The sequence below is a fragment of the Pseudonocardia sp. Ae717_Ps2 genome (assembly GCF_001932475.1).
In the GTDB taxonomy this organism is placed as follows: domain Bacteria; phylum Actinomycetota; class Actinomycetes; order Mycobacteriales; family Pseudonocardiaceae; genus Pseudonocardia.
Map to the genome: position 1 here is coordinate 1 of NZ_MCIS01000005.1, position 49,541 is coordinate 49,541.

Sequence of the window (49,541 nt, forward strand, 5' to 3'; positions counted from 1 at the left end):
GTCCGTGCCCGTGGTCGGCACCTGGGTGCACTGGGCGTTGTTCGGTGGCGAGTTCATGGGAATGGAGATCATCCCGCGGCTCTACATCATTCACGTGCTGATCCTGCCCGGGGTCATCCTCGCGCTGATCGCGGTGCACTTGGGGTTGGTGTGGTACCAGAAGCATACCCAGTTCCCCGGCGTCGGTCGGACAGAGAACAACGTCGTTGGTGTGCGCATCATGCCGCAGTTCGCCGCCAAGGGTGGCGCGTTCTTTTTCGTCGTCACCGGTGTCCTGGTGCTAATCGCCGGACTCTTCGAGATCAACCGCATCTGGTTCTTCGGGCCCTACGATCCCTCGCACGTCTCGGCCGGGTCGCAGCCCGACTTCTATATGCTCTTCTCCGAAGGGATGGGGCGGATCTTCCCGCCGTGGGAATTCTACCTGTTCGACACGTACACCATCCCGTCGGCGTTCCTGCGACCGCGGCGTTCCTGCCCGTGTTGTTCGCCGTGGCGTCCGCGTATCCGAGATCGAGCGGAGGTTCACCGGCGACAGGCGCACCACAACCTGCTCCAGCGGCCCCGGGACGTGCCTGTCCGGACGGCGCTGGGGCGATGGCGATCGCGTTCTACCTATGGTTGGTGCTCTGCGGGTTCAACGACTGGATCGCGCTGTTCTTCCACGTCTCGCTCAACGCGACGACCTGGGCGGGGCGGCTCGGGCTGCTGATCGTGCCGCCGTGTACTGGGTGGCCTACCGCTGGTGCATCGGGTTGCAGAACTCCGACCGCGCGGTGCTGGAGCACGGCCTGGAGACCGGCATCATCACGCGGCTCCCACACGGCCAGTATGTCGAGCTACACCAGCCGCTGGCCGGTCTCGACAAGGACGGCCACCCGGTCGTGCTCGACTACCAGGGCGCCTCGGTGCCGAAGCGGATGAACCAGCTGGGCGCTGGCCGGGAGGCCGGTGCCCGGCAGCCTGTTCAGCCCGGACCCGCCCGCGGAGACTGCGGCGCTCGTACGCGCCCGGCAGGAGCTGCGGGACCGGGAACGGGCCGAGGCCGACGAACGGGCCAGGGCCGGCGTCGACGCTCCCGGAGGCGGCGCAGCGGGCTGAAGCGCTCCGCCGGGCGGGGGGCTGCGCCCATGATCCGATGGCTTCCGGCGACGGTGACCATTTGGCAAGACCGGGAGATCGATGCGTTGCAGGAGCGCTTTCCCGACGTCGTTTTCCACCTCCGCGACGCGTTCGACCGTGAACAGGGTCGACCTGGAACCGAGCTCGCCTACGCACGCATCAGCCGGAACGGTGACGTTCTCTCACTCTGCTCGGCCGTCCACCGGGTAGACAGCAGCATGTCGGAATGGCGGTTGGCGGTGACACGGACGGACAAAGCCAGCGGCGCCCCGCTGGCCCTACCTGACGCAGAAGCCCGGCAATGGGCGATCGCGGTGTTCGGCCCCATCCACGCGAAGTCGGTGGTCACCGTCGTAGCGCCTCTACTGCAGGAACTCCCCATCGAGTACCGGGCTGCCACCCATTTCACCCTCAGGATCGCGCCCGGTGACCTCCCACTCGACACCGCGAAACCCTGGCACACTCGAGGAACTCGGTGAAGACCTCGCCCGGGCCCGCAGGCGAACCGGTGACCGAGTGGACGGTCGACGCCCGCGCCTCCCCGGGCAGGTGGCAGGAACCGGTGGGATGGAGAGCGCCTCGGGCGTACACCCCATCTCCAGGCAGAGGGACACCCGCTGTGGACGACGAGTCGCCGGGCGGCGGACCCGGGCCGGAAGGTTACATCTCCCCGCTGGTTCCCGTTGCCCGTATGCTGTTCCCCGTCATGCTGTTGTACTCGATCTACCTGCTGGTCGGCGGACACTACGGCCCGGGGGGCGGGTTCTCCGGCGGGCTTGTAGCTGGCCTCGCGTTCGTCCTTCGCCACATCGCCAGCGGCGAGCCCGCGGGGCGAGGAGTGACGCAGGTCCACCCGCCCGTGATCATGGGTTGGAGTGTTCCCGATTTCTTTGACGCCGGTTTAGGCTGCCAAGTCGGTTATTTTCCTGAATCCTAGCTCGTATTCGGTGGGTGTCAAGTATCCGAGGGTGGAGTGCCGTCTGCGACGGTTGTAGTAGCTCTCGATCCACACGAATGTCTGCTGTCGGACCTCGGTGACGTCGTTCCATGGCCGGGTGTGGATGAGTTCTTTCTTGTAGCTGGCGAAGAACGACTCGGCGACGGCGTTGTCGAAGCAGGTGGCGGCGAGTTCAGCCGGTCGTAGCACTTGATCTTGGTTGTTCGGCGGGACAGGATGTTCCGTGCGTGAGATGTTGATGTTGTCGGATCGGGAGGAGATCTCGAGGGGTCTCGCGGAGGGCTTGTCCTACAAGCAGATCGCCTCGGTGGTGGGTCGTGATCGGTCGGTGATCTCTCGTGAGGTCCGTCGTCACGGCGGACGCTACGAGTACCGGGCCGCGGCAGCGCAGGAACGGGCCCTGGCGGCGCGGGAGCGGCCGAAGCAGTTCGCGGTGGACCGTCACCCGCGGTTGCGCGGGATCGTGCATGCTCTGTTGCGTGGTGGCTGGTCACCGGCCTCGATCGCGGGCCGGTTGCCGACCGAGCACCCCGATGACGAGGCTTGTCGGGTGTCTCACGAGGCGATCTACCAGTGGATCTATGCCACCCCGGTGTCCACGCTGGCCCGCGAGCTGCTCGCGCTACGGTCCGGGCGCACCGCCCGACGAGGCGGCGCCAAGCCCCCACCGGCCCCGCGGATCAAGGACCCGACCTACATCGACGCCCGCCCGCCGACGCCCAGGGGCGCGCCGTGCCCGGCCACTGGGAGGGTGACCTGGTCATCGGCAAGAACGGCAAGACCGCCGTCGCCACGCTGGTCGAGCGCACCTCCCGGTTCCTGGTCCTCGTGCCCCTGACCGGCCGCGACGCGCTCACCGTCGGCCGTGGGGTCATCGCCGCCACCAGCGGTCTGCCCGCGCACATGCGGGCCTCACTGACCTGGGACTGCGGTGCCGAGATGGCCGGCCACGCCACCGTCACCAAGGGCTCGATGCCGGTGTACTCGCCCACCCACACTCGCCGTGGGAACGCGGCAGCAACGAGAACCTCAACCGCATCGTCCGCGAGTACTTCCCGAAAGGCACGGACATCACCTCGGACCCGAAATACCTGGCGATGGTGGCTTGCGACATCAACGACCGACCCCGTAAAATCCACAACTGGAAGAAGCCCTCCGAGATATTCGCCGAACTCGTTGAGCTAGATGCTTCAACCGCCTGAATTCGCCGGGGCCTGACCCCGGTTCTTGGACACGCTGAATCCAGCACTTGGTGCTGGGGAAGCGAGATGATCTGAGAATCATGGCCAGGAAGAGCTACTCCGAGGAGTTCCGTCGTCAGGCCGTGGACTTGTACGAGTCCACCCCGGGCGCCACGGTTCCGCGGTATCGCCGAGGACCTCGGCATCGTGCGCGGGACGCTGCGGCACTGGCTCGAGGTCTACGGGACCGGCAGGAAGACCGCCGCTGACCGGACACCGACCTCCAGCCCGCTGCAGTCGAGGACGGCCACGACGACGAGCCCGTCGGCGCCGACCGATGAGACGCCGGCCCAGAAGATCGCCCGGCTTGAAGCGAGGGTGGACGAGCTCGAGATCGAGACCACCAAGCTCACGACCGAGCGGGAGATCCTTCAGCGGGCGGCCAAGTATTTCGCCGGGGAGACGCGCTGGTGAGTCGCTTCCAGTTCGTCGCCGACAACTCCGCCACCTTCGAGGTGAAGCGACTCTGTGAGCTCGTCGAGATCGAGCGCTCGTCCTACTACGCCTGGGTCAAGGCCGCCCCGGCACGCGACGAGCGTGCCCGGGCCGATGTCGAGCTCGCGGAGCGGATCAGGGCCGTCCACGCCGAGGACAACACCCAAGGGGCGCCACGGACCCACCACTCCGTGGGCGAAGTGGGCGGGCCGGGCGAGGGCGTCCTCGCGGCAGGCCTGCAGGATCGGGCAGCTCATGCAGAGCGTCTTGGCTCGGCGGTCTGCTGCAGGGCCGGTCCGCTGGTGCCGACCGGGAAGAACAGCTCGACGTTGTCAGGGGCGGCGCAGGGCAGCCGCGACGCGCGGTCGACGACCGGCATGACCGGCGTGCGGCGCGTGCTGGGTACGGTCTTCATGGGCGCCTGACTTCCTCATGCAGGGGATCGGTTTGGTAGTCCGCTCTGAGGCCTCGGCGGTGCCAGCCGCCGGGGCCTCTCTGCACTCAAGACTAGTCGACGACTAGTCGGGAGTCGCGCCCTGATTCCCGTCCTACCGCACCGAGTGCGCACATATGTCCCGCGACCAGCAGATTTACCGAGTCGCGGACCTAGTCGCGATCTGCGACTAACTCGTCGTCGTGGTCCGGACGGGGAGGCGGGCCCCGGTCACGACGGTTCCGGGTGGACGGTGTCCATGTGCAGCCGCAGCCCCCGGCGTCCGCCCTGGGTGCACAGCCCGCACACCCCGCAGGACCAGGTCAGATAGTCGTCGTCGGGCAACTCGTCGCCGGGCATGACCGGGGTGCCGGTCATGAGCCGTTCGAGGTGAGCTGCCTGAGGTCGTCGCGGATCCGGTCGAGTAGAGCCAGGAGCGCCGGGCCGTGCTCGGCGAGGCCTTGCTGCTCGGCGAGGAACTGCTCGTAGAGCTCCACGTCGGCGGGCTCGGTGACTTCCTGCTCGGCGGTGAGGGTCTCGATCTCCACGGTCGACGGCGCGTCGGCATAGCGCAGCACCACGAACGAGTGCAGCGGGCGCGCGGCGGTGCGCTCCTGGGTCTCGCGTGACAGGACGCCGATGCGGACGTTGGGCAGTCCGGCCAGGGTGGCGATGCGGTCGAGCTGGGCGAGTGAGAGCGCGACCGAGCCCGGGCGCCAGCGCAGCGCGGTCTCGGTGATGACCAGGTCGAACTGCTTGGTCTCGTCGAAGAGCACGGTCTGGCGGTTCATCAGCGCCAGCACCGCGGCCGGGATCTCGTCGGCCGGGAGCAGGGTGTGGACCTCACGCAGGCGGCGGGCGTACTCGGGGGTCTGCAGCAGTCCGGGCACCACTTCGGACTGGAACACCCCGATTCCGCTGGTCTCGGTGTCGCGGCGGCCTCGCGCGTCCTGCTGGGTCGCGGCATCCGGGCGGTCGGCGTCGCGCCAGGGACGTACGCGGGTACCGGTCTCGCGGGCCAGGGCGAGCACCTCGGTGCGTTCGTCGTCGCTGGCCTGGACCCGGTCGAGCCACTGGTGGATATCTGCGATGACCAGGGCGGAGGTGCCGTTCTCCATCTTGGAGGTCTTGCTCTGTGACCAGCCGAAAGGCTGCCCGAGGGCAGCGGCCGACAGCCCAGCGGCCTGGCGGAGCTCCTTCAAGCGCGCCGCCAGGCGCTGGTGCTGAGGGTGGATCTCGGCGCGAGTCAAGGGTGCTTAGCTCGCAGCGTGCTCAGGGGTCTCGGCGCCAGTGCGCGGGGCCGGGACCAGGCGGTACTGGTCGAAGGGCACCGACAGCTCGACGGCCCGTCGGCGGATGGCGATGTAGGGGGCGGGATCCCCGCCCTCGGAGACGCCGAGGAAGTGCCCCTCGTCGTCGAAGTGCTGCAGCACGACGATGCGCTCGTCGAACATCCAGAAGTCCTGGTGGGTCCATCCGTCATCCGAGCCGAGCCAGTGCCGGTCGAGGATCCGGACCTCCTCCCCCGCCGGGAGGTTCTCGCGGGGGTAGCAGAGCAGCTGGAACCGCGTGTAGTCGGTGACCGGGTGGCCGAGCAGGCGGACGCGGCCGAAGTACTTGCCCCGGCCGACCTGGGCGTGGACGTTGGCCAGCCACTCGTCGTCGTCGACCGTGCGCGCCGGGAACGACTCGTGCGCGAGGAAGGCGTCGAAGTCGGGGTCCTCGCCGGGGATCGCGTAGGTGTCGCGGCACTCGAGCCGGAACGCCGACTCCCGGTAGGTGCGGTAGAGCTCGTTCAGGTCCTCGGGGGTCATACGGCCTCCCTCGTCGACTCGGCGGCAGCGGCCAGAACAGCCAGTGCTGGTACCTCGTGCGCACGCTCGCCAGCAGGACAGCGCAGCGTCGTGGGTGTGCCGGCGACCTCGAACCACTCCCCCGCCGCCCGGAGGGCAGTCGAGCGCGGCGCCGGCACCGCTCCTGGCTCAACACCGTGCATCACGAGCTCACGCGCGGCGCGCTCGATCAGGTCGCGCGGCACCCTCACCAGCTGGGGCGTCGCGACATAGCCCTGCACAATCACCGAGCCGCGCTCGGTGAGCCACGCGGTCGGACAGTTGCCGTTGCGGCACTCCATCGTCCCGGCGAGCAGCTGCATGCCCATGAGGTCCGCCTTCCGTTGAGCCGTGATCCTAGTACTCCGAAGACTAAGCGCGACTAGTCGGGCTGGCAACGACGCCGGCGAGACCCGGCGCAGGATCCCGGTCGACGAGTGCGGGAGCCGTCGAGAAATTTCCGGCGTCGCGCGCGTACGCGTACGTCGCGTTGCTCGGTCCCTGGTGGCGGCAGGTTGCTCGCCGGAAATTTCCCCGGGCGGCTCAGGAGCGGTCCCCTCCTCGCCGTGCATGCGAGCGGGCCCGACGCCGCCGGTGCGGGTGGGACACCGAACGACCGCGGCGGGGCCGGCCGCCGCTCGCACGCTCGCCCGGCTCCAGCCTCATCTGCTCCGGACTCGAACCCGCAAGCAGCACGAACGCTCCCCCCTGCCCCGCCCTGCCGGTCGTCGACCGGCGCTCGCCAGAGCTCGATGGGAGGGATCCGAGTGCGGGAGCCACTCCGCGGGCAGGACGGCTCTGCCTGCAGTCCGGGGCCGTCCACCCGGGGCCCGCGGATTCGATCGTCCGCCCCGCGGCGTCGCTGACATGCCAGCTTCGGCGACACGGCCCGGCGCTCGACCCGGGCTGGGCGCGATCCCCTCGGGACTTTCCAGGCCGGCACACGCGCCGGAGATCGCCCACCGGATCGAGTGGGTCGGACGCAGACCGGCGCCTCCTCGATCCGGAAATGTCCGTGGAAATTGGGTCTCGCGGTTCCGGGCGGCTTCTACGCAACGCACGCGTACGCGCGCGGCGGCCCGGCAGGATGCGGGCACGCCCGGGTCTTCTACTCCCCCGGGCACCGGCCGCGCTGCTGACGCGTCGACAGGACCGGGAGACGTCGGCTCCCCTTTGGAGCTGCTGAGCACGCCCCTCGACGCGTCTCGCCTCACGGGCCCTACGTCGAAGCCGCCCAGTCCGGAATGGCGCGCCTGCGAGCTCTGTACCGCGACCTGACCAGGAACAACTGCGTCAGGAACCGACGACGTAGCCCCGGCGGACGCCCCCCGCCCTTCATAAGGGACGTCACGCCCAGCCTGAGGGACCGATCGCGCGGCTGACGCTGGTTCACCCGAGAGCCGCTGGAAGTTGCGTAGTTACTGGTCACAGGCTCACCGCGCCCTGGACGGGTGCTCGCATCCCCTTCCGGAGGTCAGATCGACGCGCAGCAGGCGCGGGAACGCCTGTCTCGGCTGGTCAGAAGGCATCTGCAGGGCCTGAACGGGCACTCACCCCGCCAGGGACTCGGCTGGATGCCCGCGCCGAGCACGCGCGGCCGGCTGCCCACCTCCGCGGCCTTCCCAATCAGGCCTCGCCACCAGTTGCGATACTGTCTCGCTAATAGATGTTGTCGAATCCGCCGTCTCCGGCAGGTTCGCACGGGCTTCGGGCCGGGCGAGAACGCGGCGAAGGTGCTGGTCCGGCCGGGTGTCCGGCTGCGTGTCCGGCCGGACCAGCCGCGTTCGGCAGCCGTGCGCGATGCCGAGGATCGAGCGGGCACATTCGGTGACCTCGTAGCCCCCGGGGCGCCGCGGGCTCGCTGCTCGGAGACACGCTCACGCGGGCTCTCGGCCACACCGCGAACGTCGGTACAGTTCCCGGTACCGAACCAAGCGGGTGAGTGGAGCGAGGATGCGCGAGGGTTCGCTGGTCGCCAGGGCAGACGAGCACGGACATGAGGTTCTGGTCGCCTACCGGCCGGTGCATTTCACGCTGGACGACACCGCGCGTGCGATGCACGCCGTGGTGGACCCCCACCTGCGGAAGGTCTCCTCCCGCGCCCGGGTCGGCCGCAGCCTGGTGCGCGACGTTCTGCGCCAGATCGCGATCGACGACTGGCCGGCCGACTTCGTGGCCGATCCGGAGCGTGTGGACCACTGGCGGAAGTGGCTGGTCGCGCATGGGGTATTCCGTTCAGACGACGGCTGAGCGCACGGGCGACCGTGTCGTGCGATAACCCGGTTATAGGCGCGAGGCACTCTCCGAGGACCTCGGTGCAGCACGATGTCGCCGAGCGCCGACGTCGTTCGCCCAGGGCCTCATCGGCGGGTCGCTTCGAAACGGAATCCTTCGCTACCGAGCGATTGACCCCGGGCGGCAGATTGAGCCGCCAGCGAGCACGTCGACCGAAGAGCTGCGCACCCTGCCGACGAGAAGACGGTGATAACCGGGTTATACCGTCGCCGTGGTGCGCGACCCTGACGCCACACGCCGTGGGATGGCGTCGGAGCGCAGGCGTGCAGATGGCATCATCTGACACGACTTATCCGAAGTAGCGCCCCGATTCCGGGCCGTGAAGTCCACGGAAAGGTGGCCATCTTGGCCAGAGTTCACGCTGTGTGCTGCCAGAAGGGCGGCGTCGGCAAGACCACGATCACCGTCAACCTCGCTGCGGTCGTCGACCAGGTACTGGGGGGCGACGATCCGTCCGTCCTGGTCGTCGGTACCGACCCACAGCGATCGATGGATTGGTGGGCGAGCCGAGTCGGTGATGACATCCCGTTCGCCTACACCGAGACCGACGACCCAAGCGATCTTGAGCGGCTGCGCGATGCCGACTACGCGCACGTGTTCGTCGACACCCCAGGCAGCCTGGAGAACGAGCACATCCTCCGGTCGGTCCTGAAGAGCGCCGACGACGCGATCGTTCCGATCACGACGGAGCCGCTCACCTTCGTGCCGGCAGACACGACGATCACCCAGGTCGTTGAGCCGCTGGGTGTCCCCTACACCGTCGTGGTGAATCTCTGGGATCCACGCGACGGCCGGGTCGACCTCGACGACACCCTCGCCTTCGCTCGGAAGAAGAACTGGCCGCTGGCGAACTCGGTCGTCCGTCGGTACAAGATCCACAGCCGGGCGGCGGCCGAGGGCGTGGTCTGCACCCAGTACGCCAAGAGCCGCGTGGCCTTGGAGGCGCAGCAGGACATCCTGCGGCTGGCACTCGAGCTCGGCTACGGACGCACCCGATGAGCGAGGTGGCCGCGAGCGCATCGGACTCTGGGGTCGGCGCGCCGGCGAAGAAGCGCAAGCGGGGGCGAGTCTCGTTCAGCTCCGATGTCTTCGCCGAGGAGACCTCGCTGCACGCTCTGGCCGACGGCGGGGCGTCCCAGCGCCGGATCCCGTTGTCCGACTTGGCCCACAATCCGCGCAACCCGCGTTACGGCTACGACGACTCCGCGATCGAGGAGCTCGCCGACAGCCTTCGGGAGCACCATCAGCTGCAGCCAGCGACGGTGGTCGCCCGAGATGTCTACCTTGCTCACTATCCCGAGGACGCGGATCAGCTCGGGACCGCGTCGTGGGTGGTCCTCATCGGAAACCGCCGGCTCGCAGCCGCCCACCTGGCCGGGTTGACCCATCTCGTGGCATCGGTCGAGGATCGGCTCGGCGGAGCGGACCCGATGCTGGCCGAGGCCACGCTCGTCGAGAACATCCACCGCCAGGACCTCCCCCCACTGCTGGAGGCCAGGGAGCTCCAAGGCCTTGTCGAGCGGCATGGTTCGCAACGCGCGGCGGCGAAGCGTGTCGCGAAGACCCAGGCGTGGGTCTCCCAACGGCTGTCTCTCCTCAAGCTCACCCCTGAGCTACAGGAGCAGCTCCGCGCCGGCGAGCTATCGGTGAAGGAAGCCCGAACCGTCGCCTCGGTTCCCGCGGAGGAACAGGCGGAGAAGCTCAAGACTCTGCGCGACAAGCCACCTGCTGTGGAGGTCGTGACCTCTTCCGCTGGCGCTGATGCCGATGCTGAGGCTGCGAACGGGTCCTCCTCCCCCGTTCCGGCGTCCGAGCCGGGCGCTCGTGACGAGGCTGTGGACGTCGACAAGATCGCCCGGCGCCTGCGTCGGCAGCTGGACGACGACGGGCTGGAAGCGCTGATCGGCGCGCTGACCGCGCTTCGGCGTTGAAGTCGATAACCCGGTTATCGCCGACCCACAGTCGATAACCGGGTTATCGGTCGCTCGCTCGCAGCGGGTTCCGATAACCCGGTTATCGGCCGCCCCGGCGCGGCTCAGCCGTGCGCCAGGTCGGAGAACCGGCTGTAGTGCAGCTGGTGGGCCACCGTGATCGTCGTGGTCGGGCCGTTACGGTGCTTGGCCAGGATCAGGTCCGCCTCGCCGGCGCGCGGATCGTCCTGTTCGAACGCGTCGGGCCGGTGCAGCAGGACCACCATGTCGGCGTCCTGCTCGATCGAACCGGACTCACGCAGGTCCGACAGCATCGGCCGCTTGTCCGTGCGCTGCTCGGGACCACGGTTCAGCTGGCTCATCGCCACCACCGGCACCTCGAGCTCCTTCGCGATCAGCTTGATTTGACGCGAGAACTCGGACACCTCCTGCTGACGTGACTCGACCTTGCGGCCCGAGGTCATCAGCTGCAGGTAGTCCAGGATGATCAGCTTCAGGTCGTAGCGCTGCTTCATCCGGCGCGCCTTGGCCCGGATCTCCATGAGCGTCAGGTTCGGCGAGTCGTCGATGTAGAGCGGCGCCTCGGAGATCTCCGACATCCGCCGCGCCATCCGCGTCCAGTCCTCGTCCGACATCCGGCCGGCGCGCATGTCGGCCAGCCGGATCCGCGCCTCCGCCGAGAGCAGACGCATGACGATCTCGGACTTGCTCATCTCCAGCGAGAAGAACGCGCTGGTCATGCCGTTCTTGATGGAGCACGACCGGGCGAAGTCAAGGCCGAGGGTCGACTTGCCCAGACCCGGACGGGCCGCGACGACGACCATCTGCCCCGGGTGCAGGCCGTTGGTCACGGCGTCGAGATCGGCGAACCCGGTCGGCACGCCCGCGGCCATCCCGCCCTGGGAGGCGATCGCGTCGATCTCGTCCATGGTGGGCTGGAGCAGCTCCTCCAGCACCGTGTAGTCCTCGGTGGTGGTGCGCTCGGTGACCTCGTAGACCGCGGCCTGTGCCCGGTCGACGACCTCCTCGACCTCACCGCCCTCGTTGCCGTGGTAGCCGAGCTGCACGATCCGGGTGCCGGCCTCGACCAGCCGCCGCAGGATCGCCTTCTCCCCGACGATCTCGGCGTAGTACGCCGCGTTCGCCGCGGTCGGCACGGTCGCGATCAGGGTGTGCAGGTACGGCGCCCCTCCCAGCCGCACGAGCTCGCCGCGCCGCTGCAGCTCCGCCGACACGGTCACCGCGTCGGCCGGCTCCCCACGGCCGTAGAGGTCCAGGATCGTCTCGTAGACGGTCTGGTGCGCGGGCCGGTAGAAGTCCTCCGGGCGCAGCACCTCGACCACGTCGGCGATCGCGTCCTTGCTCAGCAGCATGCCGCCGAGCACGGACTGTTCCGCGGTGAGGTCCTGTGGGGGCTGACGGTCGAAGGTGCCGCTGGCTACGGACCCATTACCAGGTAATGATTCGCTGCCGTGGGCCTGATCGTGGTCGATGGGCTCGGCTGTCAACGGAACCTCCGGGGGGCTCGGCGGAGCGGACGGGCGGCGTGGGAGGTGCGCTCGACGCGGGCGCGGGCGAGCGCACGTTCGTGGGCGGAGCCCGCCTCGCCGATGTCGGCGCCGTTGTCGTGCGGAGAGCCGGTGCCCGGGGAGGAACTCGCCGGGGCCGCGGCTGCGGTGGGCTCGGATGGCTCGGCCGGTGGGGGAGTGGCGGTGCGGCGCTGGCGGCCCGCGTCGAGGTCGCGGCTGATCCGGCGGTAGTGGCGCTTGCTGTCCTCGGGGGTGGCGACCTCGGCGGCGGGTCGGGGGGCGTTGCGGCTGGCGGTGAACTCGGCCGCCCAGCGGCGGACGAGGGCAGAGCGTGCGGCGCGGTGGTCGTCGCTGGTGATGTGCAGGTCGGTGGGGGACAGGTCAGCGGCGCCGTAGGGCAGCCGGTCAGCGGCGGCCTGGCCGTGTTCGGCGGCAGTCTGGCGGCGATGGCGGGCGTCGGCCGAGGGGGAGACCAGCGGGCCGCGATCGTCGCTCCAGCGGCGCAGACGGTGGCGCAGCCAGCCATCAGGGCTCCGGAGCTCGGCTGCCGGGCAACGGTGCACGGCGCGGGCGGGGCCGTCGGCGGTGGGCTGGTGGGCGATAGCGAAGCGCAGGTCGTTGTTGGTCCACCCGGCTTCCCACCAGCGGCGGACGATGGCGCGGATCCAGCGCGGCGTCAGCCGCCGCAGGGCGGGGTCGGAGCGCAGCTCCGCGGCCGCCGCGAGCATCTCAGCCCCGGTCACCGGCACGCGATCAGCGAAATAGCCGCCCTGTTTTTCCTCGTGGCCTGGCCCGGTAGGGCCGAATACGTTTCGTGAAGGTGAGTTGATCTCGGAACTGTGGACACACGCTCTCGCGCGTGTAAGAACCCCTGTAGGAATCTTAGAGGGATTACTAAGTGGGTGGGTTGGGGTCCAAGTTGTGTCCTGTTCGGTCTGTGCCGTGGCCTCGGGCCGAGGGCTACTGGCGGCCTCCGGCAAGGTCGGGATGCCCCTCTCAGCGGCCTCAGTGGCCGGCACACGCAGCTGATAGACCGCGGCCCGGTTCCCGGAGAGGTGCTGCAGGGCGATCGGGCGGTACTGCGGGGTGGACCCGCCCTCGACGCGGGACAGCCAGCCCTGGCGCTGCAGTTCGGCGAGCCAGGCGGCGGTCGAGCTGCGCCGCCAGCCGCTGGCGAGTTGGAGGCGGTCCCAGGTCGGCCAGCTGGTGTGGGCGTCCCAGTCCGCGCGGCGGGCCAGTTCCTCGAGCAGTCCACGCAGCCGTCCTGCCGCGTCGCGGCGGATCTGCTGGTACCAGGGCGAGCCCAGGAGCCCGCGGTACCAGTCCAGCGCGGTGCGGGGGAGTGCAGTGACCGCGTCCAGAGCCGTCGCGAGATCGTCGGGGGTGGAGGTCGTGTCTGCGAGCTCGGACGGCGAGATGTCGCCGCCGCCGGCGAACCAGCACGGCCCGCAGACGACCGAGCGCAGTGGGGTGTCGCGCGTGCTGCCGGAGCGTCGTCGACAGCTCACACACAGCTGAGGAGCCGCCGGGTCGGACTCGGCCTCCCCCGTTCCACAGGAGACGGCGAGGGCCGACATGGTCTGATCGAGGAGCAGCTGCCGCGACGGCGGCTGCAGCGGCACGGGTGCATTGATCGAGGTCGGGCCGGGGTTTGGGTGTGCGGCGATGACAGATCGGCGGTTGTTCAGCGTCGCCGACGAGCTGAGGGCACGTGGGCACGACGAACTCGCCCCGTGTCTGTCATGGTCGCGTTCCGGCCCAGGGTGTATCCTGGACACGCGAAAGCGCCCCTTCTTGGACGGATGGGGATTGGCCCCGGTTCGCCGGGGCTACGGCGTCAGCTCGGGTGCACGACCGACTGATGCGAGAGCGATTCGAGGCGGCCCCCGGGCTAGGGGGCCGCCTCGATCTCGTTAGGAGGCCTTGGTCAGCGGCCGCTCCTGTGTCGTCATGTACTGCACGGGGATCTGGCCCGGCATCTCGAAGGCGTGCCGAAGCCCGATCTCGATTAGGGCGCCACTCACGATCGAGAGGTTCCGGTCCAGGTCGCGCGCGAGGGCACGCACCTGCACGTTGTCGGCAACCGGGATCCGCACAGTCAGAGCGGAGCTGTCGGCCGCGGTGTAACGCGCGGGAAGCGTCGCTGGCAGCTCAGAGACCCGCTGCAATCCTTGTGAGACGAGATCTGCTCCGACCTCGGACCAGGTCAGGCCTCGCCGTGCGGCAAGGTCTTTGAGCGCTGCCTCGACCGCGAGCGGCAGTCGAGGAAAGATCACAACGCGGGAGCCCTTCGAGGGGCGTCCCTTCGCGCGGCCTGATGATCTCCTCGGCATGGGAGGCATCATGGTCCATATTCTGAAGCTCGGATAGTCGACACGCCGCGCAGCCTGCAACCGTGAGGTCGCACCGTGTCGTGGCCCGCGATCTGCTCTGCCAAGACGAGCACTCGAGCGAAGAGGCTTCCGTGCTGTGTGGACCCGGGCGCCGCCGAAAGATAGGTGGCCCTCTGGGTGAGCGTCGTCCACTGTCGGCCGGTCTCGAGCTCCGGGGACGTCCGGGCTAGATCAGTACGGACCAGTGGGGTACGTCGGCATGATCGCGGTAGGGCTGGCGGCTGGGGCGTTCGTGGTCCGCCGGTGGCAGTACACAACCCGCGAGGCTGGGACAGCCCCCCTCAACGGTGGCATCGTTGCGCGCTCCGAGGCCTACCGCCGGATGATCGGAGAACACTGCTCGGGCGTTCGCTGGCGCGATCACCATCCGCCGCTGCTCCGCGTTGAGCGGACCGACGCCCAACTCACTCAGCGCTTTGTACATGCCGCTGGCTCGCTCGGTAGCGGCCGCCGGCGCGGTCGCGTCGTCGTCCTGTGGCGTTCTGGCGCCTTTTCGCCACGGCCAGGGTTTACGCACCATCGCTCAGCGCTCCTCGGCGTCTTGGATCTCTTCGAGCCGGATTCGTACTCGGCGGGCTGTGGCCTCGTCGGCGAGCAGCACGTCGACGGCGGCCCGCAGTACGTCTTGGGTGGTGAGCCGCGTCCGGCCCAGCGTCACCGCTGTGTCGAGTCGCCACGTCGCTAGTGCCTTGTGATTGGCCTGGGTGAGGTCCACGGTCTGGCGGACCTTCCGGTCGCTGTCGGGGGCCGGTCGCGGCTGGGCCTTCTCTGCGGCCGCTGATTCGGCCGCTGCGGCCTTCTCTGAGCGGTCCCGCAGTGATCGGGCCCGGCTTCTAGCGTCGCTCATCGGATCGAGGTCCCCGTCAGCTCGGTGAGTGCGTCCCCGTAGGCCGTGGCTGCCGCCCGCTCGATCGGCCCGCCGAACGACTGCGCGAACCGTTGAAGCTGGGAGACGTGCGACCGCAACACCCGCCAGCCCTCGGACTCCAACAGCTCCCGGTACTCGGCGTTGGCCACGGCGCGGGGGTTGGTCCGGGTGAACATCGCCGCTGCCTGCGGCGGAGTCTCATGTCGACCTAGGTGTGCTAGGTCGTCGATCAGCTCCTTCACCACGGGCATCCGCTCCACCTCGGCCGAGGACGGGGCCAGGGGGACCAGGACGTGGGTGGCGGCGCGGATCGCTGACTCGACGATGCCTCGTTCCTTCTCGGTGGGCGGGGTGTCGATGACGACGGCGTCGTAGTCGCCGGCTTCGAGGTCCACCCCGACGCCGGGGACGTGCAGCCGCCCTGTGGCCATGCCCCGCACGGGGATGCTCCATTCCGCCATCTCGGCCCAGCGGGTGATGCTGGCCTGCGGGTCGGCGTCGATGATCAGGACGCGGTGGCCGTTCTCGGCCAGGGCGTGAGCGAGGAACGCCGAGCTGGTCGTCTTGGTGCTCCCGCCCTTCAGATTCATGACGATGAGGATCACGCCAACTCCCAGGGTTCAGGTGACTCAGGTAGTGCAGTGGCTCAGTTAGTGCAGTAGTTCAGCAGATCAGGCTTCTCAGGGCCAGCGTGACAGGCGCTCTCGCGACGGCTCAGTGGGGCCAGCGAACAGCACGCATCTGCACGGCGTCTCCGTCCACCGCGCTCACACCCCGGACGAACGCCACCGCTCGATCGGCAAAGGTCACCACACACAAGCCCTGGCCCCGGACGTACGGGATGCTCTGGATCTCCCGGCGGCCCAACGCCTGCACCCCGAGCTGGGCGACGCACTCTTCGTATGTCGGGTCGCGCTCCTCGGTCCACAGCGCGGCCGGCCCACCGCCGTCCACCGCAAGGGTGCCGTCGCCGGAGTCGAACCGCACGGTCGACGTGCCGCCGATCGTGTCGACCTTCGGCGGTTGCTCGCTCATGTTGACGCCAGGGTCAGTGATGCGCAGTGTCCCGGTCCAGGTCGCGGCCCGTGGTGGTGGCGGTTGTGCCGGCGGACCAGCGACCGGCTGCCTGGACGGGTTCGGAGCCCCTGTCGGACCGCTGACCGCGGCACTGGACTGGATCGCCAGGCAGCCGCTCATGACGAACAGCAGACCGACCCCCGCCAGCAACACCGGTTTGAGACAGCCGCCACCAGTCCGCCGCTCCCTCCGGATCACGCCACCGCCTCGACTCCACGCCTACCCGCCCGATCTGAGGCGGACCTGGGCTCAGTCATCGACGGCCCCTCCACCGCGCCATCCAATCCGCGATCTCGGGGGCGGCCATCGGTGCAGGGAGCTGACGAATCTGGTCCTCGATGATCGTCGGCCCCTGGCGGGGGTTGCCCCGCTCTCCCCGCGCCCGGAGCCATTGCCGGGTCCGAACGCTCCACGGCCGCGACGGCGGACGCACCGACCCGGGACTGACCGTCAACATCGCGACGAAATTCCCGTCATCGCGCATGACGATGCTCGCCGCACGCAGCAGCAGGATCACCCCGACCGCGATCAGCACGACGCCCACAAGCGACAGCATCGCGCCCTCCATCTCGGATCTCGTCACGTGCCGAGCCCGATCAGCATCGCACGCGAGCGGTTTCCGCGTTTCGCTGATCACCGACGCCGGTAGGCGTGCCGAGTGCGCCAGGCGCGCTGGATCTCCCAGCGCGACCGGCCCCACTCGGCATAGGTCCGCCCGCACAGGGGGTGGGACCGGAATACGCCAGAAACCTGCCGTCGACTCTCCGGTAGGCGCTGATCAACGGCACTGACACCGCTGCGGGCCGCCGTGCGGCTATGGTGATCACGTCCTACGAGGTGATCTTCCGGGGTTTCTGGGTGGCGTCGATTGATCGGACCGCGTATCCGCGGTTCAAGAGGGTGGTGTCGGCGCGGGAGCTGGCCGAGGCGTTCACTCCCACGCCGGACGAGGCCGGTTGGGCGCGGACGAAGACCACCACGGACCAGCACTTCTTGGCGCTGGTGGTGCTGCTGAAGTGCTACCAGCGGTTGGGGTACTTCCCGAAGCTGGTCGCCGTTCCGCCGGTGGTGGTCGACTGCGTCCGCAGCAAGCTGGAGTTGGCTGAAGCCGTCGAGGCCGTGTACGAGTCAGACCGGACGCTGTGGCGGCACCGGGACTTCGTGCGCGCGCGGTTGGGCGTGAAGTACACGCCGGCTAACGTGCGCGAGGTCGCCGAGTCGGCGATCCGCAAGGCGGTGCAGTCCAAGGACAACCCGGCCGACCTGATCAACGTGGCGCTGGACGAACTGGTGCGCCAAAGCTGCGAGCTGCCCGGCTACACCACGCTGGACGCGATGACCGCCTCGATCCGCACCGAGGTCAACACCGGTCTGTTCAGCAGGGTCGCGGCCCGGCCGGACCGGATGCAACGTGCCCGGCTGAAACGCCTGCTGTGGGTCGATCCGGCGACCCGCCGCAGCGAGTTCGACCGGCTGAAGGACTCCGCCGGCGCCGCGACGCTGGGCAAGTTCAAGGACCGCCTGGCGCGCCTGGCCGCGTTAGACGCGCTCGGTCCGACCGAGCTGTGGCTCGACGGCATCCCACCGGGCAAGGTCGCGCACTTCGCCGGCGAGGCGCGGGTGACCGACGCCGCCGACATGCGGAAGGTCCTCAACGACGACAAGCGGCTGACGCTGCTGATCAGCCTCGTTCACGAGTGCCGCACCTCGGCCCGCGACGAGGTGGTGACCATGTTCTGCAAGCGTCTCGCCGCGCTGCACAAGAAGGGCCGCGAGCGTCTGGCTGAGATCCAGTCCGCTAACCGCGCCGAGACCTAACGACTCATCGGCGTGCTCGGCGACGTCGTGGCCGCCGCCCGCGAAGCCAGCATGCCAGCCGACCCCAGCGAGCCGGGCCAGCCGGTCGAGGGCGTGGAGGAACGCACTGGCCGCCTGGTTCTCAAGACTCTGGCCGACGCCGGCGAGATCGACGCACTGGCCACCGCGGCCGAGGCGGTGTCGGCCTACCACGGCAACAACTACCTGCCGCTGCTGGAGCGGTTCTACCGTTCGCACCGGCCGGTGCTGTTCACCCTGGTCGACGCGATCGAGCTGGAGGCCACCAGCGCTGATCGCAGCGTGCTGGACGCGGTCGAGTTCATCCGCGCGGTCCGCGACCGGCGCAGTGACTGGATACCGGAGACCATCACGGTCGAGGTGGATGGGCAACCGCCGACGACGGTCAGCGTCGATGCGGACGCCTTCGCCAGCGACGCCTGGCACAAGGTGCTGCGCGACAAGCAGCGACCCGGGATGCTCGCGCGGCGACACCTGGAGGTCTGCGTGTTCTCCTACCTGGCCGCCGAGCTGCGCTCCGGGGACATCGCGGTCGCCGGCTCGGACTCCTACGCCAACCTGCACGCCCAGCTCATGACCTGGGACGAGTGCCAGCTGCTGGCCGCGGACTTCTGCGCTCAGGCCGGTATCCCGATCGACGCGGCCGCGCTGGTGGCGCACTACCGGCACGAGCTGACCCGCACCGCCGCGACAGTGGACGCCGGTTTCCCGGCGAACACCGACCTGGTCCTGGACGGCGAGCGGCCGGTGCTCAAGCGCCGCAAGGGCGCCGACCGGCGACCCTCGGCGATCACGCTGGAAGCGGCGATCCACCAGCGGCTGCCCGAACGCAGCCTGCTGGACATCCTGACCCGCACCGCGTACCTGACCGGCTGGCACCGGCACTTCGGGCCAGCCTCGGGGTCGGACCCGAAGATCCGCGACACGCTCGGCCGCTACGTCACCACGACCTACGCCTACGGCACCAACCTGGGCCCGGCCGAGGTCGCCCGGCACATGCGCGGCAAGGTCTCCGTGCACGAGATCTACACGGCCGGCAACAAGCACTCCGACCCCACCAAGGTCTACCGAGGCTCCACCGATGTGATCAACGAGTTCGCGAAGCTGGACGTGGCCGGGATCTGGGGCGACGGCCAGGTGGTCGCCGTCGACGGCTCGCAGGTCGACACCTGGGAGAACAACCTGCTGGCCGAGTCGCACATCCGCTACGGAGGTTACGGCGGCATCGCCATGCGTCACGTCGCCGACTCCTACATCGCCTTGTTCTCCCATTTCATCCCGTGTGGCGTGTGGGAGGCGGTCTACATCATCGAAGGGCTGCTCAAGAACGACTCCGACATCCAGCCCGACACGATCCACGCCAATACCCAGGGCCAGTCCCTGTCGGTATTCGGACTGGCCACGCTGCTGGGCTTCGAGCTTCTGCCCAGGATCAGGAACTGGCACGACCTGATCTTCTACCGGCCCGATCCGCGCACCCGCTACCAGCACATTGACGCGCTGTTCGGCGACAACGCGATCGACTGGGAGCTGATCGAGAAGCACTGGACCGACCTGCTGCGCACCGCGATCTCCATCCGCGAAGGCCGGGTGTCCTCGGTGACGCTGCTGCGCCGGCTGGGCAATCACTCCCGCAAGAACCGGCTGTACCGGGCGTTCCGGGAGCTGGGCAGGGTTATCCGCACGGTGACGCTGTTGCGGTACCTGTCCGAACCCGAGCTGCGGGAGCAGATCACCGCGATCACCAACAAAGCCGAGGCGTTCCACGGCTACTCGGAATGGCTGATGGTCGGCGGCCAGCTCATCGGCCACAACGATCCGGACCACCAGGAACTGGTGGTCAAGTTCAACGAGCTGATGGCCAACTGCGCCATCTACTCGACGGCCCTGGATATCACAGACGCGGCGAACTCGCTGGCCGCCGAGGGCCACCCGGTCGACCACGACGACCTGGCCACCATCACCCCGTACATCACGCACACGATCCGGCGGCTCGGCGACCTAGTGCTCGACCTCGACCCGCCCGACGCGACGCCGACCACCCGGCTGGACCTGGAACCCCGCGCACTATTCCCCGGCGGCCCGGCCGCGTAGCTCGGATCACTGCTGGTCGCGGCACGGTTTCTCGCTCCAGTAGGGCGAGGACGTTGATCGTCAGCAGGTACCGACAAGATCCGCCACCATCGCCAACCTACCGGATAACGGACCATTATGCGGTAGACTGATCAACAACAGGGATCGGCGAGCTGGGTGAATGTGTTGCCGCCCGGTGCGCGACTCGTGCAGGTTATCCGGTAGGTCGATCAGGAGGGAGGTTCGGCGATGGCGGCGACCGTGACGAAGCTGGAGAACCGTCAGCGCCCGCCCGGCGCCGGCAAGGTCGGCGGACCGACGGTCTGGAGTGTTCCCGATTTCTTTGACGCCGGTTTAGGCTGCCAAGTCGGTTATTTTCCTGAATCCTAGCTCGTATTCGGTGGGTGTCAAGTATCCGAGGGTGGAGTGCCGTCTGCGACGGTTGTAGTAGCTCTCGATCCACGCGAATGTCTGCTGTCGGACCTCGGTGACGTCGTTCCATGGCCGGGTGTGGATGAGTTCTTTCTTGTAGCTGGCGAAGAACGACTCGGCGACGGCGTTGTCGAAGCAGGTGGCGCGTCGGCCCATCGATCGGGCCACATTGTTGGCGGCGCAGAAGTCGGTGAACTCCCGGCTCGTGTATTGCGTCCCGCGGTCGCTGTGCATGATCACTCCGGCTGGTGGGCGGCGGGTGAGCAGGGCGGCGGCGAGGGCCTCGATGATCAGGTTGGTGCGCAGGTGGTCGGCCACGGCGTAGCCGACGACCTTGCGGGAGTGCAGGTCGATCACGGTGGCGAGGTAGGCCCAGCCGTCGACCGTCTGGATGTAGGTGATGTCGCCGCACCAGCGGGTGTCGGGAGCCTCGGCGGTGAAGTCACGCCCGATCAGGTCCGGGGCGTCGATCGGGCGTAGACCTGCGACGGTCGTCTTGCGCCAGGTGTGAGGGTGGCGGCCTTGCAGGCCGGCGGCGCGCATGAGCCGCCAGACCCGCTTGCGGGCGGTCCGGTGGCCGCGAGCGACCAGCTCGGCCCACACCCGGCGCACGCCGGGGTCACCGCGCAGGTCGTGGTGGATCTCTCGGATCGTGTCGGTGAGCTCGGCGTCGGTGCGTTCCCGCTGGCTGGGTCCGGTCTTGAGCCACCGGTAGTAGCCCTGTCGGGCCACGCCGAGCTGGGCGCACATGAACGTGACCGGATACTCGCCCTCGGTTGCCCAGTCCGCGATCGCCGCGTATTTCACGGCTGTTCTTTCGCGAACCAGGTCGCTACTTTTTTTGCGAAGTCCCGCTCCATTCGCAGGGTCGTGTTCTCCTTGCGGAGCCGTTCCAGCTCGGCCCGCTCCGGTTCGGACAGGTCCGTGTCCGGGACCTGCCCGGATTCGCGTGCTTTCTTCACCCACTTGCCTAACGTCATCTCGTGGACGCCGATACTCTTCGCTACCTCGGCGATTGTTCGGCCGGAATCGAGGACAAGACTGACGGCCTGGTCCTTATACTCCTGGGTGAAATGGCGGCGTGTCGCCACGCGATCCCCTCCGCTGCGATCAGCGGCAGTCTACGACCGGTGTCTACAAGATCGGGAACGGTCCACTGTGGGGCGTCGTGGTCGGGTTCGGGGTGGCGGTGCTGGTGCTGTCGGGGCCTGCCCTGGTGGTGGCCGGGCTGGTGATGTGGTGGGTGTGGTGGATGGGCTGGCCCGCCTCCCGCATCCGGAACCTGGTGCTGGTGTGGCTGGTGTGCGTGCTGGCCGGGGCGCTGGTGCGGTCGCCGATCGAGGCGTGGCGCACCGGTTACGAGCGGGTCGTCGGTGGGGACTGGGGCGGGCTAGTACTGCAACGGCAGTTGATCAGCTCGGGGGTCGTTCGCCGCGTCGGCGGTAGTGGCAGTCGCGGGCCTGTTGTTGGCGTTCACGGCGCCAGGTCGACCAGTGCATGACGTGGTCGATGCAGGTGAGCGGGGTGAAGGCGAGCGCGGCGAGGAGACGGCGGATCTCGTTGCCCGACAGCTGAATCAATGCGCGCCGGCTGGCTGAGGATCCCCCTTTTCGGCCTCGCGTGCGTGTTCGGCGGCGCGGGTGACGGCGAGGTAGGCCGCGGTGAGCATGGCCAGGGTGATGTGGGCGTGCCAGGCTCGGTAGGAGCGGACTTGGTAGTGGTCGAGGCCGGCCTCGTTCTTCGCGGTCTGGAAGCATTCCTCAATCGCCCACCGCGCCCCGGCGACTCGAACGAGGTCGCGCAGCGGCGTGTTCGCCGGGGCGGCGCAGCGGTAGAACGCCAGCTCACGGATGGTCTTGCCCTCTGCGGGCTCGGTCTGGCGGCGCACCAGCAGCCAGTGCCCCCAACCCGCCGGGAGGCCGTCGATGGCCAGCGCAACCGCGGTCCAGTCATAGACCCGCATCCCGTGCGCGCCCGGCCCGATCGCGCGGCGCTCCCACCCGTCGTGCCCGGTGTCGAGATCACGCGCCCCGGCGATCGTGGCCAGGGCCTTGGCCGGGCGACGATTCCCGTCCGGGCTGGTGAGCATGTCGTCATTGCGGGTGGCCAACACGAACGGGATCTCCCGCTCGGTGAGCCAGTCGCGAAAGCCCGGGTTCTGCCCGTAGACCTCGTCCGCGGTCACCCACGACCCGGACGTGAGTGCCCCAGCGGCGTACGTGCGGGCCAGCATCGCCGTCCCCAGCTGCGGTTTCGTGGCGAACTCGACGTCATCGGGGACATCCGCGCGCTCGCAGCGTTCGCGGTCCTCGGTCCACGAGGTCGGCAGGTAGAGCTCCCGGTCGATCAACGCCCGCCCCCGCTTCGAGGCGTAGGCCAGGAACACACCGAGCTGACAGTTGTCGATCTTCCCGCTGGTGCCGGTGTACTGGCGCTGCACCCCGGCCGAACACAGGCCCTTCTTGATGAACCCGGTCTCGTCCACGATGAACACCCCCGACGCGGTGTCGGTGAGATGTTGCAGGACGTAGCCGCGCAGGTCGTCGCGGACCCCGTCGACGTCCCAGTCCGCGGTGCGCAGCAGCCGCTGCATCCCGTCCGGCGACATCGCCCCGGCGTGTTCGGCGAGGGTCCAGCCGTTCTTCCGCTCGAGCCCCGCGAGCAGGCCTCGCAGGTAGGTTCCGACCCGCCGGCGCGGCTCGACCCTGCGGAAACGGCCAGAGATCAGCTCCACCACCGCATCCAACGAGGCCACCCACCCGGCAAGATCAACCACGCGGTGATCATCACCGCCGAACGGCCGTCAGCCTCTCACCACACGCCGAACTGCCGTTGCAGTACTAGCGGACACGCTGGTGCTGGAGATCCTGGCGGGGCTGGTCCTGGCGTGGATCGGCTGGTGGAGCGTGGAGACCACGCGCCGGTCGGGGCGTAGCCAGGAGCGCGGTGAGCGGTTCGAGAGTCGCCAGACCCGGCACCGGTCGCGGTCCGCGCGACGGCGGGGCCAGCGCAACCACACACCGTTGGTGGCGGCGGACCGGGTGAATGGTCATGGGCTGGTACTCGGCCAGCGGATCGAGGAGGACACCCGGCTGCGGCCGAGCGTGTGGGACATGTTGTCGGCCTGGACCGTTCCCGATCTTGTAGACACCGGTCGTAGACTGCCGCTGATCGCAGCGGAGGGGATCGCGTGGCGACACGCCGCCATTTCACCCAGGAGTATAAGGACCAGGCCGTCAGTCTTGTCCTCGATTCCGGCCGAACAATCGCCGAGGTAGCGAAGAGTATCGGCGTCCACGAGATGACGTTAGGCAAGTGGGTGAAGAAAGCACGCGAATCCGGGCAGGTCCCGGACACGGACCTGTCCGAACCGGAGCGGGCCGAGCTGGAACGGCTCCGCAAGGAGAACACGACCCTGCGAATGGAGCGGGACTTCGCAAAAAAAGTAGCGACCTGGTTCGCGAAAGAACAGCCGTGAAATACGCGGCGATCGCGGACTGGGCAACCGAGGGCGAGTATCCGGTCACGTTCATGTGCGCCCAGCTCGGCGTGGCCCGACAGGGCTACTACCGGTGGCTCAAGACCGGACCCAGCCAGCGGGAACGCACCGACGCCGAGCTCACCGACACGATCCGAGAGATCCACCACGACCTGCGCGGTGACCCCGGCGTGCGCCGGGTGTGGGCCGAGCTGGTCGCTCGCGGCCACCGGACCGCCCGCAAGCGGGTCTGGCGGCTCATGCGCGCCGCCGGCCTGCAAGGCCGCCACCCTCACACCTGGCGCAAGACGACCGTCGCAGGTCTACGCCCGATCGACGCCCCGGACCTGATCGGGCGTGACTTCACCGCCGAGGCTCCCGACACCCGCTGGTGCGGCGACATCACCTACATCCAGACGGTCGACGGCTGGGCCTACCTCGCCACCGTGATCGACCTGCACTCCCGCAAGGTCGTCGGCTACGCCGTGGCCGACCACCTGCGCACCAACCTGATCATCGAGGCCCTCGCCGCCGCCCTGCTCACCCGCCGCCCACCAGCCGGAGTGATCATGCACAGCGACCGCGGGACGCAATACACGAGCCGGGAGTTCACCGACTTCTGCGCCGCCAACAATGTGGCCCGATCGATGGGCCGACGCGCCACCTGCTTCGACAACGCCGTCGCCGAGTCGTTCTTCGCCAGCTACAAGAAAGAACTCATCCACACCCGGCCATGGAACGACGTCACCGAGGTCCGACAGCAGACATTCGCGTGGATCGAGAGCTACTACAACCGTCGCAGACGGCACTCCACCCTCGGATACTTGACACCCACCGAATACGAGCTAGGATTCAGGAAAATAACCGACTTGGCAGCCTAAACCGGCGTCAAAGAAATCGGGAACACTCCACCTTCCAGAGGGGGACGTGACCGCTGAGCCCGATCCGGTCGAGCACCGTCGCGGTCGCTGCTCGTCGCTCGGCCCCGGTCCTTGTCTGGTCTCGGTGTGGCCACGGCTGGGTTTGTCGTGGTGCGTTGCTTCGGCCCTCGCGTGCAAGGGGTTGAGTGCTTACGCAAGATGCGGGGGGGGTTGCCAATTTGCTCCACACCCTGGCCGTCTGCCACTCGCCGAGGACGCGGCAGCGGCATCCCGACCACACTCGTCACGACGTACGCCGGAGCCCGGTTGACGCGAGTACCGAGGAACTGCGCCGTAGCGCCGCGCTCGACACAGACCAAGACCCCGACTCGAGTCGCCCACGCGATCACCCGACTGACTGTCCGCAGGCTCGCTCCGGCCCGCTCAGCCGCCGTCGCACGCGTCGTCCCGGTGATCAGCCCACTGCGCCAGTCCATCGCCTCGACCAGCGTCCGCAGAACCGCCGTAGCGATACGGCGTCGATCGGCGCGCCACAGCTCGGCGTCCACCGCCCGGTCGATGAGCTCACGAGCACAGACCTGATCGACGACGACCACATGACCCGCCGGCACACGGCCGCGCCACCCGGGGTGCACCGCGAACCGGCCCGCCGCAACCCGGCGCGCAGCACGCCGCCGGCCATACTCGGACCGGCGACTCCACGGGCTCCTGCTCGACGCGCAAGACTGCCCCGGCCGCGCGGGTACGTGCGTAGTAGAAACGGCTCGGCTAGACTCGGGCACGCGAAAGCGCCCCTTCTCTTTGGCTGGGAGAGGGAATCGCCCCGGTTCGCCGGGGCTACGGCGTCACGGCGGCTGGCAGGCCACGTGACGCGCAAGGAATCACGGGGTGGCCCCGGCAAGGGCCACCCCGTTCCTGTGTCTAGGACGCCTGAGGCACCGGCAGCTCCTCCTGAGTCGAACGCACCGCGGCGGTCTTCGGCTGGCAGTAGTCCGGCACCGGACGATCCAGCGATTCTGCGACCATGCGGGTGATCACTGCCGACACCGGCAGGCCCTCCCGCTGCGCGATCTCCTGAACCGCCTCCCAGAGGTCTTCGCGCAGACGCACCATCGTCGGGCGCCGCTCGCCCAGATGCTTACGGCCGCCTTTCCGTGGCGAATCAGTCATGGTCCGTAGTCATAGCCGATCACGGGGGCCGTCGTCGCGCGACGCGCCGGACGAAACGGTTTCGACTACCGGAACCCTCTGCCTCCGGCGGCCCCTCCGGGGAGGGCCTCAGCTCCAGGATGAGGGAGTGCAGGCGGGTGTGGTCATCCCGTCGCATCGACGCCACCAAGGGCAACCAGGCCGGGCGGCCGGACGCAACCGAAACCCGTGGTTGCCTCCAACCACCCGGCCTGGTCGGGCAGAGCCCGCCGATGCGACGGGATGACCACACAGACACAGCCGTGGCGGGGCTACTACCCGCCACCGCGCTTCATGCCGCCGACTCCTTCCGGACCCGGTCGATCAGGACACGGGCCCTGGCGGGCGTGACACCCAACTCGGCGGCCACGGTGCCCCGGCCGCGCCCGCGCGCGACGATCCGGCGCACTCCGGCCAGCTCCACGTCCTCCACCGACTCGGCGCCCTCACCTGCCCGATGCTGCTCGGTCACATCGTCGAGGTAGCCGATAGCAATCTGCCCTGCCGTGATCTCAGTAGAGACCTGATCCTCAGTAGTCACCTGAATTTCCGTAGATGCCGGAACTACTGATATTGCCTCCGTGAGTGGCGTCGACTCGGTCCAGGCTCGGGCGATCAAGTGCACGGTCACGATCAGGCCGAGCGGTGCGACGATCCCGAACCAGCCGTACGCGGCGACACCGCCGATGCCGGTCACCGTGGAGGCCATCCCGACCGCAGCCGCGGCTTCCAGTCGCAGTCGCGGGTCGGTCATCCAGATCCACGTTCCGGCCACGGCAACGACTTCCAGCAATCCCACGGCGAACGGGTGTGCCCAGCCAGGTACTCCGACCCGCGCGGCGAGCGCGAACGTGGACGACGACGACAGCACCAGCGCGCACAGAATCGCGGCGCCGACCAACACCGTCTGACAAAGGCGCTTCACTCGCAGACCACCTCCCCGGCGATCCAGTCGAGCCAGCTGGCGCACTCCGCGCACAGCGCGAGCGCCGGGCTCTCGTCGAATCGGAACGCGATGCCGCACTCCGAGCACTCCAGCCACGGGAGCCGACCACTGCTCACTGTCGCCACCCCTTCGGGGTGGGGGTCAGGAGCCGAATGATCCACGGACGCTTCCCGTAGGACACGCAAGCACCGATCTCTGCGACCTCCTCGGGATCGGTGACGATCCGGCCGGTGAGCCGCGTCCGCCCGTACAGCGGCGAGTCCTCGATCCGGTGCGAACGTAGGGCAACCACCCTGCCCTCGACCACGATGGGCCGCACGACGGGTAGCTGTGCAGAATCAGGCATGGGCCGTCTCCACTTCCTAGGTGGTGAGGGTCAAGGGACGGCGATCCGGTTGGGTCGGGTCGTCGCCCCGCTGGTACCGAGATCAGTCGGCTACTGACTTGCTGCTTTCAGCAGTTGCCTGATCTCAGTAGCTTCAGACTATCGCAGATGACAGCAGACAACAGCCCAGCCGAGCGCAGATCAGATCTCTAGAGCCGCTCGACTGCTAGTACTCAGCGGCCAGCCGGGCAGTGGGGCGCTCTCCCCGTCGAGGCCTCCTCCTAAGGTGGCGCTTTATGGTCGGGTTGGTGGCATACGTGGATGAGTCGTTCCACGAGCACCCGACTGCCGGGTTCTACGTCTTGGCCGCGGCGGTGTTCGACCGCGACTCCGAGGGCGCCCGGCAGACGATGCTCGGGCTGCGAGGGGGCCGGCGCACCGACAAGCTGCACTGGAACGAGATGGACGCCCGGCAGCAGACGAGGGCAGCTCAGAGTGTCGCCAGGCTGCCCGGCGTCCATCTGGTCACGATCGGCACGCCTGTCCCGCGTAAGAAGCAGGAGCGTGCCCGTAGGGCGAGCCTGCGCCGCCTGGTCTACGAACTCCACGGCGTGGGCGTCACACAGCTCATGATGGAAGCCCGCCAGGACAAGCTCGACCGAGACGACGTCCAGCTCGTGACCGACACCCGGTACGACTTACCCAAGGACACACGGCTGCGAGTGGACCACCAACGAGGCGCGGCAGAGCCGCTGTTCTGGGTGGCCGACATCGTCGCCGGCGCCGTACGCGCGGACCGTGAGGGAGTCGGCATCTATAGGGAGATCTTGGGGTCTCTAGTACAGGTGTTCGAAGTTTCCTGCTGAAGCCGGGCGAGACCGCCCCAGACATGCGTAAGGCCGTGCTCCCGGTCTGCCCCAGGTCACACGGCCTTGCGACTCGCTCAGCACCCACGGTGCCTTGCTGCCAGCAACTCTAACAGTTACTGGCGCTGCTGCGGGCAGCATCTATCACCCGGACCGGACGCCGTGCCGCGAACCGACGATCAGGACTTGCCTACAGCGGCGACGATCGCAGCCAGAGTCTCCGGAGCCGTCCCGTCCCCGCGTCGCTCGCAGCCCCAGCCCGAGCCCCACGCACGGCCTGGAGCATCACGCCGTCGACGCCCGTCACAGACTGGTTCAGCCAAGCCCAGTTGGGATCGATCGGGCTCGCAGGCAGCCCGGCTGGTGCCAAACCGACGGACACTACCTCCGACCCCCGACACTCACTCTCACGGAGAGTGACTAGGCGGAACCCCGCTCCAACGGTGCCCACCGAACAGAGCCATCTTGCTAGCCTGCTTGGCCTATCCGATGGTCAGCATTCGGCCGCACCCAACGCTGATGTGATGCAAGTCACAGCTATGCGCCGGGCCACGTCACGGAGTGATGCCCGTCACTGCTCCGCGGGGAATCTGAGCAGGTCAGAGTTGGTGACATGGCCCACATCACACTCGATCGGGTGAACAAATCGGAGGTCTCGGCGCGCTGGTCGCTTCGCCCAGGTACGCAGCTACTGTGCTTGACTCTCGAACGTGGCAACGAACGACGAGAGCAAGCAATCGTCGTTGTTCGTACGCTAGAACCAAGAAATAGAACCGGGGAGCCCCTCGCTGGTTGCGACCCAGCTCCGGACTCCCCGGGCCCATCAGGGGCCGGCGGTCTCAGCCTCCTAAAGCATCTCCGCCAGCACCCTCAGGATGAGGAACAGCGCCAGCACCGTCATCGTGCTGGCGCTGTTCTGCGTCTCCGCCAACAGTGTTAGCGGGGGCAGTACGGCGTCGAAGCACGCGACGAGCTTGCGCGAGCCATCGGCGGGGCGATCCTTCTCCGGGCCGTGATCGATCACGGTGGCCTCCTGTCGTCACCCGGGGCCCCGGATCGGGGATGTGGGTGCCAGCGCCCGGCTAGGCCGGTCTGGCCCACAGGCGATCAGGAGGGGAGACGAGTCCCCGCACGACCAGACTCAGCGTTGAGTCCGCTCACCAAAGGAGCTTACGGGCACACCCCGGCCATTCCGGCACCGCAACTACGGCCTGGCCCGTGTCGTCGCCTCAGAGGCGACACGGTGCAGCTACGAGTAGGCAGGCGAGACCATCACGTAGAGCCGTGAGCCAGACACGTTGCGTCAGCGACAAGAGGTCTGAGGTACCGCTCATCGCCGCCCACCGGCCCGTCGCCCGCTTTCAGTGGCTACCGCTCGGGGCTCGCTGGTAAGGCGAACGCACCTCGCCGAAGGCTGCACACAACCCTGTCAAATGTGTCCGAGATCACCACGCGCGGTTGCCGTCACGGGCGTCCCATCGCTACGCGATGTAGGGGATGGCGGGGGCAGTGTCGACGCTACGTATGCGTTTACACGCCCCAAAAGGCAACGGAGATTCTACCTCCCGGCAGCTGTCGGAGCAACCATCGCCTGCAGAGGCCCTCAAGGTCGTGCGTCTACTTCTCCGAGGCCGGCGCACGTCGGCCCACGCCACCTTCCAGCTTCCAGCGACACCACCGGGAGCAGCGAGATTACAGGCGGACCACTTCGCCGGGCCCTGCGACGTGGCGCTCTAGGAGATCGCCGTCTAGGTCTTCTCCGAAGAAGATCGAGAGCCCCGCGAGTCCACCGGTGTGCAAGCCCAGATGATTGAAAGGCCGGTCTTCTCGCTCGAAAATCTCGGAACGCCCTGGAAGCTTGAACTGCACCACGACACGCGGAGTGGGGGTGTCCATTTCATCCAGGCGGACTGCAACATCGAAGGCTCCCCTTGACGTGAGCTCTGAGCAGTCCAACACGGCCTGTTTAATGGCAGTCATCAGCTCAGGACTCCTGAGCTGGTCGGGAAACAATGGAGACCACGCGTCACTGAGTTCGATATCTGGCAGTGAGACAGTCGTGCTGTGTCCGCTTGTACGGTCTAGATGCAGCAGCTCGTGACGAGCGTCGAATGTCCACGGGCGTTTCGTCGCTACCCGGATAGCGGAAAAAGCGTGATCGCTCGTGGTGAGTAGCGCGACCGCAGCACCTGTCCGGTGTATTTCGAGCGGTCGCCGACCTTCAGTTTGACTCGTCAGGTCGCGAAGTGACGTCTGCCAGACTCCTCCTTCTTCTGCGACGCGCAGGTCCCACCCGTCTGCCTCATGCGCATCGTTCGGCCGGGGAATCGAGTATCGGCCGCGTGCGACTGCCGTGGCTGATTCGAGACTGCCGGCCGGAGCGAGTGTGGCAACCAGCCTGTTCGACTCACTGACCTCTAGCTGGATCGTGGCGTCGCAGTTGCGCTCCTGAACGAGGACTCCGTCACCGTTCCGATTCGTAAACAGGATCCTATGAGGCCATGCCGTCCACGACGAGGGCTGGACAACCAGCGACTTCCAGCTGCAACAGTCGAGCACCTCGCCCGTCACGGAGATCAGCGCAGCGACCGGCTGGACGTCGTCAACGACGACGATATTTTCTCCCAGGAAAGATAGGATGTTCGGCTTCATCGCGTATCCGGAAGTCACTACGACAGGGTACCAGAATACTGCCCGAATCGGGCATCACCCTTGAAGCACGGAACAGCTGAACCAGTTGTTACTGCGGGCCCCCTCAGTGTAATGAGTGTATGTGAAACGTCGGGCGTCGTCGATAATGACAACCCCCGTCACATTCGCGTTACGCTTCCACGTGATCTCAGTACGGCCGTTCCCGTCCGGAACTGGCGTGCCAAACTCGATGGTGTTTCGCCAGCAGGTCGTGAAAAGATCCTCGTCGTCCTCAAAAACGGGGTGGACGGTTCCAGTGCTTTCCGGATGCGCGATGTGCACCACGCCGCTCAGCTCATCCCCGCAGAACAGGGAAGCCTCACCCACTGCGCCAGATGCTGTTGCCACCAACCCTCCGACCCAGCCGTCGCCGACGTAGTTCGGATTGTTGGTGAACTCGTTAATGCACTGCATTGGACTGGGGCTGCTTGGCGGTGGTGCCGCGTGAGCTGGTGCAGACGCCAGAAACGGCACAGCGAATGCGGCTGCCATGACGATGGTCAGTTTCCTGCGCCAGCCCTGCATGATAACCCCCAGTTTAGAACCACCTATTGCATGATCGCAGTTAGGCAGTTTTGGGGATTGTGGCGATAACGGATACCGCTATTCGAGTAGCAGATGTCACTCGTGCGAGTGGTCGTTAGGGTGACCGTCTCGCCCGGATCATGCGAGGCGGTCGTAGACCTCACGCCGGTGCCCGAGAGTCAGGACCAAGACGACGAGCTGCTCGTCCTGGGGCTCGTAGAGCACGCGCCAGTCGCCGATCTTGAGCCGCCAGGTCCCGGGCTCACCTTTGAGCGGCTTCCCGGTCGGCGGAGCTGGGCGCGGGTCGTCGGCAAGTCTGCTCACCGCGGTCAGGATGCGGCGGGCGACCTGCGGGTCGAGCTTGCGCAGGGCCTTGCTCGCCGGAGCGGACCAGGTGATGTGCCAGTGGGGAGCGTCGGGCACGGCTCAGTGCTGGTCGAACTCGGCAAGGAGGGTGGCGTGATCGACGGTCCCGCCGGCCTCGGCCTTGGCCTCGCGAGCCATGCGGGACAGAGCTCGGTCCTCCAGCTCGTCGAGCAAGTCCAGGACCTCGGCCGGGACGATCGCCGCGACCCGCTTGCCGTGGCTGGTGATCGCGGTCGTGACACCGGCATGCTGAGCGCGGCCCACCACGTCGGCGAAGTGGTTCCGCGCCTCGGTCGACGACATCTCCGCAGCAGTCATGCACAAAATGTACATTTTGATCATTGCAGTGTCTAGTCCGCGCGGGTGGATGATCATCCAACGAAGAGCGGATAATCGGACATTTCAGGTGCTTGCAGCGTCGATAACGCCAGCGGGTCGTGTTTGCCCAGGTGGGGCGAGCCGAGAATGCGCATTATGTTCGATCGACGCGCGCCGGAGTGCTTGCTGCCGCTTGCGACAGCTAGCGGCAGTGCTTTTTACACGGCACCTACTGTCAGGGTAGCTTGACGGAGTGGGATGGGTTCACGACACCGACTACGCCCCGGCCTGCGAGCACGAGGGCTATCCGGCGGCCGTGCTCGACGACGGCACCGAGACCAGCGTGCACACCGAGCCGATCCGGATCCGGGTGAGCGGGTGGCGCGCGGCGTGTGAGTGCGGATGGCGCGGCACGCAGTTCTGGCCACGGTCGGCGTTCCGGGGCTGGACGTCGAGCATCGCCCCGGACGAGGTGGCCGGATTCGCGACCGGCCACGGAGCCTACGGAGAATGGTTCGAACACCTCCACGCCGTGCTGCCCGGCCTGGCCGTGCACGACGCCGCGCAGGAACTCGCCGACGCGCGCGAGACACTCGACCAGGCGGTGGCCACCGCCCGCGCGTCCGGAGCGTCCTGGACCCTCATCGGCAACGCCGCCGGCATCACTCGCCAAGCCGCCCATGAACGCTGGGGAGTCGCCTACCCGGCCCCGCCCCGCACGACCGGCACGACGACCAGGAGCGCACGATGACCGCCGCCGACCCCTGTACCCACCCCGGTGCACATGTCCACGGCCTGGTCGGTTCCGGCCCGGTCGACCCACCCCCTGAGGACACTCGCCTGACTCTGAGCGCGGTCGAGTGGGGCCACCTCGACGAGCCGCTGCGGCCCGGGGAGCGCATGTCCGCCGCGATCGGCTCCTGCAACAGCTGTGGAGTTCTCGTGGTGTCCGTGTCGACCTGGCACCCCAGCGACGGCCGCGGCGAGCACGCGGTGCAGTACCGCACGCCCTGGACGGCGATGTACGGCCGAAACCCGGCCGAGCTGGTGCCCGCTGACCCTGCCGGGCGGCCGCCACTTCCTGCGACGCTCGTGGGACTCACTGGCCAAGATCTAACCCCTCGCGGTTGACCCGCGACTCAGTGAACGAAAGCGACGATGCCCGCGCTCACGTAACCGATCTCCCGGAACCGGTCGAGCTCAGCCTTGCGGCCCTCGTCCGAGGAGTCACCCGGGTAGTCACCGTCCGCTTCCTCGGTGCGAACGCCGACAGCGGGACCGTAGACGACCAGAACGACATGCTGGCTCGTAGCTGCTGCAAGCCATTGCGGGTCCGGAGTCAGAGTCGTGTGAGCCCAGCAGCCCCCGGGCCCGTGCAGCTCCAACAGCTCGGGGCTGACCCGAGACAGCGTCCAACCAGGTGCCCTCACCAATGCCATCAGAGCGCTCGTCCATAGGCTGAACCCCGCGCTGCAGGTGGCCTGTACCTGGGCCTCTACCTGCCCATGGCCCGGAGCGTGCCGGTGGAACGCGTGCCGGGGCTCGAGTAGCAACACCGGTAATGCCTCGGCCGTGTCCGGACCATCCACTCTTGCCAAGTCCGGGCTCACGTTCGGCGCGGCCCCGAAGCTCGTCACTCTCGCCGAGCTGGACCGTTCCCGATCTTGTAGACACCGGTCGTAGACTGCCGCTGATCGCAGCGGAGGGGATCGCGTGGCGACACGCCGCCATTTCACCCAGGAGTATAAGGACCAGGCCGTCAGTCTTGTCCTCGATTCCGGCCGAACAATCGCCGAGGTAGCGAAGAGTATCGGCGTCCACGAGATGACGTTAGGCAAGTGGGTGAAGAAAGCACGCGAATCCGGGCAGGTCCCGGACACGGACCTGTCCGAACCGGAGCGGGCCGAGCTGGAACGGCTCCGCAAGGAGAACACGACCCTGCGAATGGAGCGGGACTTCGCAAAAAAAGTAGCGACCTGGTTCGCGAAAGAACAGCCGTGAAATACGCGGCGATCGCGGACTGGGCAACCGAGGGCGAGTATCCGGTCACGTTCATGTGCGCCCAGCTCGGCGTGGCCCGACAGGGCTACTACCGGTGGCTCAAGACCGGACCCAGCCAGCGGGAACGCACCGACGCCGAGCTCACCGACACGATCCGAGAGATCCACCACGACCTGCGCGGTGACCCCGGCGTGCGCCGGGTGTGGGCCGAGCTGGTCGCTCGCGGCCACCGGACCGCCCGCAAGCGGGTCTGGCGGCTCATGCGCGCCGCCGGCCTGCAAGGCCGCCACCCTCACACCTGGCGCAAGACGACCGTCGCAGGTCTACGCCCGATCGACGCCCCGGACCTGATCGGGCGTGACTTCACCGCCGAGGCTCCCGACACCCGCTGGTGCGGCGACATCACCTACATCCAGACGGTCGACGGCTGGGCCTACCTCGCCACCGTGATCGACCTGCACTCCCGCAAGGTCGTCGGCTACGCCGTGGCCGACCACCTGCGCACCAACCTGATCATCGAGGCCCTCGCCGCCGCCCTGCTCACCCGCCGCCCACCAGCCGGAGTGATCATGCACAGCGACCGCGGGACGCAATACACGAGCCGGGAGTTCACCGACTTCTGCGCCGCCAACAATGTGGCCCGATCGATGGGCCGACGCGCCACCTGCTTCGACAACGCCGTCGCCGAGTCGTTCTTCGCCAGCTACAAGAAAGAACTCATCCACACCCGGCCATGGAACGACGTCACCGAGGTCCGACAGCAGACATTCGCGTGGATCGAGAGCTACTACAACCGTCGCAGACGGCACTCCACCCTCGGATACTTGACACCCACCGAATACGAGCTAGGATTCAGGAAAATAACCGACTTGGCAGCCTAAACCGGCGTCAAAGAAATCGGGAACACTCCAAGACGGCCACGCCGGCCCCACGCGCACCGGCGCTCGGCGCGGCCGCGCCTGCCACTGCAGGCCGGGAGACGCCGAGCCTCGAGGAGGCCCTCACCCTCCTCGACGACATCGCCGACGACGCCGACGCCCTCAACGACCGAATCCTCGCCCTACTCAAGGGCAACCCGTGACCACCGTAGGCTCTCGTCGTCACCTTACTGTTGAGGCAACGCAAGTGGGTGCCGGATCGGGCCGCTCTGGCGGGGATCGTTTTCGTGCTCAAGACCGGGATCAGCTGGAATGCCCTGCCTCCCGGGCTGCACCCCGGTTGGGTGAAGGTGGGCATCTGAGCGGGATCAGGGCAGGCCGGTGCGGGCGGCGATGTCGGGCAGCGCGAGCTGCAGGGCGGCGGTGGCCACGGCCCAGGAGTGCCCGCCGGGCAGCACGAGGTGGCGGACCTGCATCCCCGACGAGCGTGCGAGATCGACGAGCCGGGCGGACTTTGCGACGTCGTCGCCCTCCTCGGACCCGACGACGACGGTGCCGGACACCCCGTCGTATCGGCGGGCGCGCAGCAGGTCGGCCGGGTTGACCGCGCGGAACCGGGCGTCGTCGCCGCCGAACAGCGCGCGCACCGTCTGGTCCCGGGTGCCCAGGGACGGCTCGTCCTGCCCGCCGATGTCGAGGAACGCCGGGTAGACCTCGGGGGCGCGCACGGCGAGCTGCAGGGCGCAGGTGCCGCCGTAGGAGAACCCGCCGATGGTCCAGTGCCGGGGGTCGCTCTCCACGTCGAAGCGGGCGCGGATCCAGTCCGGTACGTCGCGACGCAGGTAGGTCTCGACGGCGCCGCGGGGGGAGTCGACACAGAGCGGGTTGGCGAACGTGGAGCCGGTCGCGTCCGGGACGACGACGATCGGCGCGAGCCCGCGGCGCGCCGCGGCGAACACGTCGAGCACCGCGGCCAGCCGCCCGGCGGTCAGCCAGTCCCGGGGTGCTCCGGGCTGGCCCGCCACCAGGACGAGGACGGGCAGGCGCGGTGCGCCGGGGACGAGCGCGGCGGGCGGGAGGTAGACGAGCGCCGGGCGCGCGGCGAAGCCCGACACGGGGGCGGGGACGGGCAGGTCGAGTACGGCACCCCGGTCGGGCAGATCAGGGGGCGCGACCCACCGGACCGGCGCGACGGCGGTACCGGTGCGGTGCGGGACCCACGCAGGGTCCAGCGCGTTCGGGTCGGCCAGGCCCAGCAGCGGCCGCGGGGTCGGGTAGTAGCCGTAGATCGCGTTGACCTTGACGCCGCTGGTCGCCAGGACCAGCACCACCGCCGGGACGACGAGCAGCCGAGTGTCCCGGCCACCCCGTCGAGCGGCCACCACCCCGGCGAGCACCGCCGCGATCGCGACCCCCGACCAGACGAACAGCCGGGCCGGGAGCACGTCCGGTGTCGGGCGCCAGAGCACGTTCAGCACGAGCGCGGCCACCGCCGGGAGGAGGACCGCCACGGCGACGACGAGCACGGCCGGGCGGAGCCACCGCCGGCCGCGCGGCCAGGCGAGGAACACCGCCGCGGCGGCACCGGCGATCGAGATCGCCAGCGGCAGCCCGCCGGCGACGAGCGACAGGTCGAGGACCGAGCGCACCGGCAACGGTGGCGGCATCGGGGCGACGGTCACCGGTTGCCCCGGTCGCCGTCGCCGGCGTCGGGTGGGGTCCGGCCGCCCTGCGGCCCGTCGACCGTGGCCCCGGCGAGCGCGGCCAGGTCGGCACGCAGCGTCGCGAACGGCAGGACCCCGCGCTCGAACGCGGCGGTCACCGGACCCGGGCCCAGGAGGCGGTCGACGAACCCGGCGTCGGTGCGCCCGGAGGCGCCCTCCGCCACGTCCCGGCCGTCGGCGACGATGCGCCAGGCGTCGGCGGTCCCGGGGGACCACGGGCGTGGCCGGGCGAGCGGCGCGGTCGTCAGCGGCCGCCCGTCCTCGACCACGGCGGTCCGTCCCGGTACGGGTTCCGCGGGCAGGTCCGCGAGGACCGTGTCGAGGATCCCGCGGGCCGTGGTCGCGTCGGCCGGAGCCACGCGCAGATGCAGGACCGGGCCCGACGCGGACCGTTCCAGGTGGTAGACCCGCTCCGGTGCGCCGTCGGGTCCCGGACCCGGCGCACCCGGGAGGGCCGGGTGGGTCGGGGGCGCGGCGACCTCGGAGAACCCGGCTGCGAGCAGCGTGCGTTCCGCGGCGTCGGCGAGCGGATCGGGCCGCACCGGGCGGACCGGTGCGCCCAGCACCTGCCAGTCGGCGACCAGTACCGACAGCTCCCCGGACCGAGAGGTGACGACCTCGCCGCTGACCAGCACCAGGTCGTCCGGCTCGACGCCGTCCTTCCAGCGGGAGAGTGCCTCGGGGCCGACGGTGGCGGCCTCGACGATCACCTGGATCCGGGCGGGGCCCGAGCGCAGCGTGGCGAAGGCCAGCGCGCCGAACGTCCGCTGCGCACGGACCCGGCCCACGACGGTCGCCGGCTCGCCGGTCCGCACGTCGCGGTCCAGCCCGACGTGGCGGCGCTGCAGCGCGGCGACGTCATCGACCTCCCCGACCGGTCGGACCAGAGGAGCCAGGGCGAGGGAGCGGGCGCGCTCCGCGGACCGATCGGCGGTGTCACCCGGCGCTCCGATGCCGTCCACCCGGGCACGGAACCGGTCGTCGCGCCGGCGGGCGGCGGCGCGCCTGCCGACGCCACTCGGGCGCAGGAAGCCCTCCGCCGCACCGGCGGCGACCACGGCCCGGGCGGTGCCGCTGGACCAGCAGAGCAGGCGCGGGACCCAGTCGGGCTCGAAGGTGCGGCTGAAGCGGTGCAGCGACTCGATCTGCACGAACGAGGACACGCCGCGCAGCACCGTGCGCCGGGCCCGCTGGCCGGGTCCGGCACCCAGCCGCGCGCCGGACTCGAGCGCCTCCCGGAACACGACGAAGTTCAGCGACGCCCGGCGCACACCGAGCGTGGGGGCGACCGCGGCCAGCCTGCCGATCATGAACTCGGTCAGCCCCGCCGGGGCGTGCGACCCCCGGCGCATGACGTCGAGCGACAGACCGTCGGAGCCCCACGGTGCGAAGGTCAGCAGCCCGCAGGCGACGTCGTCCGGACCGAACGCCTCGACCAGAACGACGTCGGGGTCCGACGGGTCCGCCACGCGCCCGGAGGCCATCGAGAAGCCGCGTTCGATCGCGCTGTCGCGCCACCGCTCGGCACGGCGGTCGATCGCGTCGAGGTCGGCCGGGGGCACGTCGCGGACCCGCCGGACCGTCACCCGGAAGCCCTCGCCGTCCAGCCGCCGGACCGCGCGCCGGACTCGGCCCTCGCGGCCGCCGGTGCGGGCCAGCCGGGCGAGGTCCACGACGGCCTCGTCACCGATCCGGCGCACCCGCAGACCGTGCCGCCGGTACACCGCGGCGCCCCGCTCGCCCGCGGCGAGGACGACCGGCTGCCACCCGAAGCGGTGGGCCTCGGCCAGCCAGGCGGACACCGCCGCGGGCCAGCCGTCGACCGGACCGACCGGGTCGCCCGCCGCGACCGACGCGCCCGCGACGACCCGGTATGCGACGGCCGCGCGCCCGTCCGGTGCGAACATCACGCGCTTGTCCCGGCGGGTGGCGAACCAGGCCAGCGAGTCCGGCCCGCCGTGGGCGGCGACGAGCGCACGCACCCGCAGCTCGTCGTCCGCCGTCGCGGTGCCGTGTGCCCGTGCGCCGCGCAGGAAGACCGCGAGCGCACCCAGCAGCACCACACCACCGACGACGTCCAGTGCGGTGTCGAGCCAGCCACCGGCCGGGCTGCCCGCGACCAGCTCGAAGGTGCCCCCGGTCAACCGGTCGAGCACCCACACCAGGCGGGGCCCGGCCGCCCGGGGGGCCCCGCCAACCGACGGGGCCACCAGCCAGCCCATCCCGACCGCCCCGCCGAGACCCGCGGTCAGGACAGCGGCTGCCCGCCGGTGTGCCCCGGGGGCGACGTGCGCGGCGAACTCGCCCCGGCGCGCGACGAGCAGCGCCGCCCACACGGTCGGAACAATCGTGCCGGCCCACTCGGCCGCCCCGGAGAGGGCCAGGACCAGCTCCCCGGCGGCGGAGAGGGCCAGGAGCACGACCAGGGCGAGCCACGCGGCCCGCTTGCCGGCGCGCAGGGCCGCCGCCAGCAGGACCAGGGCGAGACCGACCACGACGCTCGGTCCGATGGGGATGCCCACGAACCAGAACCACCGGTCCACCACGGGGCCCGCGGCTGCGAACCCCGCGCTCAGCTCCACCAAGCAGGACACCGCGGCCAGCGCGACCACGAGTGCGGACAGGGTCCTGACGGGTCTGTGGCGGGGACGCTCGGCACCAGCCGTCTGCAGTGTGGGCTCGGTTCGCATTCCCGCCCTCTCTTCGTTCCCGGTCCAGAGGTTCACACCGCGTGGTTGATCGAGCAGATTGCGCCGTCCGAGTGCGGTCCGGAGTTGGTGCGGCAGGCGCTGCTGGGCCCGGTGCCGGGAGGAGCGCATCGAGCCGCCGTCTGCGGCGCGGATAAGGAGCATGGTGGCCTCGGCGCTGCACCGCGCCGGGGAGGCCCTGTTCATCCGGGTCACCGCGCGGATCCCGCAGCCGGTCACCGAGCGGCTGCGGGCGCTGATCCCCGCCGGTGACGGCGAGGACGACGCGGACCGCGAATACCGCGAGCAGACCTCGACGGGTCGGGGCGTGGGGGTGGCCGGACGGGCGGGTCCGTCGCTCCTTGCGTTGATCAAGAGCGAAGCGGGCGCGGTCAGCCCGGAGAGCATGCTCACCGAGATCAGCTTGGGTCAGGCCAGGTCGCGGGTGGGGGTGTGTGGCGCCGGGTGCCCAGGATGGTGTCGACCGCCCAGGGTCCGGGGCCGGTGGCGGCGAGCAGGAGCGCTCCTGCGGCGATGACGCCGACCAGTTCCCAGCCGCCGTCGGTGACGAACACGGTTGTCGGGGAGTGGACGAGCACGACGGCTCCGGTCATGTTCACGACGACGATGACGGCGGCGATGGTGGTGGCAAACCCGACGATCAGCGCGGCACCACCGAGGAGCTCGATGGTCATCGCCGTCGCGGCTACGGCGGCGGGCGCAGGGACGCCCATCTGGGTGAAAGCGGTGACGACCTCGTTGAACCCGGTGGCTTTCTGCGCGCCGTGAGCGATCAGGACACCGCCGATCAGGAGCCGGGCGAGGAGGTGCGCAATCAACGCAACCGTCGGCGGAAGTGGGCGCATGACGGGTTCCCTTCACGATGGATACAGGCGGTCACGATAGTGGTGAGCAACGGGGCCGGCCCGGGTGAACCGCTGCGCCTGGACACCACCCCCGTTTACCCCGGGCCCGGGGCTTCCTAAGAGTTATCTGGAACAGTTCCAGTTTTATGGGGTGGCGCCAGCGCGGCGCTTCAAAGCGGTGGTGCGGTCGAGGTGGGCGAGTGTAGAGGCGCCGGTTCGGGACGTTGTCGTTGCCGGGCTGTCGGGGATGTGGGAGAGCCCCGCCCCGGGGGTGGGCACCCTGTGGGTCAGTGCCGTGGTCCCTCGGGGCGGGGCTCTGTCCTGTGCGCGGTCTGTGTGCTGTTGGTGGGCAGAAGAGCAGACCGCGTGGTCGCCGGCGTGGTGAAGGTTGGGCCGTCGGCGAAGCAGTGCTGGGTGGTGCGGGTGTTACTTGTGGCCCTTGACGGTGTCTCCGGCGGCGCCGGCCTGGGCGCAGTTGTCGGACTGGTCGGTGACCGAGTCCCCGGACTTCGCGGTGCCGGATCCGAGGATCCCGAGTGCGCCGGTGAGCCCGTTCGCGGCGGCGGCGTCCTCGATGGGGACCTGCAGCCCGACGAGGTTGAGCGGGATGTTGTTGTTGCAGGCCTGGATCGGGACGTTGATGTTGTTGCCGTTGAGGCCGGCGATCAGGCCTTCGGCGCTCTTGTCGATCCCGTCACCGTGGTCACCGCTGTGGGTGCCGTGGGCCATCGCCACCGGGGAGAGCGCCATCAGCGATGCGGCCGAGGCGGCGACGACGATCCCGGTCTTCTTCCACATGGGGTATGTCCTCCTGGTTGTTGCTGGCACGTCGGATACGAGGGGAGCCCGTGCCAGCTGCAACGAGAGGGTTCAGGTCGGGAAACTACAGGTCAAACACTGTCACCCGGGTCGCGCGCGGCGCGCACGGACTGTTGCTGCGACAGCCGTCGCGACCACCCGTACAGGAGGTGTCTGGTCGGACAGGGGACACGGTCGTGTCACGCACCGTGGTCCTTCCTGGTGTGTCCTGATCTGTCCTGGTTCGCCACGGTCCGGCGACGTCCGGCGGCGTCCTGTGGGGTCGGGGGGGGGCTGGGTGACGGGGTGGGCCGGGCCGTCGCCGGAGGGGTGGGCGGCCCGGCCCTGGTGGGCGGTCGCGGGTGGCGTGCGCTCCCCAGCGCGCCGGGTGGGTGCGACCGCTGCAGACCCGAACACCTTCAGTGTGACCTATCGCACTGCGCGGGGGAAGGGTGTTGTCGTGGGGGGGCGGTGCCGGGGTGTCAGGGGTGTCAGGGGTGGCGGGTCAGGACGGTGGTGGTGGTGTCGCCGGCGGGGCCGCGCAGGACGAGGGTGTTGTTGGTGATGTCGGCGTGGCTGGTCTGGGTGAGCCAGTCGGCGATGGGGACGTTCTCGCAGTTCATGAGGGTGGTCGGGTTGGCGGTGGCGGTGAATGTGTCGTCGGTGTGAACGCCCCAGGTGCCGGTCAGGTGGTTGCAGCCGTCGGAGCCGGTCCAGTGTCCGTCGGGGGTGAACTCGACGAACGCTCGCCCTGCGGTGGTGTCGTCCGCGGGGGTCCAGTGGCCGATCAGGGCCTGCTGCAGGGGATGCGCGGAGGGGGCATCGGTCGGCATCGGCAGCGTGGTAGCCGCGGCCGGGTCGGTCGGTGTGGTGAGTGCGGCGGGTGTGGCGGGGAGGGGTCCGACGGCGTGGGGGCCGTCGGTGTCGGTGGTGGTGGTGTCGGGTCGGGGCACGTGGACTCCTGCGGTGGGGTGCGGGGGCTGGTGCTGTCCGGGTTCCCAGACCTCGTAGTAGGGCTGCTCGGCCGCGGCGGGCTGGGTGGCGTCGGCGGTGGCGGTGCTGGTGGTGAGTGCGCCGGCGGTGGTGAGGGCGACGGCGGCGAGGAGCGCTGCGGCACCGGCGCGTCGTGCGCGGGAAGTCGTGTGCATGGGTTTCATTCCAACACGGTTACTGACGGGTAGGTCCAGCCGACAGTAGGTGACCTCGCCGCCTGCGGCGGAGCGACGGTAGGTGACCGCGAAGCCTTCGGCGGTGTCGCTGCTGCGGGCCGCGTCTCGGGGACGCGGGGGCGAGCCTCCTGGTCGCAGCCCCGGGCTCAGGCGGTAGGGCCCAGGTCGGCGTCCTCGGCACGGCCTGCGGGTGTCACAGCGTCAGGAGGGCGGTGTTGGTGGCGTCGAGGTCGAAGTGGTGGGGGTCGTACTGGTCTGATCCCCACCATTGGACTCGGTCGGTGTGTTCGGGGTGGTCGGGGTCGGCGAGTGCGTCGAGGAATGCGGCGTAGCCGGGTGTGCCGCCGACGTCTTCGGGTGGGCAGGCGCCGCGGCCGTCGATACAGCGTGGGTAGCGCACTGCGGGCTCGGCGGTGGTGAGCGCGGTGACGGTCAGGGTGTGGTGCCAGTTGTCGCCGAAGTCGTAGACGTAGTCGGCTTCCTGCCCGACCTGGAAGAGCTGGGCGAGGGTGACGGCCTGCTCGTCGTGGGTACGGTCGCCGAGGTCCCAGGCGGGGTCCCAGTCCGGGTCGGGGATGCCGTAGCAGGTGTCGTTGATGGTGAACTTGTGCAGGTGGGAGCTCTCCCACCCCATTGCTTCCTGGATGACCTGGTGCAGGACGGCGAGGGTGACCTCGGCGGGGACCTCGACGGTCCGGTGGACCTCGAGGTCGACCTCGAGTAGTGCGATCCCGATCCGGAAGATCGCCGACCGACCCGCCGTCGGCGCTGTCGAGGGAGCGACCGCGGGCACTGCCGCCGGTGCCGTGGTGTCTGTGTGGGGCATGGCTGCGATGGTCTCACCGTCTCGACCCAGCGGCAGGGCCTGGGTTCCGCAGTTGTCGCTCGGTGAAAGTGGAGCAATGCTTGAGACCTGTGGATGACTGTGGAGGGGCCGTACCCTTCCGGTGATCTTGAAGGCTCTCAAGCAAGACCGGCGCAGCAACGCTGGTCGGAAGGGCACGACCCATGCTCAGCGTAGTTCCCGAGGCCGGATCCGGTGACGAGGCCCGTGTGCAGGAGGGGCCGGCGTTGATCGACGAGCTCGTCCGCGAGGGCGCCCGCCGGATGCTCGCCCAGGCTCTGCAGGCCGAGGTCGACGACTACATCACCCGCCACAGCAACGAACGCGACGCCCACGGGCGGCGTCTGGTGGTGCGCAACGGCTCCCACGAGCCTCGCGAGGTGGTGACAGCCGCGGGCGCGGTGGCGGTGCGGGCGCCGCGGGTCGACGACCGCCGGATCGACCCCGCGACGGGCGAGCGGCGCCGGTTCTCCTCGGCGATCCTGCCGTCCTGGTGCCGCAGGACGCCGAAGATCACCGAGGTGCTGCCGCTGCTCTACCTGCACGGCCTCTCGTCGGGGGACTTCGTGCCCGCGCTGGGGCAGTTCCTCGGCTCCAACGCGGGCCTGTCCTCATCGACGGTCACCAGGCTGACCGAGACCTGGAAGACCGAGCAGCAGGCGTTCTCCCACCGGGACCTGTCCGGGGTGGACTACGTGTACGTGTGGGCCGACGGCATCCACGTCACCATCCGCCTCGCCGAGCACAAGTTGTGTCTGCTCGTGCTCATCGGAGTCCGCGCCGACGGGCACAAGGAGCTCGTCGCCCTCGTCGACGGCTACCGGGAAGCGACCGAGTCCTGGGCGGACCTGCTGCGCGACTGCGCGCGGCGCGGCATGCGCGCCCCCGTCCTGGCCGTCGGGGACGGCGCGCTCGGGTTCTGGGGCGCGCTACGGGAGGTGTTCCCCGAGACCCGTGAGCAGCGCTGCTGGGTGCACAAAACCGCCAACGTCCTCGCCGCCCTGCCCAAGTCGGCGCATCCGGGAGCGAAGAAGGCGCTGACCGAGATCTGGAACGTCGAAGACAAACACAAGGCCCTCGACGCCGTGACCTGCTTCGACGCCGCCTACGGGGCAAAGTTCGGCAAGGCCGTGGCGAAGGTCCGTGACGACCTCGATGAGTTGCTCGCCTTCTACGACTTCCCCGCCGAGCACTGGCAGTACTACGCACCACGAACCCGATCGAGTCCACGTTCGCGACCGTCCGCCACCGCACCCGCGTCACCCGCGGGCCCGGCTCACGCACCGCCGGGCTCGCGATGGCGTTCAACTCATCGAAGCCGCCCAGGACCGCTGGCGCGCCGTGACGGCCCGCACCTGGTCGCGCTCGTCCGCGCCGGAGCAGTCTTCGAGGCCGGACGACTCGTTGAACGACCCGACGACCACACCCACACCGAAGCCGCCTAAAAGATCTTCATCCACAGGTCTTGACGATTGCTCGCCGGCGGATCCGGCGCGCGCCTGGGGTGCGGGCTGATCATGGTCTACCGCGACAGCATCGAGCGCCGTATGTCCGACGTTGGACCCGGTCGACGGGGCGACACCGGGCGTCGACCAGGCGCTGGGTGAACCGCAGCGCTGTGTACTGGGCTCCCTTGTCGCTGTGGAAGATCACTGGCCGGGGCGCAGGTCCGCGAGCGCAGGGCGTGGTTGAGCGCGGTGAGCACCAGCGCGGTCGTCGCACGGGAGTCGGTGGCCCAGCCGACGACCCGGTTGGAGAACGCGTCACGCACCGAGGCCATCCACAACACGCCTCGCCGGTGACGATCCGGGTCAGATCGGCCACCCACACCCGGTTCGGCGCGGCCGCGGTGAAGTCGCGTTCGAGCAGGTCCGGCGCCGGCCGGTGGGCGGGGTTCTGCCGGGTCGAGCCGCCCTTCCAGCCGCGGCGCAGGTGGGCGCCCTGCAGGCCGTGCTCGCGCATGATCCGCTCGACGCGCTTGCGGCCGACGTGCACGCCTTGGCGGCGCAGCTCGAGCCAGACCCGCGGGGATCCGTAGGCGGTGGCGAACTCGCTGACCGAGCGGATCTTCACGATCTGTTCGAGGAGCACGGCGTCGTCGAGGTGGCGCTGAGAGGGGTTCGCGCGGCGGGTGCGCCAGTCGTAGTAGGTCGAGACCGGCACACCAAGGACCCGTAGTACGAGACCGGCGGGGAAGCCATGGGCGTCGACGAAGCTCATGACCACCTCCGGGTCGGGCCGATCTCGGAGGCGAAATAGGCGCTCGCCGCGCGCAGGACCTCGTTGACCCGCCGCAGCTCGGCGTTTTCCTTCGCCAGCCTGCGGTTCTCGGCGAGCATGTCGGTCGACGGCCGATCATGGCGCTCGCCGGTGTCGGCCTCGGCTTGGCGGACCCAGCTGCGCAGGGCCTCGTGATGCACCCCGAGCTGCTGCGCGAGCGTCCGGAACGTCGGGCGAGGGTCGGACTCCCGATACAGCCGAACCGCCCGTTCACGCAGCTCATCGGGGTACTTCTTCGGTGCAGTCACCAGTGCCTTCCTTCCTGGCTCTCAAGATCGAACCAGTGTTCAGACACTCCGGCAAAGCGGGGGAACCTCACAGCTCGATCATCACCCGCCGGTTGAGCCGCGCGTACTCCTGCGCCCAGTGCAGGTCGGCCCGGTAGGCGTCCATCTGCGGGGTGCCGGCGAGGAACACGGCCAGGTCGCGGTCGGGCAGCTCCTGGTTGTGCGGCAGCACCTTGGCCTTCTCGATGTGCAGGTTGGCCAGGATGTTGCCGATCCCCCGCGACCCGGAGTGCAGCATCAGCCAGACCCGGTCGTCGCCGTCGAGGCAGAGCTCCACAAAGTGATTTCCGCCCCCGAGCGAGCCGAGCTGCTGGTGGGCCTTGCCACGCAGCTTGTCCTCGCTGGTCCAGGACGCATCGCGCAGATGGTGCAGCCGGTCGAAGCCGCGCCAGAACCCGGCCCAGTCGAGCTCGGTGGGCACTACCTGATGACGGTCAAGGCTAACCAGCCCACGCTGCTGGCCCGGCTGCGTGCGCTGCCCTGGAAGATGACCGGGCCGGCCGCCCGGCAGCGGGCCCGTGGCCACGGGCGGGTCGAGACCCGCACGATCAGCGTGCTCTCCCTGCAGCGGTGCCCGGACCGGGGCGGGGAGTTCTTCCCACACGCCGCCCAGGCCATCCGGCTCATCCGCCGGCGCCGCCCGCTACGTCCGGGCGCACGGTGGAAGACCGTGACCGTCTACGCGATCACCAGCCTGACCGCGTTCCAGGCAGACCCGATCTTGCTGGCCCGCTGGATCCGCGGGCACTGGAACATCGAGAACCGGCTGCACTGGGTCCGGGACGTCTCCTTCGACGAGGACCGCTCCCAGACCCGCACCGCAGCCGGACCGCAGGTCATGGCCGCCCTGCGCAACCTCGCGATCGCCGCACTCCGACTGACCGGGACCACCAACATCGCCGCCGGACTACGCCACCACGCCCGAGACGCCCACCGGCCCTTGACCACCTACAAGATCATCTGACGACTTTGCCGGGGCCCTGGCTGCGCCCCAGCTACACTCCAAGAACTATTCGAATCCCCCCAGGAGATCCAACTTCCGCCGCAGTCCAGGACAACGGCATGCGACCGGCAACGCTAACTCGATAGACCTTGTTTTTCAAAACGCCATCAACCTTAAAGCTAAATTGACACGAACTCCCCACAATGATAGAGTCGCTTAGTCGCCCGGAGCCTATCAATTGCCTCTTCGAGTTCAGCACGGAAATCAGTCCTCCCGCCCGCACTCCTTTGAATTCTCCAGACCCTGCGCAGCCACCGGAAGAGAGAGGGAAGAAGCCGTCCACAACCTTCCGAGAAGGCGATGTCATCAATCCCGACCTTTCCCTCTACGGTGACTCTACCTTCTTCTGTCATGACCAGAAGTCCTGTCACTGCAAGCAAGATAAATAATATCGACCCGGTCGATACTGCGACAACTCGGAATCGCCTCGAGCGGCCACTAATGACTCTTAAGAGACGCTCCGAGTTCGCAATGTAACCGTATCCTGATCATCACTTCGCAGTAGCCCCGAACCTTCTCCGCGACTCTCCGACCTCTCGCCTTGACCCATCGGATCAAAAAGACTCACTACTCAGTCCTCATTTCTTTACAGGACTCCATGCCATCTAGGCTGGCCGCTCGGTGTCCTGGGCTCGGTGCGACGGTGCGGTCAGTCGGATTGCGCGTTCTCGGTCCTGTCTGCTAGAAGGAATAGGGCCGCGGTGATTACTGCGGCGACTACAAGTAGAGTATAGGTGACGTCCCATCCGTAGCGTTCGGTGAGTTCAGCCGGTCGTAGCACTTGATCTTGGTTGTTCGGCGGGACAGGATGTTCCGTGCGTGAGATGTTGATGTTGTCGGATCGGGAGGAGATCTCGAGGGGTCTCGCGCGGAGGGCTTGTCCTACAAGCAGATCGCCTCGGTGGTGGGTCGTGATCGGTCGGTGATCTCTCGTGAGGTCCGTCGTCACGGCGGACGCTACGAGTACCGGGCCGCGGCAGCGCAGGAACGGGCCCTGGCGGCGCGGGAGCGGCCGAAGCAGTTCGCGGTGGACCGTCACCCGCGGTTGCGCGGGATCGTGCATGCTCTGTTGCGTGGTGGCTGGTCACCGGCCTCGATCGCGGGCCGGTTGCCGACCGAGCACCCCGATGACGAGGCTTGTCGGGTGTCTCACGAGGCGATCTACCAGTGGATCTATGCCACCCCGGTGTCCACGCTGGCCCGCGAGCTGCTCGCGCTACGGTCCGGGCGCACCGCCCGACGAGGCGGCGCCAAGCCCCCACCGGCCCCGCGGATCAAGGACCCGACCTACATCGACGCCCGCCCCGCCGACGCCCAGGGGCGCGCCGTGCCCGGCCACTGGGAGGGTGACCTGGTCATCGGCAAACGGCAAGACCGCCGTCGCCACGCTGGTCGAGCGCACCTCCGGTTCCTGGTCCTCGTGCCCCTGACCGGCCGCGACGCGCTCACCGTCGGCCGTGGGGTCATCGCCGCCACCAGCGGTCTGCCCGCGCACATGCGGGCCTCACTGACCTGGGACTGCGGTGCCGAGATGGCCGGCCACGCCACCGTCACCAAGGGCTCGATGCCGGTGTACCTCGCCCACCCACACTCGCCGTGGGAACGCGGCAGCAACGAGAACCTCAACCGCATCGTCCGCGAGTACTTCCCGAAAGGCACGGACATCACTCGGACCCGAAATACCTGGCGATGGTGGCTTGCGACATCAACGACCGACCCCGTAAAATCCACAACTGGAAGAAGCCCTCCGAGATATTCGCCGAACTCGTTGAGCTAGATGCTTCAACCGCCTGAATTCGCCGACCCCTCGCCGAGAACCTGTGGTCCACGCTGAGCCTTTTCCATCGTGAGTTCGCTGACCAGCGAACTCACGATGGAAAAGGCTGTGTACGAGCCGCAGTTCTCGCTGTCGGAGATCCGTGAATCTGTCGATGAAGCTCACGCAGCAGGTGTTCGGGTCGTTGTGCAACTCGCCGTCACGAGATGCAGCACAAACACGACGGAAAAGACTCCATCCTTGTTTGTAAAATTTATAGTTATAATATTCCAATCTCGCCGAGTACTTGACGAACACGCAAGCGCTCGACATTCAAAAATGAGTGGAACTGGGAGGGAGACAGGTACCCATCTTGCCAATTGTTACTGGCGAGATAAGTCTTCCATTCAGCAGAGGTTGCAAGTCGCCATATGAGTTGCTCCAGCCCAGATCGCTCTGTCAGGCTTACGCCAGGAGATCCGAGTACGCCACGCCAATTTAATACTTCAACATTAACTCCGAACTCTCGCCCAGTGGGTACATCCAATCCCTTCACGCGGCTGTCGGCCATGACCGCCAGGGCCCGGAGCTCCCCCGTGCGGAGCTGGTAGGCGAACTCGCCAGCTCCTGCGGCCGCGAACGAGACCTTGCCATCGAGGAGCGCGCTCAGGAGGGGCCCTCTACCGTCGTGGGCGACGTAGCGAACTAGCTTTGGCTTCAGGTTGATGTATCAGCGGTCAGCATCGGCGTCAGGTGATCAGGCCCCCCCGGAGAGGAGCCGCCCCCACTGCAACAGCAGAAGGATTGTCCTTCCAATCTTTTAATAGATCGCTGAAGTTGTAGTACGGAGAATTGGCGGACACCAGGATCAACTCAGGCTCTGTCGTGAGGCGAGCAATAGGAGCGGCCTCACTCAGTGACGAGTCAGCGTTATTCGCAATCACTCCTCCTATGAGGCCTAGCCCCATGGACATCAGCAGTCGAGAATTACCGGTATCACCGAGGAGGCGATAGAGGCCTTCGACGCCGCTGGAGCCGATAACATTGAAAATTTCAACATCGTGAGCCAGATCGGCATTCTCGAGCGCTTCGGCCATGGCCTGGGCATTGATATGGTATCCACTGCCCGGTGAGTTTGGGACAATCAATCGCAGGCCCCGTACATGCCCGTCCATGAATTCCATCAACGGCTGCTTTTCGTGGAGTGCG

Annotated in this window: 48 protein-coding genes and 8 pseudogenes; 22 read left to right on the plus strand and 34 right to left on the minus strand. The window is 68.5% G+C overall.

Annotated elements, in window-relative coordinates:
• The 3 genes and pseudogenes from Ae717Ps2_RS35625 to Ae717Ps2_RS30365 all read left to right on the plus strand — a co-directional run.
• Positions 1-1,101, plus strand: a pseudogene (locus tag Ae717Ps2_RS35625) (cytochrome bc complex cytochrome b subunit); the annotation flags it as partial.
• A gap of 29 nt (positions 1,102-1,130) precedes the next feature.
• Entirely contained in the window at positions 1,131-1,601 is a 471-nt protein-coding gene (locus Ae717Ps2_RS30360; RefSeq protein ID WP_143510675.1) for a hypothetical protein, read from the plus strand.
• A 212-nt stretch (positions 1,602-1,813) separates the two neighbouring features.
• Entirely contained in the window at positions 1,814-2,059 is a 246-nt protein-coding gene (locus tag Ae717Ps2_RS30365; RefSeq protein ID WP_075334512.1) for an MnhB domain-containing protein, read from the plus strand.
• On the opposite strand, the gene Ae717Ps2_RS30370 is transcribed toward Ae717Ps2_RS30365, so the two are convergent.
• On the minus strand, positions 2,024-2,269 hold the full coding sequence (locus Ae717Ps2_RS30370) for an integrase core domain-containing protein (RefSeq protein WP_158071577.1): 246 nt from the start codon (positions 2,267-2,269) through the stop codon (positions 2,024-2,026). The genes Ae717Ps2_RS30365 and Ae717Ps2_RS30370 overlap by 36 nt on opposite strands.
• 49 nt (positions 2,270-2,318) lie before the next feature.
• Between Ae717Ps2_RS30370 and Ae717Ps2_RS40625 the strand changes: the two are divergent.
• From Ae717Ps2_RS40625 to Ae717Ps2_RS35635, 3 pseudogenes are all read left to right on the plus strand, one after another.
• Positions 2,319-2,423, plus strand: a pseudogene (locus Ae717Ps2_RS40625) (helix-turn-helix domain-containing protein); the annotation flags it as partial.
• Between the two features lie 230 nt (positions 2,424-2,653).
• Positions 2,654-3,004 (plus strand): annotated as a pseudogene (locus Ae717Ps2_RS40630) (transposase); the annotation flags it as partial.
• A 358-nt stretch (positions 3,005-3,362) separates the two neighbouring features.
• A pseudogene (locus Ae717Ps2_RS35635) lies at positions 3,363-3,980 on the plus strand (transposase); the annotation flags it as partial.
• Positions 3,981-4,420: 440 nt separating this feature from the next.
• On the opposite strand, the gene Ae717Ps2_RS37570 reads toward Ae717Ps2_RS35635, so the two are convergent.
• Genes Ae717Ps2_RS37570 through Ae717Ps2_RS30405 form a run of 4 tightly spaced genes read right to left on the minus strand, consistent with a single transcriptional unit; the run spans position 4,421 to position 6,350 of the window.
• Entirely contained in the window at positions 4,421-4,567 is a 147-nt protein-coding gene (locus tag Ae717Ps2_RS37570; RefSeq protein WP_158071578.1) for a hypothetical protein, read from the minus strand.
• Complete coding sequence (locus Ae717Ps2_RS30395; RefSeq protein ID WP_075313259.1) at positions 4,564-5,439, minus strand: DUF5753 domain-containing protein; 876 nt, start codon at positions 5,437-5,439, stop codon at positions 4,564-4,566. The genes Ae717Ps2_RS37570 and Ae717Ps2_RS30395 overlap by 4 nt, the downstream gene beginning before the upstream one ends.
• 6 nt (positions 5,440-5,445) lie before the next feature.
• The gene (locus tag Ae717Ps2_RS30400; protein WP_075313258.1) at positions 5,446-6,003 is read right to left on the minus strand and encodes a DUF6879 family protein; all 558 of its coding nucleotides are present in this window, start codon (positions 6,001-6,003) and stop codon (positions 5,446-5,448) included.
• Entirely contained in the window at positions 6,000-6,350 is a 351-nt protein-coding gene (locus Ae717Ps2_RS30405; RefSeq protein ID WP_075313257.1) for a hypothetical protein, read from the minus strand. The genes Ae717Ps2_RS30400 and Ae717Ps2_RS30405 overlap by 4 nt, the downstream gene beginning before the upstream one ends.
• A 1,624-nt stretch (positions 6,351-7,974) precedes the next feature.
• On the opposite strand from Ae717Ps2_RS30405, the gene Ae717Ps2_RS30410 reads away from it, so the two are divergent.
• The 3 genes from Ae717Ps2_RS30410 (at position 7,975) to Ae717Ps2_RS30420 (ending at position 10,247) form a co-directional block, all read left to right on the plus strand.
• Complete coding sequence (locus tag Ae717Ps2_RS30410) at positions 7,975-8,271, plus strand: hypothetical protein (RefSeq protein WP_075313256.1); 297 nt, start codon at positions 7,975-7,977, stop codon at positions 8,269-8,271.
• Positions 8,272-8,679: 408 nt separating this feature from the next.
• Positions 8,680-9,315 (plus strand): ParA family protein, encoded by a 636-nt coding sequence (locus Ae717Ps2_RS30415; protein ID WP_233147839.1) that lies wholly within the window; start codon positions 8,680-8,682, stop codon positions 9,313-9,315.
• Entirely contained in the window at positions 9,312-10,247 is a 936-nt protein-coding gene (locus Ae717Ps2_RS30420) for a ParB/RepB/Spo0J family partition protein (protein WP_075313255.1), read from the plus strand. Before Ae717Ps2_RS30415 ends, Ae717Ps2_RS30420 begins: the two co-directional genes overlap by 4 nt.
• A 104-nt stretch (positions 10,248-10,351) precedes the next feature.
• Here the strand turns inward: Ae717Ps2_RS30420 and dnaB are convergent, their stop codons facing one another.
• From dnaB to Ae717Ps2_RS30460, 7 genes are all read right to left on the minus strand, one after another.
• Positions 10,352-11,740 (minus strand): replicative DNA helicase, encoded by a 1,389-nt coding sequence (gene dnaB, locus Ae717Ps2_RS30425; RefSeq protein WP_075334529.1) that lies wholly within the window; start codon positions 11,738-11,740, stop codon positions 10,352-10,354.
• An 11-nt stretch (positions 11,741-11,751) separates the two neighbouring features.
• Positions 11,752-13,398 carry a hypothetical protein gene (locus Ae717Ps2_RS36655; RefSeq protein WP_139319126.1) on the minus strand — a complete coding sequence of 549 codons (1,647 nt, stop codon included), beginning with the start codon at positions 13,396-13,398 and terminating at the stop codon, positions 11,752-11,754.
• A gap of 291 nt (positions 13,399-13,689) precedes the next feature.
• The gene (locus Ae717Ps2_RS36660) at positions 13,690-14,121 is read right to left on the minus strand and encodes a hypothetical protein (protein ID WP_139319254.1); all 432 of its coding nucleotides are present in this window, start codon (positions 14,119-14,121) and stop codon (positions 13,690-13,692) included.
• A gap of 571 nt (positions 14,122-14,692) precedes the next feature.
• Positions 14,693-14,884: a hypothetical protein gene (locus tag Ae717Ps2_RS30445; RefSeq protein WP_075313251.1), complete on the minus strand. Its 192-nt coding sequence runs from the start codon at positions 14,882-14,884 to the stop codon at positions 14,693-14,695.
• A gap of 128 nt (positions 14,885-15,012) precedes the next feature.
• Entirely contained in the window at positions 15,013-15,627 is a 615-nt protein-coding gene (locus tag Ae717Ps2_RS30450) for a ParA family protein (protein WP_075313283.1), read from the minus strand.
• Positions 15,628-15,751: 124 nt separating this feature from the next.
• Entirely contained in the window at positions 15,752-16,072 is a 321-nt protein-coding gene (locus Ae717Ps2_RS30455; RefSeq protein ID WP_075334514.1) for a hypothetical protein, read from the minus strand.
• 295 nt (positions 16,073-16,367) lie between these two features.
• Entirely contained in the window at positions 16,368-16,682 is a 315-nt protein-coding gene (locus tag Ae717Ps2_RS30460; RefSeq protein ID WP_075334515.1) for a hypothetical protein, read from the minus strand.
• Positions 16,683-16,930: 248 nt separating this feature from the next.
• Between Ae717Ps2_RS30460 and Ae717Ps2_RS39545 the strand changes: the two genes are divergently transcribed.
• Together Ae717Ps2_RS39545 and Ae717Ps2_RS30465 are read left to right on the plus strand one after the other, a co-directional pair.
• Positions 16,931-17,932 (plus strand): DUF4158 domain-containing protein, encoded by a 1,002-nt coding sequence (locus Ae717Ps2_RS39545; protein ID WP_233147840.1) that lies wholly within the window; start codon positions 16,931-16,933, stop codon positions 17,930-17,932.
• 12 nt (positions 17,933-17,944) lie between these two features.
• Positions 17,945-20,044 (plus strand): transposase, encoded by a 2,100-nt coding sequence (locus Ae717Ps2_RS30465; protein WP_233147841.1) that lies wholly within the window; start codon positions 17,945-17,947, stop codon positions 20,042-20,044.
• 333 nt (positions 20,045-20,377) lie between these two features.
• On the opposite strand, the gene Ae717Ps2_RS30470 is transcribed toward Ae717Ps2_RS30465, so the two are convergent.
• Positions 20,378-21,262: an IS3 family transposase gene (locus Ae717Ps2_RS30470; RefSeq protein WP_075333032.1), complete on the minus strand. Its 885-nt coding sequence runs from the start codon at positions 21,260-21,262 to the stop codon at positions 20,378-20,380.
• Positions 21,259-21,546: a transposase gene (locus Ae717Ps2_RS38585; protein WP_075333031.1), complete on the minus strand. Its 288-nt coding sequence runs from the start codon at positions 21,544-21,546 to the stop codon at positions 21,259-21,261. Before Ae717Ps2_RS38585 ends, Ae717Ps2_RS30470 begins: the two co-directional genes overlap by 4 nt.
• Positions 21,547-21,623: 77 nt before the next feature.
• Between Ae717Ps2_RS38585 and Ae717Ps2_RS37575 the strand changes: the two genes are divergently transcribed.
• Positions 21,624-21,956, plus strand: a complete 333-nt coding sequence (locus Ae717Ps2_RS37575; RefSeq protein ID WP_158071580.1) for a hypothetical protein — start codon at positions 21,624-21,626, stop codon at positions 21,954-21,956.
• Between the two features lie 75 nt (positions 21,957-22,031).
• On the opposite strand, the gene Ae717Ps2_RS30485 is transcribed toward Ae717Ps2_RS37575, so the two are convergent.
• Positions 22,032-23,231 (minus strand): IS701 family transposase, encoded by a 1,200-nt coding sequence (locus Ae717Ps2_RS30485; RefSeq protein WP_075332982.1) that lies wholly within the window; start codon positions 23,229-23,231, stop codon positions 22,032-22,034.
• Positions 23,232-23,645: 414 nt separating this feature from the next.
• Here Ae717Ps2_RS30485 and Ae717Ps2_RS38590 point away from each other — a divergent pair, with 414 nt between their 5' ends.
• Both Ae717Ps2_RS38590 and Ae717Ps2_RS30495 read left to right on the plus strand, forming a co-directional pair.
• On the plus strand, positions 23,646-23,933 hold the full coding sequence (locus Ae717Ps2_RS38590; protein WP_075333031.1) for a transposase: 288 nt from the start codon (positions 23,646-23,648) through the stop codon (positions 23,931-23,933).
• Positions 23,930-24,814, plus strand: a complete 885-nt coding sequence (locus tag Ae717Ps2_RS30495; protein ID WP_075333032.1) for an IS3 family transposase — start codon at positions 23,930-23,932, stop codon at positions 24,812-24,814. Before Ae717Ps2_RS38590 ends, Ae717Ps2_RS30495 begins: the two co-directional genes overlap by 4 nt.
• A gap of 921 nt (positions 24,815-25,735) precedes the next feature.
• Here Ae717Ps2_RS30495 and Ae717Ps2_RS30500 read toward each other — a convergent pair.
• From Ae717Ps2_RS30500 to Ae717Ps2_RS37580, 3 genes are all read right to left on the minus strand, one after another.
• Positions 25,736-25,927, minus strand: a complete 192-nt coding sequence (locus Ae717Ps2_RS30500; RefSeq protein WP_075334517.1) for a ribbon-helix-helix domain-containing protein — start codon at positions 25,925-25,927, stop codon at positions 25,736-25,738.
• Positions 25,928-26,294: 367 nt separating this feature from the next.
• Positions 26,295-26,906, minus strand: coding sequence for a hypothetical protein (locus Ae717Ps2_RS30505; RefSeq protein WP_143510684.1), 612 nt, complete (start codon positions 26,904-26,906; stop codon positions 26,295-26,297).
• Positions 26,907-26,923: 17 nt separating this feature from the next.
• Positions 26,924-27,064, minus strand: coding sequence for a hypothetical protein (locus Ae717Ps2_RS37580; protein WP_158071581.1), 141 nt, complete (start codon positions 27,062-27,064; stop codon positions 26,924-26,926).
• A gap of 517 nt (positions 27,065-27,581) precedes the next feature.
• Between Ae717Ps2_RS37580 and Ae717Ps2_RS30515 the strand changes: the two genes are divergently transcribed.
• Positions 27,582-28,139 carry a DUF3800 domain-containing protein gene (locus Ae717Ps2_RS30515; RefSeq protein WP_233147842.1) on the plus strand — a complete coding sequence of 186 codons (558 nt, stop codon included), beginning with the start codon at positions 27,582-27,584 and terminating at the stop codon, positions 28,137-28,139.
• A gap of 847 nt (positions 28,140-28,986) precedes the next feature.
• Here Ae717Ps2_RS30515 and Ae717Ps2_RS37585 read toward each other — a convergent pair.
• The 5 genes from Ae717Ps2_RS37585 to Ae717Ps2_RS30530 form a co-directional block, all read right to left on the minus strand.
• The gene (locus Ae717Ps2_RS37585) at positions 28,987-29,163 is read right to left on the minus strand and encodes a hypothetical protein (RefSeq protein WP_158071582.1); all 177 of its coding nucleotides are present in this window, start codon (positions 29,161-29,163) and stop codon (positions 28,987-28,989) included.
• A gap of 668 nt (positions 29,164-29,831) precedes the next feature.
• On the minus strand, positions 29,832-30,809 hold the full coding sequence (locus tag Ae717Ps2_RS36670; protein WP_143510687.1) for a hypothetical protein: 978 nt from the start codon (positions 30,807-30,809) through the stop codon (positions 29,832-29,834).
• A 36-nt stretch (positions 30,810-30,845) separates the two neighbouring features.
• Positions 30,846-31,355, minus strand: coding sequence for a hypothetical protein (locus Ae717Ps2_RS36675; RefSeq protein WP_143510689.1), 510 nt, complete (start codon positions 31,353-31,355; stop codon positions 30,846-30,848).
• A gap of 138 nt (positions 31,356-31,493) precedes the next feature.
• Positions 31,494-31,778, minus strand: a complete 285-nt coding sequence (locus Ae717Ps2_RS30525) for a type II toxin-antitoxin system RelE/ParE family toxin (RefSeq protein WP_083702647.1) — start codon at positions 31,776-31,778, stop codon at positions 31,494-31,496.
• A gap of 3 nt (positions 31,779-31,781) precedes the next feature.
• Complete coding sequence (locus Ae717Ps2_RS30530; RefSeq protein ID WP_083702655.1) at positions 31,782-32,039, minus strand: type II toxin-antitoxin system Phd/YefM family antitoxin; 258 nt, start codon at positions 32,037-32,039, stop codon at positions 31,782-31,784.
• 253 nt (positions 32,040-32,292) lie between these two features.
• On the opposite strand from Ae717Ps2_RS30530, the gene Ae717Ps2_RS30535 reads away from it, so the two are divergent.
• From Ae717Ps2_RS30535 to Ae717Ps2_RS30555, 4 genes and pseudogenes are all read left to right on the plus strand, one after another.
• Positions 32,293-32,790 (plus strand): hypothetical protein, encoded by a 498-nt coding sequence (locus tag Ae717Ps2_RS30535; protein ID WP_075334523.1) that lies wholly within the window; start codon positions 32,293-32,295, stop codon positions 32,788-32,790.
• Between the two features lie 962 nt (positions 32,791-33,752).
• The gene (locus Ae717Ps2_RS38595; RefSeq protein ID WP_075333031.1) at positions 33,753-34,040 is read left to right on the plus strand and encodes a transposase; all 288 of its coding nucleotides are present in this window, start codon (positions 33,753-33,755) and stop codon (positions 34,038-34,040) included.
• Positions 34,037-34,921 (plus strand): IS3 family transposase, encoded by an 885-nt coding sequence (locus tag Ae717Ps2_RS30550; protein ID WP_075333032.1) that lies wholly within the window; start codon positions 34,037-34,039, stop codon positions 34,919-34,921. Before Ae717Ps2_RS38595 ends, Ae717Ps2_RS30550 begins: the two co-directional genes overlap by 4 nt.
• Positions 34,922-35,160: 239 nt before the next feature.
• Positions 35,161-35,250, plus strand: a pseudogene (locus tag Ae717Ps2_RS30555) (IS5/IS1182 family transposase); the annotation flags it as partial.
• A gap of 36 nt (positions 35,251-35,286) precedes the next feature.
• On the opposite strand, the gene Ae717Ps2_RS30560 reads toward Ae717Ps2_RS30555, so the two are convergent.
• The 6 genes from Ae717Ps2_RS30560 to Ae717Ps2_RS30585 form a co-directional block, all read right to left on the minus strand.
• Positions 35,287-36,585, minus strand: coding sequence for an alpha/beta hydrolase family protein (locus Ae717Ps2_RS30560; protein WP_075334531.1), 1,299 nt, complete (start codon positions 36,583-36,585; stop codon positions 35,287-35,289).
• Between the two features lie 11 nt (positions 36,586-36,596).
• Positions 36,597-39,737 (minus strand): phosphatidylglycerol lysyltransferase domain-containing protein, encoded by a 3,141-nt coding sequence (locus Ae717Ps2_RS30565; RefSeq protein WP_083702649.1) that lies wholly within the window; start codon positions 39,735-39,737, stop codon positions 36,597-36,599.
• An 11-nt stretch (positions 39,738-39,748) separates the two neighbouring features.
• Positions 39,749-40,195: a DoxX family protein gene (locus tag Ae717Ps2_RS30570; protein WP_075313173.1), complete on the minus strand. Its 447-nt coding sequence runs from the start codon at positions 40,193-40,195 to the stop codon at positions 39,749-39,751.
• 426 nt (positions 40,196-40,621) lie between these two features.
• Entirely contained in the window at positions 40,622-40,993 is a 372-nt protein-coding gene (locus tag Ae717Ps2_RS30575) for a hypothetical protein (RefSeq protein WP_075334526.1), read from the minus strand.
• Between the two features lie 491 nt (positions 40,994-41,484).
• Complete coding sequence (locus Ae717Ps2_RS40115) at positions 41,485-42,141, minus strand: META domain-containing protein (RefSeq protein WP_075334527.1); 657 nt, start codon at positions 42,139-42,141, stop codon at positions 41,485-41,487.
• Positions 42,142-42,355: 214 nt separating this feature from the next.
• A complete protein-coding gene (locus tag Ae717Ps2_RS30585; protein ID WP_083702652.1) occupies positions 42,356-42,988 on the minus strand; it encodes a plasmid pRiA4b ORF-3 family protein in 633 nt (210 codons plus the stop codon).
• Between the two features lie 182 nt (positions 42,989-43,170).
• Between Ae717Ps2_RS30585 and Ae717Ps2_RS30590 the strand changes: the two are divergent.
• A pseudogene (locus Ae717Ps2_RS30590) lies at positions 43,171-44,451 on the plus strand (IS256 family transposase).
• Positions 44,452-44,521: 70 nt separating this feature from the next.
• Here Ae717Ps2_RS30590 and Ae717Ps2_RS30595 read toward each other — a convergent pair.
• From Ae717Ps2_RS30595 to Ae717Ps2_RS30605, 3 genes and pseudogenes are all read right to left on the minus strand, one after another.
• Positions 44,522-45,226, minus strand: a complete 705-nt coding sequence (locus Ae717Ps2_RS30595; protein WP_143510693.1) for an IS3 family transposase — start codon at positions 45,224-45,226, stop codon at positions 44,522-44,524.
• Complete coding sequence (locus tag Ae717Ps2_RS30600) at positions 45,223-45,534, minus strand: transposase (RefSeq protein ID WP_158071584.1); 312 nt, start codon at positions 45,532-45,534, stop codon at positions 45,223-45,225. The genes Ae717Ps2_RS30595 and Ae717Ps2_RS30600 overlap by 4 nt, the downstream gene beginning before the upstream one ends.
• Positions 45,535-45,604: 70 nt before the next feature.
• Positions 45,605-45,994 (minus strand): annotated as a pseudogene (locus tag Ae717Ps2_RS30605) (RtcB family protein); the annotation flags it as partial.
• A gap of 6 nt (positions 45,995-46,000) precedes the next feature.
• On the opposite strand from Ae717Ps2_RS30605, the gene Ae717Ps2_RS30610 reads away from it, so the two are divergent.
• Complete coding sequence (locus Ae717Ps2_RS30610) at positions 46,001-46,537, plus strand: ISAs1 family transposase (protein WP_075313183.1); 537 nt, start codon at positions 46,001-46,003, stop codon at positions 46,535-46,537.
• Between the two features lie 916 nt (positions 46,538-47,453).
• Positions 47,454-48,353: an IS30 family transposase gene (locus Ae717Ps2_RS30615; protein WP_083702653.1), complete on the plus strand. Its 900-nt coding sequence runs from the start codon at positions 47,454-47,456 to the stop codon at positions 48,351-48,353.
• 259 nt (positions 48,354-48,612) lie between these two features.
• Here Ae717Ps2_RS30615 and Ae717Ps2_RS40635 read toward each other — a convergent pair whose 3' ends face one another.
• Together Ae717Ps2_RS40635 and Ae717Ps2_RS36685 are read right to left on the minus strand one after the other, a co-directional pair.
• Positions 48,613-49,059 (minus strand): tripartite tricarboxylate transporter substrate-binding protein, encoded by a 447-nt coding sequence (locus Ae717Ps2_RS40635; RefSeq protein WP_083702654.1) that lies wholly within the window; start codon positions 49,057-49,059, stop codon positions 48,613-48,615.
• Positions 49,060-49,081: 22 nt separating this feature from the next.
• A pseudogene (locus Ae717Ps2_RS36685) lies at positions 49,082-49,541 on the minus strand (tripartite tricarboxylate transporter substrate binding protein); the annotation flags it as partial.

What these genes read in the sequence shown, in the direction of transcription:
- Ae717Ps2_RS30570 (WP_075313173.1), bottom strand. Translation starts at nt 40,195, where the DNA reads ATGCGCCCACTTCCGCCGACGGTTGCGTTGATTGCGCACCTCCTCGCC.
- Ae717Ps2_RS30420 (WP_075313255.1), top strand. Translation starts at nt 9,312, where the DNA reads ATGAGCGAGGTGGCCGCGAGCGCATCGGACTCTGGGGTCGGCGCGCCG.
- Ae717Ps2_RS30500 (WP_075334517.1), bottom strand. Translation starts at nt 25,927, where the DNA reads ATGGTGCGTCTGCGCGAAGACCTCTGGGAGGCGGTTCAGGAGATCGCG.
- Ae717Ps2_RS30585 (WP_083702652.1), bottom strand. Translation starts at nt 42,988, where the DNA reads ATGCCCCACACAGACACCACGGCACCGGCGGCAGTGCCCGCGGTCGCT.
- Ae717Ps2_RS40115 (WP_075334527.1), bottom strand. Translation starts at nt 42,141, where the DNA reads ATGCACACGACTTCCCGCGCACGACGCGCCGGTGCCGCAGCGCTCCTC.
- Ae717Ps2_RS30560 (WP_075334531.1), bottom strand. Translation starts at nt 36,585, where the DNA reads ATGCCGCCACCGTTGCCGGTGCGCTCGGTCCTCGACCTGTCGCTCGTC.
- Ae717Ps2_RS30405 (WP_075313257.1), bottom strand. Translation starts at nt 6,350, where the DNA reads ATGGGCATGCAGCTGCTCGCCGGGACGATGGAGTGCCGCAACGGCAAC.
- Ae717Ps2_RS30565 (WP_083702649.1), bottom strand. Translation starts at nt 39,737, where the DNA reads ATGCTCTCCGGGCTGACCGCGCCCGCTTCGCTCTTGATCAACGCAAGG.
- Ae717Ps2_RS30610 (WP_075313183.1), top strand. Translation starts at nt 46,001, where the DNA reads ATGACGGTCAAGGCTAACCAGCCCACGCTGCTGGCCCGGCTGCGTGCG.
- Ae717Ps2_RS36675 (WP_143510689.1), bottom strand. Translation starts at nt 31,355, where the DNA reads ATGCAGGGCTGGCGCAGGAAACTGACCATCGTCATGGCAGCCGCATTC.
- Ae717Ps2_RS30400 (WP_075313258.1), bottom strand. Translation starts at nt 6,003, where the DNA reads ATGACCCCCGAGGACCTGAACGAGCTCTACCGCACCTACCGGGAGTCG.
- Ae717Ps2_RS30365 (WP_075334512.1), top strand. Translation starts at nt 1,814, where the DNA reads ATGCTGTTCCCCGTCATGCTGTTGTACTCGATCTACCTGCTGGTCGGC.
- Ae717Ps2_RS37570 (WP_158071578.1), bottom strand. Translation starts at nt 4,567, where the DNA reads ATGACCGGCACCCCGGTCATGCCCGGCGACGAGTTGCCCGACGACGAC.
- Ae717Ps2_RS30450 (WP_075313283.1), bottom strand. Translation starts at nt 15,627, where the DNA reads ATGAATCTGAAGGGCGGGAGCACCAAGACGACCAGCTCGGCGTTCCTC.
- Ae717Ps2_RS36660 (WP_139319254.1), bottom strand. Translation starts at nt 14,121, where the DNA reads ATGATGCCTCCCATGCCGAGGAGATCATCAGGCCGCGCGAAGGGACGC.
- Ae717Ps2_RS39545 (WP_233147840.1), top strand. Translation starts at nt 16,931, where the DNA reads ATGGTGATCACGTCCTACGAGGTGATCTTCCGGGGTTTCTGGGTGGCG.
- Ae717Ps2_RS30530 (WP_083702655.1), bottom strand. Translation starts at nt 32,039, where the DNA reads ATGACTGCTGCGGAGATGTCGTCGACCGAGGCGCGGAACCACTTCGCC.
- Ae717Ps2_RS30410 (WP_075313256.1), top strand. Translation starts at nt 7,975, where the DNA reads ATGCGCGAGGGTTCGCTGGTCGCCAGGGCAGACGAGCACGGACATGAG.
- Ae717Ps2_RS30360 (WP_143510675.1), top strand. Translation starts at nt 1,131, where the DNA reads ATGATCCGATGGCTTCCGGCGACGGTGACCATTTGGCAAGACCGGGAG.
- Ae717Ps2_RS30455 (WP_075334514.1), bottom strand. Translation starts at nt 16,072, where the DNA reads ATGAGCGAGCAACCGCCGAAGGTCGACACGATCGGCGGCACGTCGACC.
- Ae717Ps2_RS30460 (WP_075334515.1), bottom strand. Translation starts at nt 16,682, where the DNA reads ATGGAGGGCGCGATGCTGTCGCTTGTGGGCGTCGTGCTGATCGCGGTC.
- Ae717Ps2_RS30575 (WP_075334526.1), bottom strand. Translation starts at nt 40,993, where the DNA reads ATGTGGAAGAAGACCGGGATCGTCGTCGCCGCCTCGGCCGCATCGCTG.
- Ae717Ps2_RS30595 (WP_143510693.1), bottom strand. Translation starts at nt 45,226, where the DNA reads ATGAGCTTCGTCGACGCCCATGGCTTCCCCGCCGGTCTCGTACTACGG.